The sequence below is a fragment of the Burkholderia sp. WTPI3 genome (assembly GCF_021483755.1).
Classification (GTDB): Bacteria; Pseudomonadota; Gammaproteobacteria; order Burkholderiales; family Burkholderiaceae; genus Burkholderia.
The window spans coordinates 57,672-115,342 of record NZ_JAGIXF010000005.1; the positions used below are offsets into that span (position 1 = coordinate 57,672).

At 67.0% G+C, this 57,671-nt stretch carries 48 protein-coding genes and 2 pseudogenes (2 of these 50 cut by a window edge); 27 read left to right on the forward strand and 23 right to left on the reverse strand.

What is annotated here, in order from left to right:
* Positions 1-266, reverse strand: the 5' portion of a protein-coding gene (locus J7024_RS04450; RefSeq protein ID WP_175750500.1) for a (2Fe-2S)-binding protein. The gene continues 421 nt to the left of window position 1, outside the view; only the first 266 of its 687 coding nucleotides appear in the window; the start codon lies at positions 264-266; its stop codon lies off the left edge, out of view.
* Positions 263-3,139 (reverse strand): xanthine dehydrogenase family protein molybdopterin-binding subunit, encoded by a 2,877-nt coding sequence (locus tag J7024_RS04455; RefSeq protein ID WP_234744819.1) that lies wholly within the window; start codon positions 3,137-3,139, stop codon positions 263-265. Before J7024_RS04455 ends, J7024_RS04450 begins: the two co-directional genes overlap by 4 nt.
* Positions 3,140-3,652: 513 nt before the next feature.
* Between J7024_RS04455 and J7024_RS04460 the strand changes: the two genes are divergently transcribed.
* The 3 genes from J7024_RS04460 to J7024_RS04470 all read left to right on the forward strand — a co-directional run bounded on the left by J7024_RS04460 (position 3,653) and on the right by J7024_RS04470 (position 7,017).
* Entirely contained in the window at positions 3,653-5,203 is a 1,551-nt protein-coding gene (locus tag J7024_RS04460; RefSeq protein WP_124829786.1) for a sensor domain-containing diguanylate cyclase, read from the forward strand.
* A 260-nt stretch (positions 5,204-5,463) separates the two neighbouring features.
* Entirely contained in the window at positions 5,464-5,751 is a 288-nt protein-coding gene (locus J7024_RS04465; RefSeq protein WP_124829787.1) for a hypothetical protein, read from the forward strand.
* Positions 5,752-5,982: 231 nt separating this feature from the next.
* Positions 5,983-7,017 (forward strand): succinylglutamate desuccinylase/aspartoacylase family protein, encoded by a 1,035-nt coding sequence (locus tag J7024_RS04470; protein WP_124829788.1) that lies wholly within the window; start codon positions 5,983-5,985, stop codon positions 7,015-7,017.
* 192 nt (positions 7,018-7,209) lie between these two features.
* Here J7024_RS04470 and J7024_RS04475 read toward each other — a convergent pair whose 3' ends face one another.
* Both J7024_RS04475 and J7024_RS04480 read right to left on the reverse strand, forming a co-directional pair.
* Positions 7,210-9,588, reverse strand: a complete 2,379-nt coding sequence (locus J7024_RS04475) for a plasma-membrane proton-efflux P-type ATPase (RefSeq protein WP_124829789.1) — start codon at positions 9,586-9,588, stop codon at positions 7,210-7,212.
* A 354-nt stretch (positions 9,589-9,942) separates the two neighbouring features.
* Positions 9,943-10,230 (reverse strand): annotated as a pseudogene (locus J7024_RS04480) (tyrosine-type recombinase/integrase); the annotation flags it as partial.
* Positions 10,231-10,541: 311 nt separating this feature from the next.
* On the opposite strand from J7024_RS04480, the pseudogene J7024_RS04485 reads away from it, so the two are divergent.
* Positions 10,542-10,631, forward strand: a pseudogene (locus tag J7024_RS04485) (class II aldolase/adducin family protein); the annotation flags it as partial.
* Positions 10,632-10,688: 57 nt separating this feature from the next.
* On the opposite strand, the gene J7024_RS04490 reads toward J7024_RS04485, so the two are convergent.
* The 5 genes from J7024_RS04490 to J7024_RS04510 all read right to left on the reverse strand — a co-directional run bounded on the left by J7024_RS04490 (position 10,689) and on the right by J7024_RS04510 (position 16,092).
* The gene (locus J7024_RS04490; RefSeq protein ID WP_124829790.1) at positions 10,689-12,008 is read right to left on the reverse strand and encodes an MFS transporter; all 1,320 of its coding nucleotides are present in this window, start codon (positions 12,006-12,008) and stop codon (positions 10,689-10,691) included.
* Positions 12,009-12,063: 55 nt separating this feature from the next.
* Positions 12,064-13,272 (reverse strand): tricarballylate utilization 4Fe-4S protein TcuB, encoded by a 1,209-nt coding sequence (gene tcuB / locus J7024_RS04495; protein WP_124829791.1) that lies wholly within the window; start codon positions 13,270-13,272, stop codon positions 12,064-12,066.
* Positions 13,259-14,668 carry an FAD-dependent tricarballylate dehydrogenase TcuA gene (tcuA, locus tag J7024_RS04500; RefSeq protein ID WP_234744820.1) on the reverse strand — a complete coding sequence of 470 codons (1,410 nt, stop codon included), beginning with the start codon at positions 14,666-14,668 and terminating at the stop codon, positions 13,259-13,261. Before tcuA ends, tcuB begins: the two co-directional genes overlap by 14 nt.
* A 96-nt stretch (positions 14,669-14,764) precedes the next feature.
* Positions 14,765-15,685, reverse strand: a complete 921-nt coding sequence (locus J7024_RS04505) for a LysR family transcriptional regulator (RefSeq protein WP_124829793.1) — start codon at positions 15,683-15,685, stop codon at positions 14,765-14,767.
* A 20-nt stretch (positions 15,686-15,705) separates the two neighbouring features.
* The gene (locus J7024_RS04510) at positions 15,706-16,092 is read right to left on the reverse strand and encodes an ATP-dependent protease (protein ID WP_233410006.1); all 387 of its coding nucleotides are present in this window, start codon (positions 16,090-16,092) and stop codon (positions 15,706-15,708) included.
* A gap of 268 nt (positions 16,093-16,360) precedes the next feature.
* Here J7024_RS04510 and J7024_RS04515 point away from each other — a divergent pair, with 268 nt between their 5' ends.
* The 5 genes from J7024_RS04515 to J7024_RS04540 all read left to right on the forward strand — a co-directional run bounded on the left by J7024_RS04515 (position 16,361) and on the right by J7024_RS04540 (position 22,180).
* A complete protein-coding gene (locus J7024_RS04515) occupies positions 16,361-16,921 on the forward strand; it encodes a GNAT family N-acetyltransferase (RefSeq protein ID WP_124829795.1) in 561 nt (186 codons plus the stop codon).
* Between the two features lie 51 nt (positions 16,922-16,972).
* The gene (locus J7024_RS04520) at positions 16,973-17,914 is read left to right on the forward strand and encodes an ABC transporter substrate-binding protein (RefSeq protein WP_234744821.1); all 942 of its coding nucleotides are present in this window, start codon (positions 16,973-16,975) and stop codon (positions 17,912-17,914) included.
* Between the two features lie 101 nt (positions 17,915-18,015).
* The gene (locus J7024_RS04525) at positions 18,016-19,374 is read left to right on the forward strand and encodes an LLM class flavin-dependent oxidoreductase (protein WP_124829797.1); all 1,359 of its coding nucleotides are present in this window, start codon (positions 18,016-18,018) and stop codon (positions 19,372-19,374) included.
* Positions 19,375-19,431: 57 nt separating this feature from the next.
* Positions 19,432-21,213, forward strand: coding sequence for an amino acid ABC transporter permease/ATP-binding protein (locus J7024_RS37250; protein WP_327796256.1), 1,782 nt, complete (start codon positions 19,432-19,434; stop codon positions 21,211-21,213).
* Between the two features lie 34 nt (positions 21,214-21,247).
* On the forward strand, positions 21,248-22,180 hold the full coding sequence (locus tag J7024_RS04540) for an ABC transporter substrate-binding protein (RefSeq protein WP_124829799.1): 933 nt from the start codon (positions 21,248-21,250) through the stop codon (positions 22,178-22,180).
* Between the two features lie 102 nt (positions 22,181-22,282).
* On the opposite strand, the gene J7024_RS04545 is transcribed toward J7024_RS04540, so the two are convergent.
* Positions 22,283-23,377 (reverse strand): LLM class flavin-dependent oxidoreductase, encoded by a 1,095-nt coding sequence (locus J7024_RS04545; protein WP_175769940.1) that lies wholly within the window; start codon positions 23,375-23,377, stop codon positions 22,283-22,285.
* A 100-nt stretch (positions 23,378-23,477) separates the two neighbouring features.
* A complete protein-coding gene (locus J7024_RS04550) occupies positions 23,478-24,443 on the reverse strand; it encodes an ABC transporter substrate-binding protein (RefSeq protein WP_124829801.1) in 966 nt (321 codons plus the stop codon).
* A gap of 299 nt (positions 24,444-24,742) precedes the next feature.
* Here J7024_RS04550 and J7024_RS04555 point away from each other — a divergent pair, with 299 nt between their 5' ends.
* From J7024_RS04555 to J7024_RS04580, 6 genes are all read left to right on the forward strand, one after another.
* Positions 24,743-25,660: an alpha/beta hydrolase family protein gene (locus tag J7024_RS04555; protein ID WP_175769938.1), complete on the forward strand. Its 918-nt coding sequence runs from the start codon at positions 24,743-24,745 to the stop codon at positions 25,658-25,660.
* Positions 25,657-26,088: a MarR family winged helix-turn-helix transcriptional regulator gene (locus J7024_RS04560; protein WP_124829803.1), complete on the forward strand. Its 432-nt coding sequence runs from the start codon at positions 25,657-25,659 to the stop codon at positions 26,086-26,088. Before J7024_RS04555 ends, J7024_RS04560 begins: the two co-directional genes overlap by 4 nt.
* A gap of 499 nt (positions 26,089-26,587) precedes the next feature.
* Positions 26,588-28,615 carry a TonB-dependent receptor gene (locus J7024_RS04565; protein ID WP_124829804.1) on the forward strand — a complete coding sequence of 676 codons (2,028 nt, stop codon included), beginning with the start codon at positions 26,588-26,590 and terminating at the stop codon, positions 28,613-28,615.
* 440 nt (positions 28,616-29,055) lie between these two features.
* Positions 29,056-30,693: a methyl-accepting chemotaxis protein gene (locus J7024_RS04570; RefSeq protein ID WP_124829805.1), complete on the forward strand. Its 1,638-nt coding sequence runs from the start codon at positions 29,056-29,058 to the stop codon at positions 30,691-30,693.
* Positions 30,694-31,293: 600 nt separating this feature from the next.
* Positions 31,294-32,700 carry an alpha,alpha-trehalose-phosphate synthase (UDP-forming) gene (gene otsA, locus J7024_RS04575; protein ID WP_124829806.1) on the forward strand — a complete coding sequence of 469 codons (1,407 nt, stop codon included), beginning with the start codon at positions 31,294-31,296 and terminating at the stop codon, positions 32,698-32,700.
* Between the two features lie 109 nt (positions 32,701-32,809).
* A complete protein-coding gene (locus tag J7024_RS04580; protein WP_175760021.1) occupies positions 32,810-33,091 on the forward strand; it encodes a hypothetical protein in 282 nt (93 codons plus the stop codon).
* 34 nt (positions 33,092-33,125) lie between these two features.
* On the opposite strand, the gene ftsH is transcribed toward J7024_RS04580, so the two are convergent.
* Positions 33,126-35,096: an ATP-dependent zinc metalloprotease FtsH gene (ftsH, locus tag J7024_RS04585; protein ID WP_124829807.1), complete on the reverse strand. Its 1,971-nt coding sequence runs from the start codon at positions 35,094-35,096 to the stop codon at positions 33,126-33,128.
* Between the two features lie 425 nt (positions 35,097-35,521).
* On the opposite strand from ftsH, the gene J7024_RS04590 reads away from it, so the two are divergent.
* Positions 35,522-37,186 carry an acid phosphatase gene (locus J7024_RS04590; protein ID WP_175750491.1) on the forward strand — a complete coding sequence of 555 codons (1,665 nt, stop codon included), beginning with the start codon at positions 35,522-35,524 and terminating at the stop codon, positions 37,184-37,186.
* A 98-nt stretch (positions 37,187-37,284) separates the two neighbouring features.
* On the opposite strand, the gene J7024_RS04595 is transcribed toward J7024_RS04590, so the two are convergent.
* Positions 37,285-38,781 (reverse strand): FAD-dependent oxidoreductase, encoded by a 1,497-nt coding sequence (locus J7024_RS04595; protein WP_124829847.1) that lies wholly within the window; start codon positions 38,779-38,781, stop codon positions 37,285-37,287.
* 308 nt (positions 38,782-39,089) lie between these two features.
* Entirely contained in the window at positions 39,090-39,299 is a 210-nt protein-coding gene (locus tag J7024_RS04600; protein WP_175769937.1) for a hypothetical protein, read from the reverse strand.
* 443 nt (positions 39,300-39,742) lie between these two features.
* Here J7024_RS04600 and J7024_RS04605 point away from each other — a divergent pair, with 443 nt between their 5' ends.
* From J7024_RS04605 to J7024_RS04625, 5 genes are read left to right on the forward strand one after another with little or no spacing between them, the layout of a single operon-like run.
* The gene (locus tag J7024_RS04605; protein ID WP_124829810.1) at positions 39,743-40,159 is read left to right on the forward strand and encodes a nuclear transport factor 2 family protein; all 417 of its coding nucleotides are present in this window, start codon (positions 39,743-39,745) and stop codon (positions 40,157-40,159) included.
* Positions 40,160-40,162: 3 nt separating this feature from the next.
* Positions 40,163-41,020, forward strand: a complete 858-nt coding sequence (locus J7024_RS04610) for an SDR family NAD(P)-dependent oxidoreductase (RefSeq protein ID WP_124829811.1) — start codon at positions 40,163-40,165, stop codon at positions 41,018-41,020.
* Positions 41,021-41,060: 40 nt separating this feature from the next.
* Entirely contained in the window at positions 41,061-41,819 is a 759-nt protein-coding gene (locus J7024_RS04615) for an SDR family oxidoreductase (RefSeq protein WP_124829812.1), read from the forward strand.
* 37 nt (positions 41,820-41,856) lie between these two features.
* Positions 41,857-42,693 carry an SDR family NAD(P)-dependent oxidoreductase gene (locus J7024_RS04620; RefSeq protein ID WP_124829813.1) on the forward strand — a complete coding sequence of 279 codons (837 nt, stop codon included), beginning with the start codon at positions 41,857-41,859 and terminating at the stop codon, positions 42,691-42,693.
* 51 nt (positions 42,694-42,744) lie between these two features.
* Positions 42,745-43,650, forward strand: a complete 906-nt coding sequence (locus J7024_RS04625) for an NAD-dependent epimerase/dehydratase family protein (protein WP_124829814.1) — start codon at positions 42,745-42,747, stop codon at positions 43,648-43,650.
* 128 nt (positions 43,651-43,778) lie between these two features.
* Here the strand turns inward: J7024_RS04625 and J7024_RS04630 are convergent, their stop codons facing one another.
* From J7024_RS04630 to J7024_RS04650, 5 genes are all read right to left on the reverse strand, one after another.
* Positions 43,779-45,644 carry a phosphoenolpyruvate carboxykinase (GTP) gene (locus J7024_RS04630; RefSeq protein ID WP_124829815.1) on the reverse strand — a complete coding sequence of 622 codons (1,866 nt, stop codon included), beginning with the start codon at positions 45,642-45,644 and terminating at the stop codon, positions 43,779-43,781.
* Positions 45,645-46,167: 523 nt separating this feature from the next.
* Complete coding sequence (locus tag J7024_RS04635; protein ID WP_175750489.1) at positions 46,168-46,944, reverse strand: glucose 1-dehydrogenase; 777 nt, start codon at positions 46,942-46,944, stop codon at positions 46,168-46,170.
* A gap of 118 nt (positions 46,945-47,062) precedes the next feature.
* Positions 47,063-47,818, reverse strand: coding sequence for an SDR family NAD(P)-dependent oxidoreductase (locus J7024_RS04640; protein ID WP_124829817.1), 756 nt, complete (start codon positions 47,816-47,818; stop codon positions 47,063-47,065).
* A gap of 9 nt (positions 47,819-47,827) precedes the next feature.
* Complete coding sequence (locus J7024_RS04645) at positions 47,828-48,694, reverse strand: SDR family NAD(P)-dependent oxidoreductase (protein ID WP_124829818.1); 867 nt, start codon at positions 48,692-48,694, stop codon at positions 47,828-47,830.
* 50 nt (positions 48,695-48,744) lie between these two features.
* Positions 48,745-49,245 carry a nuclear transport factor 2 family protein gene (locus J7024_RS04650; RefSeq protein WP_124829819.1) on the reverse strand — a complete coding sequence of 167 codons (501 nt, stop codon included), beginning with the start codon at positions 49,243-49,245 and terminating at the stop codon, positions 48,745-48,747.
* Between the two features lie 209 nt (positions 49,246-49,454).
* Here J7024_RS04650 and J7024_RS04655 point away from each other — a divergent pair, with 209 nt between their 5' ends.
* Both J7024_RS04655 and J7024_RS04660 read left to right on the forward strand, forming a co-directional pair.
* Complete coding sequence (locus J7024_RS04655) at positions 49,455-49,994, forward strand: nuclear transport factor 2 family protein (RefSeq protein ID WP_124829820.1); 540 nt, start codon at positions 49,455-49,457, stop codon at positions 49,992-49,994.
* Between the two features lie 50 nt (positions 49,995-50,044).
* A complete protein-coding gene (locus J7024_RS04660; protein WP_175750488.1) occupies positions 50,045-50,761 on the forward strand; it encodes an EthD domain-containing protein in 717 nt (238 codons plus the stop codon).
* 70 nt (positions 50,762-50,831) lie between these two features.
* On the opposite strand, the gene J7024_RS04665 is transcribed toward J7024_RS04660, so the two are convergent.
* A complete protein-coding gene (locus J7024_RS04665) occupies positions 50,832-52,418 on the reverse strand; it encodes an isocitrate lyase (protein WP_124829821.1) in 1,587 nt (528 codons plus the stop codon).
* A gap of 413 nt (positions 52,419-52,831) precedes the next feature.
* On the opposite strand from J7024_RS04665, the gene J7024_RS04670 reads away from it, so the two are divergent.
* The 4 genes from J7024_RS04670 (at position 52,832) to J7024_RS04685 (ending at position 55,397) form a co-directional block, all read left to right on the forward strand.
* Positions 52,832-53,353, forward strand: coding sequence for a YbaK/prolyl-tRNA synthetase associated domain-containing protein (locus J7024_RS04670; protein ID WP_124829822.1), 522 nt, complete (start codon positions 52,832-52,834; stop codon positions 53,351-53,353).
* A complete protein-coding gene (locus J7024_RS04675; RefSeq protein WP_124829823.1) occupies positions 53,350-53,988 on the forward strand; it encodes a helix-turn-helix transcriptional regulator in 639 nt (212 codons plus the stop codon). Before J7024_RS04670 ends, J7024_RS04675 begins: the two co-directional genes overlap by 4 nt.
* Before the next feature lie 55 nt (positions 53,989-54,043).
* Positions 54,044-55,018 (forward strand): threo-3-hydroxy-L-aspartate ammonia-lyase, encoded by a 975-nt coding sequence (locus tag J7024_RS04680; RefSeq protein ID WP_124829824.1) that lies wholly within the window; start codon positions 54,044-54,046, stop codon positions 55,016-55,018.
* 130 nt (positions 55,019-55,148) lie between these two features.
* Complete coding sequence (locus J7024_RS04685) at positions 55,149-55,397, forward strand: hypothetical protein (protein ID WP_124829825.1); 249 nt, start codon at positions 55,149-55,151, stop codon at positions 55,395-55,397.
* Positions 55,398-55,459: 62 nt separating this feature from the next.
* On the opposite strand, the gene J7024_RS04690 is transcribed toward J7024_RS04685, so the two are convergent.
* The 3 genes in view from J7024_RS04690 to J7024_RS04700 are tightly spaced (at most 42 nt apart) and all read right to left on the reverse strand, a layout consistent with a single transcriptional unit that may run on beyond the window.
* The gene (locus J7024_RS04690) at positions 55,460-56,284 is read right to left on the reverse strand and encodes an SDR family NAD(P)-dependent oxidoreductase (RefSeq protein WP_175796398.1); all 825 of its coding nucleotides are present in this window, start codon (positions 56,282-56,284) and stop codon (positions 55,460-55,462) included.
* Position 56,285: 1 nt separating this feature from the next.
* Positions 56,286-57,161: an SDR family NAD(P)-dependent oxidoreductase gene (locus tag J7024_RS04695; RefSeq protein WP_124829827.1), complete on the reverse strand. Its 876-nt coding sequence runs from the start codon at positions 57,159-57,161 to the stop codon at positions 56,286-56,288.
* Positions 57,162-57,203: 42 nt separating this feature from the next.
* Positions 57,204-57,671, reverse strand: partial view of an NADP-dependent oxidoreductase gene (locus J7024_RS04700; RefSeq protein WP_124829828.1) — the 3' end only. It continues 525 nt past the right edge of the window; the window shows 468 of its 993 coding nt (coding positions 526-993); its start codon lies off the right edge, out of view; the stop codon is at positions 57,204-57,206.

Here is a 57,671-nt window from a genome sequence, read left to right on the forward strand (position 1 = left end):
CCGAGCCGCGAACCGGTGAGGCCTGCGTATTCGTGCAGGAACTCGATCATCATCAGCCCCTCGGGCACCTGCATCGGTCCGACGGACTTGCCGTTGATGTTCACCGACAGCGGCTTCTGCTGGAACCGGACGAGCGGGCGCTCGACAGGTGCCGGCGCGGCAGCGGGTGCGGATGCCGGGGCGGCCGAAGCCGCGTTCGGCGCGGAAGCGCCGGTCGCAGCCGCGCTGGCGCTCGCGGCCGACGCGACGGTTTGGGCGGTCGTCATGCGAGCACCTCCTGGATCTTTTGCGGGGTCACCGGCAAATCGGTGAAACGATGGCCGATCGCGTGCGCGATGCCGTTCACGATCGCGCCGACGACGGGAATCATCACCACTTCGGCGACGCCCTTCGGCGGATCGGTCTCGGACAGCGGCGGCAGGATGTCGCCCGTCTGCGACCACACTGCGACGTCGGTCGCGCGCGGCAGCTGGTAACGGTTGAAGTTCCACGTGCCGTTGCCGGGGCCGTCTTCGTAAAGCGGCAGGTACTCGTGCAGCGCATGGCCGATGCCCATCGCGAGGCCGCCCTGCAACTGGCCCGACACGAGTTGCGGCGAGATCTGGTTGCCGCACTCCATGATCGAGTGATGCGTGAGCAGTTCGACCTTGCCGGTCGATTCGTGCACGGCCAGCTCGACGAGCGTGCCGACCGCCGTGTAGTACGTGACGGCCGCGTTGTTGCGGCTCGTCGGCGGAATGAACACGCGCTTGCGGTCCAGCACGCGGTAGCCGTTCGCGGTAGGCGCGAGCGTGCCGTGCATCGCGGTCGCGCCGGCCGGCGCGGCGGTGCCCGGAATCGGGCCGTCGTCGCCCGTCTTCGGCGCGCCGACGCGCAGCGACAGCGCGTCGATCGGCAGACGATCGACCGCGCCGCCCACTTCGAACTCGGCGTCGGTCCACTGCCAGCGGTTGAATACGTGCACGACGGCGCCCGTCGGCAGGCCGAGCGCATGCGCCTGCTTCGCGAGCTGCTCGAACGTCAGCGGCTCCAGGCCGTCGGCGGTCAGCTTGCCGTCGACCCAGCGCGCGTCCTCGAAGCGGATCGTGTACGGCGCCGCCTGGCCGCCGCCGAGGCCGCGCGTCCAGATCGACATCGCAGCCGGCCACAGCCCGTAGCGGAACACGGCGCGCGCGGCTTCGCGCGTGCTGTGCGTGAAGTAGTACGCGGAGTTCGTCGCGCTCGACGGCGACGCATAGCCCGGCGACCAGCGCGGATTCGCGCTCAGGCGATCCTGGTCGGCCTGCGACATCAGGTACGGATCGCCGCTCGTCTCGACCGGCAGGTCCGGCCACTCGGTCACGGCGACGCGCACTTCCGTCGCAGGGCGGCCGAGCCATTTCGCGACCGCGACGGCCTGCGACGTCGACATCCCGGTGCCGATTTCGGCGGCCGTGTGATGCAACGACACCTTGCCGTTCTCGTCGAATTCGACCTTCGCGAACGACGCTTCCGCACCCGTGCCGAAGTCCTTCTGCACGCACGCGAAACCGACGCCGTAGCGCTTGCCGGGGTTCGATGCCTCGAACTCGGTCTTGCGCTCGACTCGGTGCGTCCACAACGGATGCTGCTTCGCGCGCTCCAGCACTTCCGCGACGCGCAGCGCGCCGGCGGGAATCGCCCCCTGGGTGTTCTTCATCCCCGAGCGCAGCGCGTTGCGCAGCCGGAAATCGATCGGGTCGAGGTTCAGTTGCGCGGCGATTTCGTCGACCGCCATTTCGGTCGCCGCCATGCTCTGCAGCGTGCCGTAGCCGCGTGCCGAGCCGGCGTCGATCGCGCGCGACGCGATCGCGACCGATGCGAGGTCGCTCTTCGGGAAGTAGTAGATCGATTGCGCAGCCGTCGCGCCTACCATCGCCACCGACGGCGAGAAATTGCTCCGGCCGCCGCCGTTCGCCTCGAAGTCGCCCTTGAACGACTGCAGCAGGCCCGTGTTGCGATCGACCGCGATCCGGTAATGCATCTTGAACGCGTGACGCTTCAGCGACGTCTGGAACTGCTCGTAGCGGTCGTTCGCGAAACGCACCGGGCGGCCGTCCGCGTATAGCGCGCAGACGAGGCCGTAGAACGGCACGTTGCAGTGATCCTTCGAGCCGTAGCCGACCGTGTAGCACGGATGCACGAACAGCTTCTTCACGGGGAAGCGGCATTTCGCGACCATCGCGGCCGCGTTCTCCGCCACTTCGAGCGGCGACTGGGTCGGCACGACGAGGTGCATCGACTGCGTCGCGGCGTCGTACCAGCAGTTCGCGTTGTCGGGTTCGAGCGCGGCCGTATCGACCGACTGCGTGTTGTACTCGCGGTCGAACACGAGCCAGTCGGGCGACGGATGATCGAGTTCGGCGGCGATCTGCCCGGCGAGGAACATTCCCTGCTCGTCGAGCTTGCCGTGCTCCTTGCCGTCCGGCCAGACCGGCAGATGCTTGCGCATCATGCTCGGGAAGATCGGCGCGTCCTTCAGGCTCGAATAGACGTCGTCGTCATAGGCCGTCTTGCCGCCGACCCGCGCGTAGCGGAAGGTGCCCCACGGGTCGCGCTCGAGCGGGCCCGTAACCGCGCCGTAGCGGATCACGTCGTCGCGGAACTTGAGCGCGTTCTTCGCGAAACGGAAGCGCGCGAAGTCGTGGTAGATGAGGATCGCGACCGCATGGCCGAGATACGCAGGCGTCTTGCCGGCGGGCAACAGCATGTCGTCGCCGTAGAACGTCGGGAACGCGACGCCGTCGCGCGCGAGATCGTCGGCCGTGACCACGCGGTCCGGCTTGAGCTCGTCGCCGAGCAGCGACAGGTCGAAGCCTTCGTACGTGCGGTCCGCCTGCGTGACGCGCAGGATCAGCGCATGCGACTGCTGCTGCGGCCAGTGCGGCATGTCGGCGGCGCGCACGTCGCGGGCGAACACTTTCGAGCCCGTAACCTTCGCGATGCCGTCGATGCGGAATTGAGGGACGCCGGTGACGCTATCCCATTTGACGGGGGTGAGGAGTTTTTCTTCGAAGAGCGCCGCGAATGCGCGGCTGCCGATGGGCGCGACGTAGACCGCGACGCCCGCCAGCACGCTGGCTTTCAGAAAACCCCGCCGTGACAGGCCGTGGTTTTTCATTGGGGGAACCTCCTGATGCGGCTCGGACGGCGATCGGGTGTCGCGACGTTCGGAGCGGCGCGCATTCTGGCATTGTTTTAGATATATCGCCTATAGTATTTCTCACATGAAATACTTATTGAATTTCTTATAACGGGATTCGGACAGGGCTCCGGCATCCGGTCGCGGAGCGAAATTCGTGTGCGATTGCGTCGTGCCGGACGGGGCGCCCCGATCGCGGCGGGTCGTCGCGGACCATCGGCGCTCACGCGCGACGCACGGACAAGTCGGTCTGCGGCCGGCTACCCGATATCGTCCCGTTGGCAACGATCCTGCCCCCGCGCCGGCGAATGCGCAAGCCTCCCGCGGGCGTGGTTTACGACTACTCGCCCAGGCTTGTGCAGGCACGCGCGGCCCCTCCGCGCAACCCATGTTTCATGATAATGTCGTGCGCATCCGGGGCGCCGGCCATCCCGCCACGTACAGTGCGGGGCCGCCGGCCATGAATCGACGTCGTGTCGAGGTCAAAAAGCTATGGCAGTCAGGGCACGCATCCTGAACTCCGTTCTCGCCACTCCTCCCTGCGGCAACCACCGCGTGACGGCCGCGCTGCGCCCGTCGATGCTAGTCACGCTGTTCGAAGACGTTCGACCGATGGCGCTGTCCGGCCTCGCGAGCGCATTCGTCGCGGCCATCGCACTGATCCGTCTGCATCAACTCTGGTGTCTCGTGTGGCTCGTCGTCGACGTCGGCCTGCTCGCCGCGCGGCTCGCGATCGCACGCGCGTACGCGGTGCGCCGCGACGCCGGCGACGATCGCGCCGAGTACTGGGCGCGGCGCTATGCGCCCGTGTCGCTCGCCGCATGCTTCGTGCTCGGTCTCGGCGTGATGGGGTGCATAGAGGCGTCCGACGTCGAGCTTGGCACGCTGTCGGTGATGGTCGCCGGCGGCGTGTTCGGCGGAATCGCGTCGCGCAATTCGGCACTGCCGCGGCTCGCGATGACGCAGGTGACGCTCGGCGTGGTGCCGCTCGGCATCGGTGCGCTGCAGGTCACGCGGCCCGGCGCGTGGCTGTTGCTGCCGCCGCTGGTGATCTATCTCGCGGCAATGCGTACGGTCGTCCAGCGCCATTACCGCGTGCTCGTTGCGCTGATCGCGGCACGTCAGCGCAACGCCGAGCTCGTCGCCCGCTTCGACGCCGCGCTCACCTATATGCCGCACGGCCTGTGCATGATCGACGGCGAGCGCCGCGTGATCGTCGCCAACCGGCGCACCGCGCAGCTGTTCGGCTCGCCGCGCGAGATCATGCTCGACATGCCGCTGCCCGACGTCGTCGCGGCGCTCGGCACGAACGCAGTGACCGATCCGCGCGATGCCGGCCTCGCCGCGCAGTGCGCGGTCTGGCTGGAGCGCGACGAACCCGCGCCGTTCGACATCGCGCTGGCCGACGGCCGCCAGCTCGAACTGACGCGCCATCGCGTGCCCGACGGAAACGCGGTGATCATCGTCGAGGACGTCACCACGCGCCGCGAAACCGAGCAGCACATCCGGCATCTCGCGCGGCACGATGCGCTGACGGGGCTGCCGAACCGCCACGAGCTGCACACCGAACTCAAACGGATGCTCGCGCATCGGCCACGCGTGCCGGGCCCGGCGCTCGCCGTCATGTATCTCGACCTCGACGGCTTCAAGGCGATCAACGACCGCTTCGGCCACCACGCCGGCGACGACGTGCTCACGCAGGTCGCCGAGCGGCTCGGCAAGACGTTGCCGCCGGGCGACATCGCGGCGCGCGTCGGCGGTGACGAATTCATCGTCGCGCTCGGCGATACGACGACATACGCGTGTTCGCTGCTCGCCGCGCGGATCATCCGGCAGATCTCGGCGCCGTATGCGCTGTCGGTCGGCGAGACGGTGAGCCTCGGGATCAGCATCGGCATCGCACTCGACGACGGGCACGAATCCCCCGACGAACTGATCCGGCAAGCCGACAGTGCGCTGTACGACGCGAAGTCCGCCGGCAAGGGAATCTACCGGTTCTATTCGGCCGGCAGCCGGCGCGTCGCGCCCGCCGCTGCGAACTGAGCGCGTTCGTCCGCGCCGCCGCATCGCCGGCACTTTCCTCAATTCAATTCCGAAACGCTTTGCGCCATGCGCGGCTTGACCCGTGTGCGCACATGTTTCGCCGCGGCAGTCCGTGTCACGTGACGTGTTCCGTAACATCGTCGCGCGCCGCGCATCACGTTCGCCGCAGAAGCCGGCACGATCGACGCGGCGGACGATATTTCATGACTGGCACTTTTATTGCTCCTTGTCCTTGAAACAGGATGTCAGGGAGCCCGCACATGAATACCGTCGAAGTCCTCAGCCGCACCGAGCGCATCGATCGACAGGAAGTGATCGACGGCGCATCGTTGATCCGCCGGCTCGTTTCCTCGCGCCGCCCGGCCGCCGCCCGCGAGACCGTTCGCGAAGCCGCATGCGTCGACAACCCGCCGCTGACGCTATACGGTGCGTTCCGTCAGGGCATCGCCGATTACGCGGCACGTCGCGCGAATCCATATCGCGGCGGCAGCCGTTTCTGGGTGCTGTGGGAGGAAGGCCGTCTCGAAGCTGAAACGTCGGGCCGCTGAAGCGGTGACATGCGTCGGACCCGCGCCGGCAACGGACTGACGCGAACCGGGGCGCGCCCCGGCTGCAGCACGCGCCGGCAGGCATCTCAGCGTTGCAACATCGCACGTGAGCGCCCGTGCAGCACGCCGCGCGTTCATACGCGGGCCGGCCGGCATCCAGTGCGCGCCAAGCGCCGCGCGGCGGTCTTTTCCCGATAAGATGGTGGATTACGTTCTTCGAACGCCGCCGCCATGACCGCTTCCTCCTCCCTCCGAAATCCCATCCACTGCGAAATCGACCTCGATGCCCAGGGCAAGCATGCGGGCTACCTGCGGCTGCCGCACTCCGTGCATCGCTCCGCCTACGGCTGGCTGCCGATTCCGATCGCATCGATCCGCAACGGCGATGGCCCCGTCGCGCTCGTGATGGCCGGCAATCACGGCGACGAATACGAAGGCCAGATCATCGTGTCGCAGCTGATGCGCGAGATCGACCCGGAGATGGTCAGCGGGCAACTGATCCTGCTGCCGATGGCCAACTTCCCCGCGGCCGACGCGGGCCTGCGTGTGTCGCCGCTCGACGAGGGCAACCTGAACCGCAGCTTCCCCGGCGACCCGACCGGCACGCCGACGCAGATGATCGCGCACTACATCGAGCATGCGCTGCTGTCGCGCGCGCAGTATCTGGTCGACCTGCATTCCGGCGGCAGCTCGCTGCTGTACCAGGGCGGCAACATGCTCGCGATCGATCCGCTCGATGACGACGAGGCAGCGAAGCTCAACGGGCTGCTCGGCGCCTTCGGGCTGCCGAATGCGCTGCTGCATGCGCCGAATCCGGTGCATTCGGCGTCGGCTGCGCGTCGGCAAGGCGCGATCTCGATCGTGACCGAACTGGGCGGCGCAGGCATGGCCGACCCGTCGCTGATCCGGCTCGGCCGCCACGGGCTGCTGCACTACCTCGGTTATATCGGCCTGCTGCACGGCGCGCTCGTGCCCGACGCGCCGCCGACCGTCACGCGCTTCCTGCGCGTCGACGGCGATCGTCACTTCGTCTATGCGTACGAACGCGGGCTGTATGAACCGCTCGTCGAACTCGGCGACCAGGTGAAGGCCGGGCAGCCGGCTGCGTGGGTGCACTTCCCCGATACGCCGCTGCGTGAACCGGTGCTGCATCGCTTCAAGGGCGACGGCGAAGTGGTGTGCAAACGCGTGCCCGCGCAGGTGCGGCGCGGGGATTGTCTGTTTCAGCTGGCGGAGGCGTCGACACCGGCAAGGGTCATCGGGTAACGAGTCCGATCCGATTCGTTCGGGAAATCATGAACATGGAATGCCCCGCCGGTGGCGGTGCCGGACCGATTCGCGGCACGCGCGAGATTTCGTACACTTTTACCGGTCATTTGGTGACAACGATCATCGAGTCTTTGAGTCGAGAGCCCGGCGACGTGCGTCGGCGCCATGTCTATGACGTGCGAGCGCCATTTACGCGCCGCTGAGCATGAAGCGCCGAAACACGACACTCTTGATTCGGTCGAGAAGAATAGCGAACAGGGCGACGGCGCAGATCAGGGCTCCGACGAGCGTCAGCGGGACAGCTGCCATCAACGTTCCAGTCACGGCCATCAAACTCACCAGGACGACGTCGATGGCGCTGGCCCACGCCATGAGAATCCCCGGGGCGAACGCCCACATTCGCCCGTCGTTGCGGAGTACGTAGATATTGGCCTGCGTGGTGAATACCAGCAGCAGGAACACCATCGTCTGCATCTGTTCGGCACTCAGCCCAAGCAGTGTGCGTGCCCCGCCATACAGCGAAAGCGTGAACGCAAGCGAAACTGCTGCGAGCACGGCCGCGGCGCCGACAAGCTGCCCGACTCGCCATTGTTGCGGCTGGACCGCCGGTCGAACGCGGTCGGCTGCGATGCTCATCGTAACGAAGTCGTTAGCGAACAGCAGCAGCACGATCAGCCGCGGTGAGATCACAAAACCTTTCGTGAGCCAGAGACCGAGTGTAAGAAAAACGACAATCTCAAGTGTCTTGACAATTTTGTTGAGAATATACGTGAGCATGCGCCGGTGCACTTCTCGCCCCGTACCGACCACAGTCAGGACACCGCTCAGGCCTGGATCGGTCAGGACAACGCCCGCTGCGGCCTTGGCCACATCGGTAGCACTGGCTACGGCGATCCCGAGTTCCGCCTGTCGCAGCGCGGGCGCATCATTGACGCCGTCGCCCGTCATCCCCGTCACGTGTCCGGCCCGCTGCAGAGCGCTGACGATGGCGTGCTTCTCTTCGGGCAGCACGCGAGCGAAGATGTCGCATTTTTCTGGTTGTTGCAGGTCGTCTTCGCGCGGAACGCAGATACGTGTGCCCAACCCAAGTCTTTGTCCGATTGCCCGCGCTGTCTCCAGCGCGTCTCCGGTGGCCATGCAGACTCTCACGCCAAGCTGGCCGAGTTTTACGATGAGTTCGGCAGCGTCGTCCCGAGGCGGATCGGAGAGACCGACCAGGCCGAGAGGTCGGATCGCGCCCACCGGACCCGCGGCAACCGCGATCACGCGCGCGCCTCCAGCGGCCAACTCCCTTCCCGTGTCTTGCGCGGCCTGACGCTGCGCCGCGTCGGCACCGCAATGTTCGAATACTGCGCTGGTCGCGCCTTTCAGGGCATGCCACTCTTGTCCATCGACGACATAGATACCTTCGCTGAATCGTGTTGTCGGATCGAAGGGCAGAAAATTCGCGCGCGCGGGGAGAAGCGCGGCCTGCGCGTTTCTGCGATAAGCAGAAAGGATCGCAAGGTCGAGCGAGTCTTGCGATGCATCGTCGCAGGCCATCGCTGCAGCGCGCAGGACGGTGCCCTCGTCGACATCCGCCAATGCCTTGACCCCGGCGACAGACAGCGTGTTCTGCGTCAATGTACCGGTCTTGTCGGACAGAAGTGTGTCCATTGCCGCAGCTTCCTCTACCGCAGGCAGCCTTGTAACGAGAACCCCCTGTTTTGAAAGGCGTGTGCTCGCGATCGCCGTGGCCAGAGTGTAGGTCGCCGGTAAGGCGACCGGAACCGACGCGACGAGCAGCAACAACGCGAACACCACGGTATCGCCCAACGGCAGACCATGCGTCGCGGCGTAAAGGATGACCAGTACCACGAGCACGAGGTCGAATGCGACGAGGCGCTTGACGATCGAGAAAATCGTGCGCTGCATATGGCCGGGCGCGCTGGATGTGCGCACGAGCTCCGCAGTCCGGCCGAAGTAAGTTCGCGAGCCGGTGGCAATCACTTCGCCGCTGGCTTCGCCCTGATGCACGATCGACCCGGTGTACGCGGACTGTCCAGGACCCGCATCGACGGCGAGAGACTCGCCGGTCAGCGCCGACTGATCCAGCGTCACGGCTCCATCGAACAAAACCAGATCAGCCGGGACGATGTCGCCCGCTCGCACGTGCACCACATCTCCGGGAACCAGTTGCGCCGCGGAAAGACGGCTCCAATGCGAGTCGCGCAGCACGCGCGCGTTGACCTGCAATTGCCGTCGCAGCAAAGTCAGCGCGTCCTGCGCGCGACGCTCCTGCATGAAGGCGACAAGGCCGTTGAAAGCGAGCAGAAACAGGATGACCAGCGCCTCCTGGACACGATGAAGCATCACCTGTAGCACGATCACCGCTTCGAGCATCCAGGGCACAGGCCCCCAGAGCTTGCCGAGAAGCTGGCGCCATCGCGGCGTGCGAATCTCTTCGACAGCATTGACGCCGAATGATTGCAGGCGACGTTGCGCCTCGGCCAACGCAAGTCCTGCCGCGCGGTCGGTGGTCGGCAGTGCTTCTACGGCGTCAGCGGGCGGTTCAACAGCGATTGTCATTGTGAGGCATAGTCCGCGACAGTCGAGGTGTGCGCTGTCTGCGTCGGGCGCGACATGTGCCGAGCCCCCAAGCATATCGCGACGCCAAGCATAACGACGCTTCGGAGGCGGTCGCGGGTTTCAGCCGTTTGGGGGGTGACCAACACCGCAATCAAGTGACGTCCGTCGATCCAGCAGCGAAGCGGCACGCCGACGCTCAATGGCTGCGCACGGGCCGTAATGTAGTTTATAGCGGTCATTCAAACGCCGTTTGCGACGTATCGACGAACGCCCCTCATGGCCGGCAAGCGACCGCTCGCCGGCCGCCGTGCCGTCAAACCTCGGTCTGCTCCACCATCTCGAGGGCATCGTCGACGTATGAATCCGGCTCGGGAACAGAAAATCCGCCGCCTTCAGTCCCCGCGCTTCGATCCAGGCTTCGAGGCTCTCACGGGTTTGTTCCGTGATCTCTAATTACACCGGGCGCTGGGTTTTCCGCTGCATGACTGTCGCTCAGGACGCCACATGGCTTCCGTGACAGATATCCTCGACCTGCAACCGCGTAAGGTCGCACGCCCGCAGCTTGCTATCCATCGCGAGATTGAACATCGCGAGTTCGCGGACGTTCGGCGTCATCTGCAGTCTTGTCCGGATCGCCCAGATTTCCCGGAGCTTTAACGGCCGCTTCTGCCCGGTGAGCTTGCCCTTGTTTCACGGCATGTGGTGGGCAGCGACGACTTTCCCGGCTTCCATGACAATCTCCTTTCAGGCAATATCGGGCGCTCAGCCATTGGCATGCGAGCCGGTAAAATCAGCTCGTCAACAGGTGATCGATAAATGCGGCCAATGCCAGCCGCACGTTCCGATGATCGTCTGCCGACATGCAGATGAAAAATTCCCGGCAAGCAAGCCCACTCGTCGGTCAGTCGAACAGGCCTTCAGCCCATAATCTGCGCTCCGGGCACATGAGCTGTCGGCCACAGACGCGCCGCTCCTACGGCAAGATGGAGTGGCCTGCGTTGCTGCGCAAGCTGGACCACATCGACCCTTCTTGTCGCCGCTGAAAAAGCGAAAGCCCGGTGCGAAGCCGGGGTTACGTAAACGCGCCGATGCATTCGCTATCAGGCCGACGATGCCGCCGACGCGTTGCTGCCCGGGCGACGACGGTACAGCCTGAGCGTCGCGCACAAGCTGCAGAGCGCAGCGAAGCTCAGCCAGTAGCCTGGTGCGGCCTTGTCATGCAGGACCTGGATCAGATAGGTCGATACCGCCGGCGTAAAGCCGCCGAACAGCGCCGTCGCGAGACTGAACGCCAGCGAGAAGCCCGCGACGCGCACTTCGACCGGCATCACTTCGGTGAGCGCGGCGACCATCGCACCGTTATACATGCCGAAGAAGAACGAGAACCACAGCAGAACGATCAGCATGCGCGCGAAGCTTGGTGCATCGGCGAGCCAGGACAGCGCCGGATAAGCCGTGAAGATCGCCAGCATGGAAATGGCGAGCAGCACCGGCTTGCGGCCGATGCGGTCGGAAATCGTGCCGCCGATCGGCAGCCAGACGAAATTCGATGCGGCCACAAGCAGCGTGACCACCAGGCTGTCGGAGGTGGACAGCTTCAGCACCGACTTCCCGAAGGTCGGCGTATAGACGGTGATGAGATAGAAGGTGGTGGTGGTCATCGCCGTCAGCAGCATGCCGCCGATAACGGTGCGCCAGTTGCCGAGTAGCATCGCAAGAATCTCGCGCACCTGCGGATGATGCCGCCGCGCTTCGAACGCTGCGGTCTCCTGCAGCGAACGGCGCAGCATGAACAGGAACGGCACGATCGCGCAGCCGATGAAAAACGGCACGCGCCAGCCCCATGCACCGATCTGCTGCGCGGAGAGCCACTGGTTCAGCCCGTAACCGATGGCTGCCGCCACGACGATGGCGACCTGCTGGCTCGCCGACTGCCAACTCGTGTAAAAGCCCTTGTTATCGGGCGTCGCCATTTCCGCGAGATAGACGGACACGCCGCCAAGTTCCGCGCCCGCCGAGAAGCCCTGCAACAGACGCCCGAGCAGCACGAGCGCCGGCGCGAGCAGGCCGATCGTCGCATACCCGGGCACGCAGGCAATCAGAATGGTGCCGCTCGCCATGATCGACAGCGTAACGATCAGCCCGGTGCGCCGTCCGACCTTGTCGATGTACGCGCCGAGAAAGATCGCACCGAGCGGACGCATCAGAAAGCCCGCGCCGAACACCGCGAAGGTGAGCATCAGCGAGGCGAACTCGCTGGTGGACGGGAAAAAGATCTTCGAGATCGATGTCGCGTAGAAGCCGAACAGAAAGAAATCGAACTGTTCGATGAAATTGCCGCTGGTCACGCGCAACACGGCGGCGGCCCTCGTCATGGGCGAAACGCCGGACGTAGCGGCGATCGATTCTGTGCGGTTCATTGCGTCTCCTGCTTCTTGTCTATAGTGATGGGCGCCCAAGGCGCCCTGACGACTGCTAATCCGGACTGAGGCTCGGTGTGTTGTGTTGCCGCTTCTCTACTGACGATTTGAGCAACGCCGCCGAGCGGAAGATGCCGTGCGCGAACTTGCCGTAAGGCAGCGTGGCGAACAGCGCCATCACGATGCCGAGATGAATCGCGAGCAGCGACGGCATCGCCGAGGTCGTGCGGAGCGCGAGCAGCGCGAGACCGGATGCGCTCGTCAGAAGCAGGAGCGCGATGAAGCCGCGGTCCATCGGACGCTGACGGGCATCGCCCCGCTCCGGAACGCGTTTCAGGTTCAGCCACAGCAGTCCCGCCGACCCCGCAATCAGTCCAATGCCGCCCGCGGTTCCCAGCAACACCGGCGCGCTCAGAAACGGATACGGCGCTTCCAGACCGAATGCATAGTGATAGAGCGTCGCAACTGCGGTTGCCGCAAAGCACAGCATGAAGCCGTAGAACGTCAGGTGATGGAAACGGCGCCGCGCCAGTGTGAAGGCATCGCTCTCTTCGTTGCAGCCGTCGCCGTGGCCGCCGTCCAGATACTTGAGGGTCAGCGCGTTCTTGGCCGCTTCCGCGACGGCTGGCGCGCTCGCGGTTCCTGCCGACACGTCGCGCCAGAAGCGCGTGACACCCACGCCGAGCGCGAGAATGGCGAACAGGAAAACGATGCCAAACATCGCCGCGAGCAGGTTGTGCGGGAAGATCGCGTAGAAGTTCGCTGGCGCGACATCTCCCGACAAACCGCCGTGTAATGCCATACCGAGCAGCAGAAACAGCGCGAGTCCGGCCGCCAGTGCAACCGACAAAGTCAGGCCGTTGCGTTTGTACAGCGCGCCGAACGACGCGGGAAATGCGTATTCGGTGTAGGTTTCGAGCCGGACTTCGGCCATCGCTTTCGGCACGTTCACGCCGAATTCGTGCGGCGACGCGTATTGGCACGCGTGATAGCATGCGCCGCAGTTGTGGCAGAGATTCGCCAGATAGTTGACGTCCGGCTTGCCGAATTCCAGGCGGCGCGTCATGGCCGGGAACACGGCACAGAAGCCTTCGCAATAGCGGCAGGCGTTGCAGATCTGCATCTGCCGTGCCACTTCGGTTTCGCCGGCGCTCATCGGCACAATGGGGATCACGCGCGCCGTGCTGCCGTGCGACGCTTTTTTCGTATCGACCGATAACGTCGTGCGCATGCGTTCGGGCGTGAGCGAGTCAGACTGCTGCACTGGTTGCCTCCGTCGTTTTGAGTGCGGCGCGCGCGGCCTGCGTCCCGGCAATGCGCCCGAAGGCCGTGCCGATCGACATGCCGACGCCCGCTGTATAGCCCTTGCCGAGCACGTTGCCGGCCATCATTTCACCGGCCACGAACAGGTTCTCACTGGCATTGCCGCCGAAGTGAACCTGCGCGCGGTCATTGGTCTTGAGTCCGAGATATGTGAACGTGATGCCTGGCCGCAACGCATAACCGTAAAACGGCGGCGTCTCGATGCGGCGCGCCCAGTGCGTCTTGGGCGGCGCAAGACCTTCGGTGTGGCAGTCGTCGAGCGCGGTGTGGTCGAAGGTGCCGTCGCGGCATGAACCGTTATAGCGCGTGAGCGTTTCCATGAAGCGCGCTTCCGGCAGCCCGAGTTTGCGCGCGAGTTCCGGCAGCGTATCGGCCTTTTCGCCCGGAAACACCGGCGGCATGAAGCGGCCGATGGCTTTCGAGTCGATGATCGAATAGCCGATCTGCCCCGGTTGTTGCGCAACGAGCCGTCCCCAGATTGCATAGCGCTTCGGCCAGAAATCCTCGCCTTCGTCGTAGAAGCGCTCGGCGTCACGATTCACCACGACGCCCAGCGACACGCAGTCGATGCGCGTGCAGATGCCGCCGTCATACAGCGGCGCGCGTGCATCGATGGCGACGCAGTGCGACTGCGACGGGTCGCCGATCATGTCCGCACCGGCGTCGGTCATATGCTTGATGAGCACGCCCTTGTTGAAGCGCGTGCCGCGAATCAGGAAGTTGTCGGCGGGCCATTCGCCCCGCTCGTTTTGCCCCCACGCTTCGCGCAGCCATTCGCGATTTGATTCAAAGCCGCCTGCCGCCAGCACGCAGGCGCGTGCCTCGAAGCGCTGGCTGCCGCTGCGGGCTGCGATGAAGAGGCTGCCGTCGAGTTCAAGCGAATCGACGGGTGTTTCATAGCGGATATCGACGCCGAGCGCTTCGGCGCTGCGGTAATACGCGTTGACGAGCGCCTTGCCGCCACCCATGAAGAATGCGTTGGTGCGTGCCACGTGCAGCGCGCCGGACAGCGGCGGCTGGAAGCGTACGCCGTGCTTCTGCATCCACGGCCGGCACGACGACGACGCGCGGATCGTCAGCCGCGCGAGATGCTCATTCGTGATGCCGCCGGTGACTTTCAACAGGTCCTGCCAGAATTCCTCTTCAGGATAGGCATCGACGAGCACGTCTTGCGGCGCATCGTGCATGCAGCGCAGATTGCGCGTGTGTTGCGAGTTGCCGCCGCGCCATTCGCGCGGCGCGGATTCGAGAAGCAGGACCGAGGCGCCCGCTTCGCGCGCCATCAATGCGGCGCACAGCGCGGCATTGCCTCCTCCGATTACGAGCACATCGACCATCAGACTTGTCTCCTTTTGGACAAATCGTAAAGGTCTCGTGCCCGCGTCGCTACCAGCCAGCCGTCAAGGGGGCTTCACTTTTTGTGAAGACCGAGGCTACCGCAGCCGCGCGCCGGGCCAGCGGCCTTCCTGCACCAGTTGACGGGCGACATCGGCGAGCACCACGCGCGCAGCGAGACCGGCGGGAGACAGTTCGTCGTCGGAGATGCTGGTGAGCATGTTGGGCCGTGTGGCGTATTTATCCGCGACGGGCACGCTCGTCAGTATCACGTTCTCGGGCCTTGCGAGCGCCGCGCCAGGCTGTATGGTCGCGCCGATGCCGGTGCGGACGAAGTCCATCAGGAGTGCAAGGCCGTCGACTTCGGCGACGATGTTCGGCTCGTATTCGGCGCGCCTGAATGCTGATAACAGCAGCGAACGCAGCCCGTGCGTGCCGCTGGGAAGAACGAGCGGAAGCCTGCCGAGATTTTTCAGCCGGACGGATGCGCTTATCGGCATGCCGTCGAGATCTCCCGCGCCGATCAGGAACAGCCGCTCGTCCAGCAGCGGCAGCACACTCCAGCGTTGCGCGGACTCCTCACGGAACAGCACGGCGAGATCGATCTGACGCGCGCTCAGCATGGACGCAAGATAGCCGGAGAGACTTTCGACCATGTGCAGCCGCACATCGGGATAGCGCGAGCGCATGGCCTGCATGAATGCGACACCTAGCACGCTCGCCGTGCTCGGCGCCATGCCGACGCTGACATGGCCCGACAGACGGGCTGAGCGTGCAGCGATCGCGGCATCGTCGATATGACGCAGCGCGAGTTGCGCCTGACGCCAGAACGCCAAACCTGCGTCGGTCGGAACGACGCCGCCCGAGGTGCGTTGCAGCAGACGCGTGGACAGTTCGCCTTCGAGACGGCTGATCTGCTGACTCAATGCCGAGGTCACCACGCCGAGTTCCAGCGCTGCCTTGCCCATGCTTCCATGTTCCACGACGCTGAGAAAATAGCGTAGTTGTCTGAGTTCCATGTCGCGATCGGTCAAGAGGATTAAGCGGGTATTTTGACAGAACGTCGTCGGACAATCCTCGGCTCACAGGTTCCCGGCGCGCTGCGCCGCCGGTTGACTTCCGTCCACAGCACATCGCTGTCGTCATTGCGCAGCACGACCATCCAGTCCAGTTGCTCGCCGGTCACGCCGAAGTATTCCAGGACTTCCCGGCGAACCGCATCGACGAACTGCGCGTATTCCGGGGTTGCCTGGGCTTGCGCGTGCAGGGCGTCGTATTCTGCATCGTCCGCGCCGCCACCGTGCTCGTCGATATAGCGAGAGATCCACTCATCTCGTTCGCGGTCGTAATCGGCCTCGGCGCGCATCGCTTGCACGGCCGTGTAGAAAGCATCGCCGCAAGCGTCAGGCCGGCACTCAAGCGCCAATGCCGACCACCGGTCGTGAATGCCTGCCCCCCTCTCCCTGCAAGCCTTCTGACTCCCCTCGCGAAATCCTTATCGAAATTGCTTCGTTCGCCTTTGCCGGCCGCGCCGCTAACGTGTTCGAAACGGCGGCGGCCTGCCGAATGCATCGCGGGATGCACACCGGCCGCCGTCATCACGACAACCGCGTCGCGATAACGGAACAGACCGGCCGGGCCATGTGCCCCGAGCCCGACAGGAACGTCCGCATCGCGCGCCCTTCGCGATGCCCATGGCCACGAACGACCGCATCATCGACACGACGCCGCTCGATGTCCGCGCCCAGCCGCTGATCGACGCGCTGATCGACGAATACGCGACACGCTACGACGCATACCGCCCCGACAGCCGCGCGTCCGCGCGCGACGAACTGGCCCGCTATCCGGCCGAGCTGTTCGCGCCGCCCGAAGGCGCGTTCGTGCTGTTGCTGCGCGACGGCGAGACGATCGGCGGCGGCGCCTTCAAACGCTACGACGCGCAGACCGCCGAACTCAAGCGCATCTGGACCCGCACGGACCTGCGCCGCCAGGGGCTCGCACGCGTGATCGTCGACGCGCTCGAGCGGCGCGCCGCGCAGCAGGGCTATCGGCGCGTGTACCTGACCACTGGCTTTCGCCAGCCCGAAGCATGGGCGCTCTACGACCGCACCGGCTATACGCGGCTGTTCGATTCGTCGATCGACCCGGAAGCGTATTTCCACCTGCGCTTCGGCAAGGATCTCGCCGATCCGTCCCGCACATCGACGCTCGCCGACCTCTGGGCGCCGCTGCCCGAAGCGGTGCTGCCGCGCTGAGCGCATCGCGTCATCCCGCTCCGTACGACACGACAACAACAGGACGACTTCATGCCACGAGCCATACCGTTCACGCCGCGTGCAGCCCGCACGCTGGCCGCCGCCCTGATCGGCCTGACCGCGATCGCCGCGGCCGCCGCCACGTTCGACCTGAGCCCCGAGCAGTTCACCCGCCCGCGCGGCAAGGCCGATGCAGCCGTCGAGCGCGCGGTCCCCGCGTCGTTCAGGTTCGCCGAAGCCGGCACGCTGACGATCGGCATCGCGCCGAGCCTGCCGCCGATCAGCACGTATGCGACCGACGCGCGCACCGTGGTCGGCTTCGACGCGGACGTCGGCCAGCTCGTATCCGACAGCCTCGGCCGCAAGCTGAAGATCGTGCCGCTCGCATGGGCCGACTGGCCGCTCGCGCTCGAGTCGGGGAAAGTCGACGCGGTGATCTCGAACGTCACCGTCACCGAGGAACGCAAGCAGAAGTTCGATTTCTCGACCTACCGCAAGGATCAGGTCGGCTTCTACGTGCGCAACGACAGCAAGATCCGGTCGATCCGCGAGCCGAAGGACGTCGCGGGGCTGCGCATCGTGACCGACGCCGGCACCAACCAGGAAAAGATCCTGCTCGCCTGGGACCGCGAGAACGTCGCGCACGGCCTGAAGCCGGTGCAGATCCAGTACTACGACGACCAGGCGATGCGGATCGTCGCCGTGCAGTCGGGCCGCGCGGACGCGGTGTTCAGCGTGAATTCGGTGCTCGCGTACCAGAGCGCGCAGCAAGGCAAGACGCGGCTGGTCGGCGCGATCAGCGGCGGCTGGCCCCGCACGGCCGACATCGCGATCGCGACGCGCCGCGGCAGCGGGCTCGCCGATCCGCTGACCGTCGCGCTGAACGCGCAGATCAGGAACGGCCGCTACCAGCAGGTGCTCGACCGCTGGAACCTTGCGTCCGAAGCGATCGACCAGTCACGCACGAACCCGCCGGGCCTGCCGAAGAGCTGAGCGCCGCCCCTTCCCGCTTGCTCAGGAACGTCGAACACCATGTCTTATTCGCTTTCATTGCTGGGCAAGACTTTTCCCCGACCATAACGCGTAACGCTCCCATGACGACCCGACGACCGATTCCCTTCGGCCTGATGCTGCAAGGCGCAGGCAGCCACATGAACGCGTGGCGGCACCCGAGCAACCCGCCGGACGCGAGCATCAACCTCGACTTCGCGATCGGCGTCGCGCGCAAGGCGGAAGCCGCCGGCATCGCGTTCGCGTTCGTCGCGGACGGCCTCTACATCAACGAGAAGTCGATCCCGCACTTCCTGAACCGCTTCGAGCCGCTGACCGTGCTGTCGGCGCTCGCGGTCGCGACGAAGAAGATCGGCCTCGCCGGCACGATCTCGACGTCGTACAGCGAGCCGTTCACGGTTGCGCGCCAGCTCGCGTCGCTCGACACGATCAGCGGCGGGCGCGCGGGCTGGAACGTCGTGACGACGCCGCTCGAAGGCACCGCGAAGAATTTCGGCAAGGCGCATCCAGATCACGCGTTGCGCTACGAGATCGCCGACGAATACCTCGACGTCGTGCAGGGGCTGTGGGACAGCTGGGACGACGACGCATTCGTGCGCGATCGCGCGACCGGACGCTTCTTCGATCGCGACAAGCTCCATACGCTCGACCATCACGGCCGCTTCTTCCAGGTCGCGGGCCCGCTGAACATCCAGCGCTCGCCGCAGGGCCAGCCGGTGATCTTCCAGGCCGGCTCGTCCGACACCGGCATCGGGCTCGCGGGCAAATACGCGGACGCGGTGTTCACGCATTCGCCGTCGCTCGACGAAACGGCCGCGTTCACGCGGCGCGTGAAGCAAAGCGCGGTCGGGCACGGGCGGCAGCCCGGCGACGTGAAGGTATTCCCCGGCATCGGGCCAATCGTCGGCCGCACGGCGGCCGAAGCGGAGGACAAATACCAGGCGATCCGCAACCTGCTGACGATCGACGAGGCGCTCGCGTATCTGGGCCGCTATTTCGATCACCACGATTTCACGCAATACGCGCTCGATGCACCGTTCCCGGAACTCGGCGATATCGGCCGCAACAGCTTCCGCTCGACTACCGACCGGATCAAGGCCGACGCGAAGCGCCAGAACCTGACGTTGCGCGAGACGGCGCTCGCCGTCGCGACGCCGCGCCCGAACTTCATCGGCACGGCGGAGCACGTCGCCGACGAACTGATCCGCTGGCACGATGCGGGCGCAGGCGACGGCTTCATCCTCGGCTTCGCGGTGCAGGCTCAGGGCGTCGACGATTTCATCGAACAGGTGATCCCGGTGCTCGAGGCGCGCGGCCGCTACAGCCGCGACTTGCCGGGCAGCACGTTGCGCGATCACCTCGGCCTGCCGCGCAAGGCGAGCCGCCATGCGGCGCACAACGCAGCGCAAATACAGGACAACGCGGCCGAAGCGCACGCCTGATGCCGCCGCGTCGCCTTGCGCGGCGCGCTCCCGACCGACTCGAGGACATTCACCGACATGAGCGACACGACCCACTTCGGCGGCGCAATGCCGCCGCTCTCTTCCCCCGGCGCGCGCGACGCCGGCACGCACCTGCGCATCGTGCCGGCCCGCCACCGGTCCCGCACGGCCGGCACGGTGCTCGCGCTCGTGCTGATCGCGCTTGCGCTGCATTCGATCCTCGGCAACCCGCAATGGGGCTGGCCGGTGTTCGCCGAATGGTTCCTGTCGCCGCCGGTACTGTCCGGACTCGCGCGCACGCTGGTGCTGACGCTGCTCGGCGCGGTGTTCGGCTTCGCGCTCGGCGCGTTCGTCGCGCTGGCCCGGCTGTCGCGCTCGCGCCTGCTCTCGGCGAGCGCGTGGACCTTCGTCTGGCTGTTCCGGTCGATTCCGCTAATCGTGCTGCTGCTGATCCTGAACAACCTCGGCTACCTGTACGAACACGTGCGGATCGGCGTGCCGTTCACCGACATCGTGTGGTTCGACACGCCGACCACCGACCTGATCAGTCCGTTTTTCGCGGCCGTGCTCGGCCTCACGCTGAACCACGCGGCGTTTTCCGCGGAAGTGATCCGCGGCGGCATTCTCGCGGTCGACCAGGGGCAGCTCGAAGCCGCGGCCGCACTCGGCCTGCCGCGCGGCCGCCAGACGTCGCGGATCGTGCTGCCGCAGGCGATGCGCGCGATCCTGCCGACCGCGTTCAACGACCTGATCACGCTGGCGAAAGGCACGTCGATGGTCTATGTGCTCGCGATGCCGGAGCTGTTCTACACGGTGCAGGTGATCTATCGCCGCAATCTCGACGTGATTCCGCTGCTGATGGTCGCGACCGTCTGGTATCTGATCATCCTGACCGTGCTGTCGGCGATCCAGGTGCAGGTCGAGCGCCACTATGCGCGCGGCGCGCTGCGCAACCCGCCGCCGTCGGCACTGACGTTCGTGCTGGCGCGCGTCAGCGCGCTATGGCGGCGTGCGGCGGCTGCCGTGCCGGCTCACGGCGCCACCGCCGACGCATCGGTGGCGCCGCTGTCGGCGCGCACCGGCGGCGAAGTCGTCGTGCACAACGTGTCGAAGCAGTTCGGCATGCAGCGCGTGCTCGACAACGTGTCGTTCGTTGCGCCGCGCGGCAGTGTGACGGTGATCGTCGGGCCGTCCGGCTCCGGCAAGTCGACGCTGCTGCGCACGATCAACCACCTCGAACGCGTCGACGCCGGCTTCATCGACATCGACGGCGAGCTGATCGGCTATCGCCGCGACGGCGACGTGCTGCACGAGTTGAAGGAACGCGACGTGCTGAAGCGGCGCACGGCGGTCGGCATGGTATTCCAGAACTTCAACCTGTTCCCGCACCTGACGGTGCTCGAGAACCTGATCGAGGCGCCGATTGCGGTTGCCGGCGCTACGCGCGATGCCGCCGAACGCACCGCGCGCACGCTGCTCGCGCGCGTCGGACTCGCGGACAAGGCCGATGCGTACCCGCGCCAGTTGTCGGGCGGCCAGCAGCAGCGCGTCGCGATCGCGCGGGCGCTCGCGTTGCGGCCGAAGGTGCTGCTGTTCGACGAGCCGACGTCGGCGCTCGATCCGGAACTCGTGAACGAAGTGCTCGACGTGATCAAGGAATTGGCCCGCTCCGGCACCACGCTCGTGATCGTCACGCACGAGATCGGCTTCGCGCGCGAAGTCGCGGACAATGTGCTGTTCATGGAGCGCGGCCGCATCGTCGAGTCGGGGCCGCCCGCCGCCGTGCTCGACGCCCCCGCCCATGCGCGCACGCGCGCATTCCTGTCGCGGGTGCTGTGATGCACGCCGCTCACGACTTCAGGGACACCGCACGATGATCGACCGACGCCACTTCATGACCGCCGCGCTGGCCGCGGCTGCCGGCCTGCGCTGGCATGCGGCGGATGCCGCCGCCGCGACGGCGGACCTCGATCCGCGCCAGGCCGGCCGGATCCGCGCGTCCCGCGACGACGCGGCGATTCGCGCAGCCAGCGGCTACCGCTGGGTGCGCGACGGCGCGTTCACGGTCGCGATCGCACCGCATGCGCCGCCCGTGTCGACCTATGCGACCGACGCCCGCACCGTGGTCGGCGCCGATCCCGACTATGCGCAACTGGTCGCCGATACTCTCGGCCGCACGCTCGTACTGCTGCCGATCGCATGGGCCGACTGGCCGCTGGGCCTCACGTCCGGCAAGTACGATGCGGTGATCTCGAACGTCGGCGTGACCGAGAAGCGCAAGGAGAAATACGACTTCACGACCTACCGGCTCGGGCTGCATGGCTTCTACGTCCGAACGGCCAGCCCGATCGCGAAGATCGACGGGCCGAAGGACATCGCCGGCTTGCGCATCATCACGGGCGCCGGCACGAGCCAGGAGCGCATCCTGCTCGAATGGAGCCGGCGCAACGTCGCGCAAGGGCTGAAGGCGACCGAACTGCTCTATTTCGACGACGATGCGGCGTCGCGCGTCGCGCTGCTGTCGGGCCGCGCCGATGCCGAGCTGAACCCGAACGCATCGCTGGCGTACGAGGCCGCGCGCGACGGCAAGATCCGGCGGGTCGGCGTCGTCAACGCGGGCTGGCCTGCAACCGCGGACGTCGCGATCGCGACGCGCCGCGGCAGCGGGCTCGCGCCGGCGCTCACGCTCGCGACGAACGCGCTGATCGGCAACGGCCGCTACGGGCAGGCGCTCGCGCGCTGGGGGTTGCAGAGCGAGGCGATTACGCGTGCGGAAACGAACCCGCCCGGCTTGCCGTCGTTCTGATGCGATGGACCGAGTCACCGCCGTGACGACGCCCGAAACGAAATCGCCCCGGCCCTCCGCAACGGAAATGCCGGGGCGAATCGCGGTAGCAGCCGTTTTTGTCTACGCGGTCACCGCCGCATCGTACCGGTCGAGCTCGGCAACGTGCGCGTGGATCGCCGGAATCAGCTTGCGCCCGTAATCGAGCGCGTCGTCGAGCGGATCGAAACCGCGAATCAGGAACGTCGACACGCCGAGCCGGTAGTACGCGCCGAGCGCCCGCGCGACCTGTTCGGGCGTGCCGACGAGCGCGGTCGAATTCCAGCGCGCGCCCGTCAGGTTCGCGACGCCCATCCATAACCGCTCGTCGAGCACGTCACCCTGCGCGGCCGCGGCCATCAATCGTTGCGAACCCGCATTCTGCGGTGCATGCCCGTCGATCGGCTGGCCGTTCGCGAGCCGGGCCGCCCGCACGCGCGCGCGGATCGCCTCGGCCTTCTCCCATGCAGCGGCTTCGGTGTCCGCGACGATGGGGCGAAACGACACGCTGATGCGCGGCGCGCGCCCGAACGGCGCGGCAGCGGCCCGCACGCGCGCGATCTGCTCGCGCACCGATGCGAGCGGTTCGCCCCACGTCATGTAGACGTCGGCGTGCTGCCCCGCGACGGCCAGCGCGGCCGGCGACGACCCGCCGAAGTAGATCGGCACGTGCGGACGCTGCGTGCCTTTCACGAGCGGCGACGCGCCGCGGATCCGGTAGAACTCGCCGTCGTGGTCGACCGGCGTGTCGGCCAGCCAGATGCGCTTCAGCACGTCGAGATATTCGCCGGTGCGGCGGTAGCGCGCGTCGTGCGGCACGAAGTCGCCGTCGCGCTGCAGATCGGCGTCGTCGCCGCCCGATACGACGTTCAGCGCGAGCCGCCCGCCGCTGAATACGTCGAGCGTCGCGATCTGTCGCGCGGCGGCCGACGGCACGATCACGCCCGGCCGGTGCGCCAGCAGGATGCGGATGCGTTCGGTCGCGGCGGCCGCGAACGATGCGACGACGAAGCCGTCCGCCGCGTTGCTGAAATGGCCGACCAGGATCTGGTCGAAGCCGGCCGTTTCGTGTGCGTGCGCGAAGCGCCGCACGTAGTCGGGCTGGACGGCGACGCCGCCCGGTACGTCGACCTCCGCGCCAGGTGTCGCGGTGATCATGCCGATGATGTCGACGGGCATGTCGGAGTGTCCTTCTGGTTGTCGACCGGAAATGGCCGGAACAATGGCCGGGATCGCGAACCCGCCGTGCGCCGCCGGCCGGCGCGGCACGGCGGCACGGTCACTGTGCGGCGGCCGTCTTTTGCGCCGGCGCCGCGAACGCGCCCGCATACGAGCGGTCGAGCAGCTTCGACGTGTCGTAAGCAGCCGGAATCACGCCTGCCTTGTGCAGGAAATCGGCCGTGTTCTGCGCATCCTTCGCCGCCGTCTCGTCGACCGGACCCACGCGCTGATGCGCGTTGTTGAGCCAGCGATACGCGACGTCGGGTTCGAGCTTCGCGCGCTTCGCCCACAGGTCCGCGTACTCGCGCGGATGGCTGTCGACCCACTGGCGCGCGGCAACCACGCGCTTCAGGAAATCCGTGATTTCCGCGCGCCTGGCCGTAGCCGCCTGCTCGTTCGCCGCGATGAAGCTCAGCGCGGGCATCAGTCCTTGCGCGGTCGTCACGGGCCGCGCGCCCTGCCGCAGGGCGAGCGTGCTGACGAACGGCTCCCACAGCGACACGGCATCGACCGAGCCGTTCGCGAGCGCATTGGTCGCGTCGATCGGCATCAGGTACGCGTACTTGACGGAATCCGCGCGCAGGCCCGCGTGTTCGAGCGCGCGCAGCACCAGCTGCTGGCTCCACGCGCCGCGCCAGACCGCGACGGTCTTGCCCTGCAGGTCGGCGACGGTGCGCACCGGCGAATTTTTCGGCACGAGGATCGCGACGCCGTCGAGACTCTGCCGCGACACCGCGACGACCTTCACCGGCGCGCCGCGCGCGGCCAGCGTGAGCAGCGCGGAATCGCCGAGAAAGCCGAGGTCGATCGCGTTGCCGTTCAGGCTCTCGGCGACGGGCGCGGCGGCCTGGAAGTGTTTCCACTCGATCGTGTAAGGCAGGTCCTTCAGCACGCCGGACGCCTCCATCGACGCCTGGATGTTGAAGTAATTCTGTTCACCGACGCGCAGCGTGACGGTGTCTTTCGCGAGGCCCGGCTGCGCGGCAAGCGCGAGCAGGAGCGCCGTGACGATTCGGCTCAACAACGTGATCTCCCCGGAGGTTGGCAGGCTGCCGCGCGACGGCGGCGCCCGGTTGTCCGCCGCGCACGATGGCCGGCGGACGGGATGGAACCGATGAAGATACGTCGATCCTCATCATGATACAAACGCAATATTCTGATATACAAAGATGCAAATATTTTATGAATTGCCGATCACGGCAGAGGCCATGCGACGCACTTCGCGACGCGCCGTTCGAATGAATCCTCGATAGATATTTCGTGTGCGAAATAAATCCCGGACTATATTTCGCATGCGAAATAACCCACCGAATGAGGGCCGTCATGACATCCGAACCCATCGAATTTGCCGCCGCCGACGGCTATACGCTGCGCGGCACGCTGTGGTCGCCGGACGCCGCGCCGCGCGCGCTCGTGCTGATTCATCCGGCCACGGCCGTTCCGGAACGGTTGTACGCGGGCTTCGCACGCTTCCTGACCGAGCGCGGGTTCGCGGCGCTGACCTACAACTATCGCGGCATCGGCGCATCGCGTCCCGCGCGCCTGAGCGCGTTGCAGGCCCGGATGCGCGACTGGGTCGAGCTCGATGTCGGCGCCGCCACCGCGTGGGCGCGGCAAGCGTACGGCGGGCTGCCGCTGCTGGCCGTCGGTCATAGCGTCGGCGGACATGCGATCGGGCTGTCGGCCGGCACCGCGCATCTGCGCGCGGCCGTGCTCGTCGCCGCGCATGCGGGCAGTACGCGACTGATTTCGCGCGCGGCGGAGCGCCTGAAGGTGCGGCTGATCCTGCGCGTGGCCGGTCCGCTCGCGTCCGCGCTGCTCGGCTACGTGCCCGGCAAGCGGCTCGGGCTCGGCGAGGACTTGCCGGCCGGCGTGTTCCGCGAATGGAGCCACTGGACCACGCTGCCGCGCTACTTCTTCGACGATCCGACGCTGGGCGCCGCCGAGCGTTTCGGGAAACAGCAGTTGCCGATCCTCGCGCTCGGCTTCGACGACGATCCGTGGGCAAACCCGCGCGCGATCGACCTGCTGGTAAGCTACCTGACCCGGGCGGCCGTCGAACGCCGCCAGATCGATCCGCTCGCGGCAGGCAGCGGACCGGTCGGGCACATGGGTTTCTTTCGCAGCCGGCCCGGCACAGTGCTATGGCCCGGTGTCGCCGACTGGCTCGCGCAGGTGCTCGATGCGTCACGCGCCGCGGATCGCCCATCCCTTTCCATTGCTACCGGGAACCGAGCTTGAGCGAAGACCGACGACTGTTTTTCCTGTTGAACATCGGCCAGCGGCGCGTGCAGCGCTGGATCGACCGCCAGGCCGAGACCGATACGCGGGCGAGCGCCGCGCAGGCCGGCGTGCTGTTCTGTCTCGCGAAGCAGGACGGCGCGCTGATCGGCGAAGTCGGCGCAGCGCTGCAACTGGCGCCGTCCGCGATGACGGGGCTCGCGGACCGGATGGCGAAAGCCGGCTTGCTCGCGCGTCACGCGGATTCGGACGACGGGCGGGCGACGCGCCTGTTCCTGACCGACGAAGGTCACGCGGCGCTCAAGCGCGCACGCGTGCTGCTGCGCGAACTCAACGGCAAGCTGTGCGACGGGTTTTCCGACGAGGAGCTCGAAGTCGTCGCGCGCTGGCTGCATGCGTTGCAGGACCGGTTTCCGGCGGAGCGCTGACGGGCGATTCGTTATGCGCGTTACTATCGGGCGGCGGTCGCAGCGCGTTGCGAACCCGTCGGCATCCCGTTGATTTACCGAGAAAAATGCAAGGCGCGACGTCGCACGATCCACGGTGTTCGCGTAACCCGGCAAGCCTCGCCGACACACGATCCAGCACGCTCCCCCGCCGTCGCCCCCCTCGTTCCGCCGGCATTTTCCGCCCCGGCTTCCATTTCGTCGATCCGACAAAAACCCTACAACGACCTCCGTTTCGTTTGGAATTTGAAATGATATAACATATCATTTAGCATGCTCGTCCGCCTCGGATGCCGTTTCTACCGGGTGGCCGGGCCTCGTCGAGTCATGTTCCAGCGGGTTATTGCGCGTCGCATACGCAACAATATATCGTATCCATCGATGGCCCGCATGCCTCGTTTTCAATCCGATTCCAATCGTTTCACCGACCATGCGCGACCTCCCTCGTCTACCGCTTCGCCCGCTCCCGCCCGTTTCGCTGATGCTCTTCGCCGCCGTCGCGCACGCGCAGACCGATACGACCACCCCGGCGAATCCGCCGGCGGCCACGACGCTCGCACCGATCTTCGTGACCGCGAACCCGCTCGGCGACTCCGAACTGGTTGCGCCGACCACGCAACTGTCCGGCGACGCGCTCACGCGTCGCCAGGCCGACTCGCTCGGCGAAACGCTCAACGGCCTGCCTGGCGTGTCGACGACCACCTACGGGCCGATGGTCGGCCGGCCGATCATCCGCGGAATGGATGGCGACCGGATCAGGCTGCTGCAGAACGGCGTCGCGGCCTACGATGCGTCGTCGCTGTCGTACGACCATGCGGTGCCGCAGGATCCGCTGTCGATCGAGCGCGTCGAGATCGTGCGCGGGCCGGCCGCGTTGCTGTACGGCGGCAACGCGGTCGGCGGCGTCGTCAACACCATCGACAACCGGATTCCGCGCGAAGCGATCGAAGGCGTGACGGGTGCGCTCGACGCGCGCTACGGCGGTGCGAATTCGGTTCGCGCAGGCGCAGCGCAGGTCGAAGGCGGCAGCGGCGGCTTCGCGTTCCACGTCGACGCGTTCGATCGCGAGGCGAGCAAGCTGCGGATTCCCGGCTATGCGCGCAGCAGCGAGCAGCGCGCGATCGACGGCCCCGACACGCCGCAGCCGTACGGCAACGTACCGAACAGCGACGGCCGCGTGCACGGCGGCGCGGTCGGTGCGTCGTACACGTGGACGGACGGCTTCGCGGGCCTGTCGTACAGCGGCTACGAATCGAACTACGGTTCCGTCGCCGAGGACGACGTGCGGCTGCGGATGCGTCAGGAACGCCTCGCGTTCGCGTCCGAGGTGCGCAACCTGAGCGGGCCGTTCACGAAGCTGAAGTTCGACTTCGCGTACACCGACTACCGACACAAGGAGGTCGACAACGGCGAGACGGCGACCACCTTCCGCAATCGCGGCTACGAGGCGCGCATCGAGGCGCAGCACCGCAAGATCGGTCCGTTCGAAGGCGCAATCGGCGTGCAGTTCGGCCAGAATACGTTCTCCGCGCTCGGCGACGAAATGCTCGTGCCGTCCACGCGCACCAGCAGCGTCGCGCTGTTCGGACTCGAGGAATGGCAGGTCAATTCGGCGCTGAAGCTGAGCCTCGGCGGGCGCTTCGAGCACGTGACGGTCAACCCCGATCCGGCCGGCGTCGAGAAATTCGCGGGAGCGCAGCCGCGCGACTTCAATGCCGGCAGCGTATCGGCCGGCGCGCTGTTCTCGCTGACGCCGGTGTGGTCGGTCGCGGCGAACGTCGCATACACGGAACGCGCACCGACCTTCTACGAGCTGTACTCGAACGGCCCGCACGACGCGACCGGCCAGTTCCTGATCGGCAACCCGAACGCATCGAAGGAAAAAGCCGTGTCGACCGACCTGTCGCTGCGCTACGCGAGCGGCCCGAACCGCGGCAGCGTCGGCGTGTTCTACAACCGCTTCTCGAACTACCTGACCGAGTACAACACGGGCCGCGTCGTTGACGACGACGGCGAACCGGTCGCACCCGGCACCGATGGCGCGCTCAACGAAGCGATCTATCGTGGCGTGCGCGCCGAGTTCTACGGCGTCGAGCTGGACGGCAAATGGCGCGCGTTCTCGCGGCGCGGCCACACGGTCGACCTGGAACTGACCGCCGACTACACGCATGCGCGCAACGTCGATACCGGCCAGCCGCTGCCGCGCATCGCCCCGCTGCGCGCGACGCTCGCGGCCGACTACGGATACGGCCCGTTCGGCGCACGCGCGCAGGTCACGCATGCGTGGTCGCAGCACCGGGTGCCCGAGAACGACTTCTCGACGGACGGCTACACGTCGCTCGGCGTGATGCTGACGTACAAGTTCCGCATGCGCGCGACGCACTGGCTCGCGTACCTGCGCGGCGACAACCTGACGAACCAGGACATCCGCTACGCGACCTCGGTCGTGCGCGGCTTCGCGCCGGAAGGCGGACGCAGCGTGATGGCCGGCCTGCGCACGACGTTCTGATCGCCCCAGGCCTGCGGCGCCTGCCGCGGGCCTGTCCGGCGCCCGGGAAACCGGGCGCCGGTTTTCGTTTACCGGCATCGCCTGTTCCGCTGCCGCGCACCGCTCCGGCTTCATCTCGGCCCCGATTCGGCGCCGCCATCCGAATCGGATAAATCACCGATGCGGGTTATTGGAGCCCCCCTTTAAACGCCTTTGCTTTAAATGCAAACGATAAAACCCGCCTCGAATTCCGCGTATGAACAGATTCTCCCGCCAGTAATTTCATATTTTTGATAGAGGTCAAAAACACCCGCCGGGCGGGGCTTTCAGCAAAGTAACAAATTGGCATCAGGGTTTTCGACGAGTAAAGAAATATCAGGAATTCCCGTTAATGACGGCACGAGCCTGTATCCGCTCGAACAATAAATCCCCATCGCCAACCACTCGCACAGAGGCACATCGTGAAAATCGCCAGAATAAGCATCAAGGCAAAGCTGCTTGGCGGCTTCGGTTTGCTCGCCGCGGTCGTCGTGATCGTGTCCGGCATGGCGCTCAAGGCGCTGTCCGATACCAACGCCGAGTTTTCCCGGTACATGAACGGCATCAACGCGCGCGCGAACCTGTCGGCGCGCATCCGAACGGCGGTGGATCGGCGCGCGATCGCCGCGCGCAACCTGGTGCTCGTAACCAAGCCGTCGGACATCGCGCTCGAACTGGCCGAAGTGCAGCAGGCGCACAAGGACGTGCAGGACAACCTCGCAAAACTGAAGGACATGATCGCGAATGCGACCGACACGACCGATCGCGCGCGCCAGCTGGTCGGCGACATCGTGCGCGTCGAAACCAGCTACGGGCCCGTCGCGCTGAACATCGTCGGACTCGCGCAGGCCGGCAAGAAGGACGACGCGACCGTCGACATCGATGAGCACTGCCGTCCGTTGCTCGCGCAACTTGTTCAAGCGACCGATGCGTATGCAACCTATACGCACGAACGTGAAATCGCGATCGCGCAGGCATTCGCCGATCGCTACACGGCCGAGCGCAACCTGTTGTCGGCGATCTGCCTGGCCGCGATCGCGGTCGCGGTGGGTGGCGGCCTGTGGTTGACGCGCAAGATCACAGCACCGATCGGCGCGGCCGTCGACGTCGCGCGCACGGTGGCCGACGGCGATCTCGGCAGCCGTATCAGCGTGAGCGGCAACGACGAGACGCGCGATCTGCTCGAAGCGCTGCACACGATGAATGCACGGTTGATCGGCATCGTCGGTCACGTGCGCGATTCGTCGAACAGCATCGCGCATGCCGTCAGCGAGATCGCGTCGGGTAACCTCGACCTGAGTCAGCGCACCGAGGAACAGGCGGCGTCGCTGCAGGAAACCGCCGCGACGATGGAGGAATTCACGTCGACGGTGCGCCTGAACGCCGAGAACGCGCAGCAGGCGAGCTCGCTCGCCGCGAATGCGTCGGATGTCGCGCAGCGCGGCAGCGCGGTGGTCGGCCGCGTCGTCGACACGATGACGGAAATCGGCCACAGCTCGTCGAAGATCGCCGACATCACCGGCATCATCGAAGGCATCGCGTTCCAGACCAACATCCTCGCGCTGAACGCGGCCGTCGAAGCGGCGCGTGCCGGAGAACAGGGCCGCGGCTTCGCGGTCGTCGCGAGCGAGGTGCGCAGTCTCGCGCAACGTTCGTCGACCGCCGCGAAGGAAATCAAGGAGCTGATCACCGCGTCGGTGCAGACGATCCGGGACGGCTCGGCGCTCGCGGGCGAAGCCGGCAAGACGATGTCGGACGTGACGCAGGCCGTCGCGCGCGTGACCGACATCATGGGCGAGATCGCCGCCGCGTCGGCCGAGCAAAGTCGCGGCATCGATCAGGTGAACCTCACGATCACGCAGATGGACGAGACGACGCAGCAGAACGCGGCGCTCGTCGAGCAGGCCGCGGCCGCGTCGAAATCGCTCGAGGCGCAAGGCCGCGAGCTGTCGGAGACGGTATCCGCGTTCCGGATGCCGGCCGGCGAACACGCGAAGTCCGCGCACGCACGCGCGCATGCGGCAGGCGACGCATCGCACTGGCAGGCCGCTACCGCGTAACGGCGAACACGATGGCGCGGCCACGCGGAACGACGCCCGGCCGCGCCATCCGCATCGTGCTCGCGTGGGCGGTCGTTGCACGCGAGCGAGTGAAGCGGAACACCGCGAACACTGAATCGAACGAACCACTCCCCTTGCATGCGCTGACCAAGCATCCGCGCTCACCCCGCTTCCGCCCGGCACATCGCAGTCGATCAGCGCGACGCATTCGACCGAATCGACGCAATGCCGACGCGATTGCACTCGACGCGGCAGGTGCGCGAGCACGATCGTTCACACCACCGGCGACGCCTCTTCTCCTTCGTCCGCATCCCTATGCACACGCTGCATCTGCAGCACTGCGCAATTTCCGGTCCCGGCCGAAAAGCGCGATATGCAGCGACTGGCACATCGCTTTTACATGTCCGTTGATCCCGGTCATGCACTTTTAAATCAGCCGAATGACGAGTATGCTTAAAAAGCACCTCACGTTCGAACGGCGAATCGCATGCCCTGACTCCCGTCCGATCGTATCGCGGCCCCATCGCGCATTCTGCGTCGATGGCGGCGTCCGCTTCGCGCCCTGGCCGCATGAATTCCCCAACTATCGCAGGAGAACCGGTGAGCCGACTCGTCGTCGTATCCAATCGCATCGCAGATCCCCGTAAAGCCGCGGCCGGCGGGCTCGCCGTCGCCGTGAAGGACAGCCTGCAGGAGTCAGGCGGCGTCTGGTTCGGATGGAGCGGCAGGCTGCGAGGCGAAGGCGAGCGTCCCACGCACGGCGATGACGTGCAGATCCAGAACGTCGGCGGCATTCAGCTCGCGACGATCGATCTCGATCCGCAGGATTACGACGCGTATTACCTCGGCTACTCGAACAACGTGCTGTGGCCGGTGTTCCACTACCGGCTCGACCTCGCGCAGTTCGACCGGCGCTTCGCAGACGGCTACCGGCGCGTGAACCAGCTCTTCGCGCGCAAGCTGGGCACGCTGCTGCGCCCCGACGACACCGTCTGGGTCCACGACTACCAGCTGATTCCGCTCGCGGCCGAACTGCGGGCGATGGGTTGCCGGAATCCGATCGGCTTCTTCCTGCACATTCCGATGCCGCCGCCGCCGATCATGGCCGCGATTCCGGAACACGAATGGCTGATGCGTTCGCTGTTCGCGTACGACCTCGTCGGCTTCCAGACCGAATCGGACCTGCTGCACTTCGAGCACTACGTCGAAGCCGAAGCCGGCGCCGCACGATTGCCCGACGGCCGCCTGCGCGCGTTCGGCCGCACGCTGTCGGCCGGTGCGTTTCCGATCGGCATCAACGTCGACGAGTTCGCGGCGCTCGCGGAGAATCGCGACGGCATCGACATGTTCGAACGGATGCGCGACGAATACTCGCGACGCCAGTTGCTCGTCGGCGTCGACCGTCTCGACTACACGAAGGGGCTGCCGCAACGCGTGCATGCGTTCCGCCAGTTGCTCGAGCAGTATCCGGAGAATCGCGATCGCGCGACGCTGATCCAGATCGCCGCGCCGAGCCGCGAGGATCTCGGCGCGTACGACGATCTGCGCCGCGAGATGGACAGCCTGTGCGGCGCGATCAATGGCGACTACGGCGAGCTCGAATGGATGCCGATGCGCTACATCCACCGCACGGTGGCGCGCAAGCGCCTGCCGGGCCTCTATCGCGCGAGCCGCGTCGCGCTCGTCACGCCGCTGCGCGACGGGATGAACCTCGTCGCGAAGGAGTTTCTCGCGGCGCAGGACGAAACCGACCCGGGCGTGCTCGTGCTGTCGCGTTTCGCCGGCGCCGCTGAACAACTGAAGCCGGCGCTGCTCGTCAATCCGTACGACACGCAAGGCACCGCGCAGGCGATCCAGCGCGCGCTCACGATGCCGCTCGAGGAGCGGCGCCAGCGTCATGACGCGCTGATGGCGATCGTGCGCAAGACCGACGTGCACTGGTGGCGCACGCGCTTTCTCGACGCGCTCGCGGAAGCGGCCGAAGTCGCCTCCGCGACCGAGTCCTGACGCGTCGCATCCACGTCTTGCCGACCGACAACGTGACGGCCATCGCACCGACGCGCACGCGCCCCGCATCGTTCTGCATCATGCCGACGTCGATACGCGCGCTGACCGGTTGCAGATCGACGCGCTGTTTTTCCAGCGCGAACGACAGGCTCGCCGCGAGCAACCGGACCGGGTTCGGCCCGCGCCCTTCTTCGCCGAGCGGCGGCGGTTGGTCGGTGAGCACCGGCGACAGATCGGTCCCGGCAAACGGGACTTCGAAACCGAAACGCGCGTGCTGCGCGATATCGACCGATACGTGCGCCTCGCTCATGGCGGCTCCGCGACTCGCAGGAGAAAGGGAAAGGAAACATCGGCACATGCGAATCGCAGCACCGGCGTGACGCGATCCTGACTGAGCGCGCGTCGCGCCGAGTGCGATCCGTGCTTCAGCGTTCGGGTTCGCGCGGCGTCCCGTACGCGACGAAATCGCGCTCGACTGCCGTTGCCTGTTCCGGCGCATTTGCACCTGTGGCTGGCGTGCAATCGACAGAAGCCGCAGAAGGTGCGGAAGGTGCGATATGTCCATCGATCAACGCCTGCAGCGCGTCGCGTTCGAGCACTTCGCACTCGAGCAACCGTCGCGCGATCCGCTCCAGCACATCGCGACGCTCGCCCAGCGTCGCCGCGACACGCGCATGCGCGTCGGTCAACAGCGTGTGCACTTCGTCGTCTATCATCCGCGCGGTATGCTCGCTGCACCGGCCGTCACCCGCACGCCATCCGCCCGGCATGCCGGCACGCCCGTCGCCGTCGTCGAACGTCGCGAGCCCGATCTTCTCGCTCATTCCATACTGCATCACCATGTGACGCGCCATCGCGGTTGCGCGTTCGAGATCGTTCTGCGCGCCCGTCGACACGTCGCCGAACACGAGTTCTTCTGCCACACGCCCGCCGAGCAGCGCATCGATGCGATCGAGCAGCTCGCTGCGGCGCAGCACGTAACGATCCTCGGTCGGCACCTGCTGCGTGTAGCCGAGCGCCGCCACGCCGCGCGGAATGATCGACACCTTCTTCACCGGATCGCAATGCGCGCGGCTCTCCGCGACGAGTGCGTGACCGGCTTCGTGATACGCGATCGTCAGCTTCTCCTGCGCGTTCATCACGCGGCTCTTGCGCTCGAGGCCGGTGAGCGCGCGATCGATCGCCTCGTCGAAATCGTCCATCCCGATCGCCGGCTTGCCCAGTTCGGCCGCATGCAGCGCGGCTTCGTTGACGACGTTCGCGAGATCGGCGCCGACGAATCCCGGCGTACGCGACGCGAGCTCGCCAAGATCGATGTCGGTCGCGAGCTTCACGCGCTTCACGTGCACGCCGAGAATCTGGCGGCGGCCGTTTACGTCGGGCCGGTCGATCGCGATGTGACGATCGAAGCGGCCCGGGCGCAGCAGCGCCGGATCGAGGATTTCCGGCCGGTTGGTCGCGGCCATGATGATCACGCCGGAGCCGGCCTGGAAGCCGTCCATCTCGACGAGCAACTGGTTGAGCGTCTGCTCGCGCTCGTCGTTGCCCGACATCGGGCCGATGCCGCGCACTTTGCCGAGCGCATCGAGCTCGTCTACGAACACGATGCACGGCGCCTTCTGCTGCGCCTGCTCGAACAGGTCGCGCACACGCGCGGCGCCGACGCCGACGAACATCTCGACGAACGCGGAGCCGCTGATCGAGAAGAACGGCACGGCCGCCTCGCCGGCCACCGCGCGCGCCAGCAGCGTCTTGCCCGTACCCGGCGCGCCGACGACGAGCACGCCCTTCGGGATCTTGCCGCCGAGCCGCTGGTAGCGATCGGGGTTGCGCAGGAACGCGACGAGCTGCTGCAATTCGGCCTTTGCTTCGTCGATGCCGGCGATGTCGTCGAACGTGATGCCGGTTTCCTGCTGCACGTACACGCGTGCGCGGCTCTTGCCCATCCCGGTGAAGTCCTGCAGCCCGCCGCGCTTGCGCAGCATCAGGTTCCAGATGAACACGAACGCGACGAGCGGCACCAGCCACGACGCGAGCGCCGTGATCCAGCCGGTGTCGGACGCGCCGTGATAACGGATGCCGGCGGCGGTCAGTGCATCGATCAGTTGCGGGTCGGTCACGCGATTGGTCGAGAAGCGCCACGGCGTGCCGGCCGACTTCACGGCCTCGACCTCGGACGCCGGCAGCATCGGGCCGGCCTGCGGCATCTTCAGCGTGCCCGAGATCGACGTCGAGCCGATCTCGAGATCGTCGACGAGCCGTGCCGCGACGAGCCGGTGGAAGTCGCTGTACGCGATCATCGTGGACGCCGGCCGCAGCATCAGCAACTGCGCGGCGAACAGCACGAAGAAGCCTGCCGCGATCAGCAATCCCGCGTAGTCGAGTTTCCTGTCCATCGCCTCGGGCCGGCTGCGTGCACCGTACGGCGCGCTGACGCGTGCACGCGCGCCCGGCCGGCACACGGCATCGGCAGCCAGGCGCGCACCGCATGCATACGCGCCATCGTCGCCTCGTTTCGTCGCATGAATGACACCGCGGCGGCACCGTCGGCCGAGCCGCCGGGCGACCTTCTCCAGGGCAGCGCCATGACGCGCCGCCCTTCATTCAAGTCTAGTTCGCGCGCGCGCGTCGCGCAGCGTCCGACAAACACCTTTCGTCGGTACGGCCGGCCGCGGTATAGTCGCATTCGTGACATTTTTATGACAATTGCATAGCGTCGCGCAATCGCCCATGCGGTTGTTGCGTCCCGTCTCGCGTCGCGGCAGGCTGTGCGACGCTGCCGCACATCGAACGACAACCGCCCATTCGAGGAGCACACGACGTGAACGACACCCCCGATCGCCCCGACGACCTTCCCGTTGATCCCGACCGCCGCCGCGTACTCGGCGGCCTTGCCGCGCTCGGCGCGGGCGTCGCGCTCGGCGGCTGCGAGACCGTGCCGGGCGGCGCGCCGCGTTCCGCCGCCGACCAGCGGCTCGACGAAGCACTGCGCCGGCAGGTGCGCCACATCGTCGTGATCTATGCGGAGAACCGCAGTTTCGCGAACCTGTACGGCGATTTCCCGGGCGTGCGCTATCCGCTGAGCGACGTGCAGCCCGCGCATGCGCAGCAGCTCGATCGCGACGGCAAGACGCCGCTGCCGGTGCTGCCGAAGATCTGGGGCGGGCTCGTGCCGCAGGCGCAGGAAGTGGACGGCAAGCGCTACGCGATCGCCGAGCGCGACATCGACCAGTTGCCGAACGCGCCGTTCCGGCTCGCCGACACGCAAGGCAAGCCGCTGCCGAACGGCGTGATCACACGCGACCTGTGGCACCGCTTCTATCAGAACCAGATGCAGATCGCGGGCGGGCGCAACGACCAGTTCGCCGCGTGGGCCGATTCGGGCGGTCTCGTGATGGGCCACTACCGCAATTCGGCCGACACGTTGCGGCTGTGGAATCTCGCGCGGCAATACACGCTGTGTGACAACTTCTTCATGGCGGCCTTCGGCGGTTCGTGGCTCAACCACATGTTCCTGATTTCCGCGCAACCGCCGATCTATCCGGATGCGCACAAGCAACCGCATGCAGGAAAGCTGCTGTCGAAAGTCGATGGCGACGATCCGGCCGGCACGCGCCTGACGCTCGCCGCCGATTCGCCGGCATCCGCACTCGACGGTCCGCCGAAGTTCGTGAGCGACGGCCCGTTGACGCCCGACGGCTACGGCGTCAACACAATGGCGCCGCCGTACCAGCCAAGCTACGTGCCGCCGCCCGACCCGGGCAACGCCGCGTATGCGGACCCGTCGGATCACCGCGTGATCCCGCCGCAGGCTCATGCGACGATCGGCGATCGCCTGTCGGAAAAGAACGTCGACTGGGCGTGGTACAGCGGCGCATGGCAGTACGCGCTCGACCATCGCGATACCGGCACCGTGCCCGATTTCCAGTACCACCACCAGCCGTTCAACTACTTCGCGAATTTCGCGCCGGGCACCGACGCGCGCCGCCGGCACCTGCGCGACGCCGGCCTCGGCGACGAGCCGTCGACCAACCACTTCATCGCCGACATCGACGCGGGCCGCCTGCCGGCCGTCACGTTCTACAAGCCGCAGGGCAACCTGAACATGCATGCGGGCTACGCGGACGTCGAATCGGGCGATCGTCACATCGCGAACGTGATCGAGCACATCCGGCGTGGCCCGCAGTGGGCGAACACCGTGATCGTGATGACGCACGACGAGAACGGCGGCTGGTGGGATCACGTCGCACCGCCGGTCGGCGATCGCTGGGGCCCCGGCTCGCGGATTCCGGCGCTGGTGATCTCGCCGTTCGCGAAGAAGGGCCACGTCGATCACACGCTGTACGACACGAATTCGATCCTGCGCTTCATCAGCCGCGTGCACGGGCTCGCGCCGCTCGACGGCGTCGCCGCGCGCGACAAGGCGTTCGCGTCGCGCAATGCAACGCCGCCGGGCGACCTGACCAACGCGCTCGATCTCGCGTGACGGCGCGATGATCGGCGGACGTCTGCGTGACGTCGGCATCGAACGACGACGCCCCGGTGCAACGCAGCTGCCCGGGGCGTCGTGTTTTTCCGGATGAACTACGCCGCGCTGCGCAACGCGTCGGTCATCGCATGCGCCGCGTGGCGGCCGGCCTGCCGGCCGAAGAACGTCGCGTCGGCCAGCGAGAGCCCCGAGCTGTATCCGGCGCCCCAGCGGGGCAGCCCGCAACTCGTGCGGCCGGCCGCATAGAGGCCCGGCACCGGCGTGCGCGTCGCGTCGAGCACCTGCCCGGTCGGCAGCGTATCGAGCCCGCCCAGCGTGAAATGCGGATAGAACGCATAGTCGATCCGGCAATCGAGCGCGACGAACGGCGGCTCGATCAGCGGCTTCAGCCATTTCTTCGCCTTGTGGAACAGCGGATCGACACCTTCGGCCGCATGGCGGTTGTACACGTCGACAGTCGCCGTCAGCGTGCCGGCCGGCATCTGCAGGTCGCGTTCGACTTCCTCCCAGGTCTCGCCCGCCGCCGCGATGCCGATCCGGGCGATGTCAGGCGGCGCCTGGTAGGTCGCCTGATCGACCAGCAGGTAGATCCGGTCGTCGGCCTGATGGAACGCGTGATGGCCCGTGCGACCGTGATAGCCGTCCTCGTTGATGAAACGCTGGCCGCGCGCGTTCACGAAGATCCCGTGAATCAGCGATTCGGGCGCGTAGAACGGCAGGCTGACGAAGCCCTGGTCCATATGGATCGCCGCACCACCCGCGCTCTGGCCGAGCAGGATGCCCGAACCGTCGTCGCCGGGACTGCCGATCGGTTCGTCCGAGCGCAGCAGTTGCGGCGCGTGCCGGCGCACCATGTCGCGGTTCATCGCAAAGCCGCCGGCGCACAGGATCACCGCGCGGCGCGCGCGCACGCATGCCGTCTCGCCGTATGCGCGCAGTACGACGCCGCACACCGCGCCGGTATCGTCGACGATCAGCGCGAGCGCCCGGGTGTCGTAGCGCGTCGCGACGCCGAGCGCCTGCACGCGCTCGGCCAGCACGCGCATCAGCATCTGGCCGCCGCCCCAGCCCGGCCATTGCGGCGTGTGGCCGCGCGGACACGGTTTCGCGGCGTCGCTGAACGGCCACGCTTCCTCACTGCCGGACCAGATCAGGCAGTCGTCGGTTTCCGGCTCGACGATCCGCTCGGGGATGAACGTGTTCTTGTACGTGAGGCCCTGCGCGACCAGCCAGTCGTGGTGCGCGAGGCTTTCGTCCGCATAGGCGCGCACCTTCGCTTCGTCGGCGTCGCGGCCGCCGGCGAGCATCAGGTAGCGGTACAGGTCCTCGGTTTCGTCGACGAAGCCCGCCCGGCGCTGCGCCGGCGTGCCGCCGCTGCCGCCGAGGTAGATCTCGCCGCCGGACAGCGCGCTCGTGCCGCCGTAGCTCGACGCGCGTTCGACGATCAGCGTGTCGGCGCCGGCGCTCGCGGCTTCGATCGCCGCGCATGCGCCGGCCGAGCCGAAGCCGACGATCACGACGTCGTGTTCTGCGTCCCAGCGATGCACGTCGCGGGCGTTCAGGGGGCGGGTCAGGGAGTATTCGGATGACATGGGCATGGATAGGCGTGAACGGAATGCGTGAAAGGCGATGGTCGGGATGGCGGCTGGCCTGGCTGCGTTGCGCCCGGATAAGAGCGTCGCCACGTCGCGGATGCCGATCCGGGCGGGAGGCGGCACGAATGCGGGCCGCGGCGTGATATCGCGCGGCGGCCGGGCGTCGATCGACGGGAGGCCGGATCGTCGATGCGATCCGGCCGATGCACAGCGAATGCGCGATGCGCCTTCGCGCAGTCCGTCCGCACGCCGCCGCACCGTGTCGCAGCGGGGTCCTTCCGACACGGCGCACGGCCGCGCCGGCCTCACATGCCGCGCAACGCGGCGAAACCGAAGTGCGACGGATCGATCGGCACGCAACCGGTCGGCAGGCCGCTCTGGTCGACCGAGCGGCATTGCAGGATGCCGGCAGCATATGGCGGCGACGGAACGCGATCGACGCCGTATCGCGCCATCGCCATCGCGGCGAACGTGCCTATCGCCAATACGCACAGCTTGCGAGTCGTGAGTCTCATGATCGTCGTCCCCTTCGGTTGACCGCTCCCGCGGTTCGAATCCGGCTCGGTGGCAACAGCACCGGATGACTGCACGGTAGCCAGCGCCGGGCCCGCGGCCATCGTCCATTTCGACTAGGGGCAAACGCGAGGCGGGCATTCGAAGCCGTTGCGCGTCGCAACATCGCGCCCGGGAAATCGTCGGGACGATTGGAAAAGGCCTGGGCGGCGGCGCCGTCGGGACGGGCTCGCCATCCGCCGACAAAGGCCCGATCGCCGCCGCCGCATCGCAGCATAGAACGGTGCACGGACATTGTTCCCGGTGTTTTCCCCGAGCCGCACCCTGCTCCGTATGGACGATGAGGATCGACCGGTCCGGTGCGAACCTGCGCATCGACGTCGCAATGCCGCCGCGTCCGTGTGTGCGGCGCGGCCGCTCTTTCCGTTCATCCACGGAGTACCGCATGACCGATTCGAATTCCCGCCACGCGCTGTACGAGCTCGCGTGCCGTTACGCGCAAGCCGTCGACCGGCGCGACTGGCCACGCCTTGCCGCCCTCTTCACCGCCGACGCGCAGCTCGACGGCCCCGGCTTCCGCTTCGCCGACCGCGACGCGATCGTCGCCGGCATGAGCGCGATCGAGCGCTACGAGACGACCCAGCATCACGTGCACAACCAGCTCGTCACGCTCGACGGCGGCGAGGCCGACGTCGAGACGTACAGCGTCGCGTGCCACGTCTATGTGCGCGACGGCGTGAAGCGCAAGCTCGACTGGGGGCTGCGCTATCGCGACCGCTGCGTGTTCGACGGCGCGGCGTGGCGCTTCGCCGCGCGCACGCTGCACGTCGACTGGTCGCAAGACCTGCCGCTGGAGGGCTGAACGATGCACTCGTCACGCCCCCTCGCCGGCCGCACCGCGCTCGTCACGGGCGGCGCAGGCGGCATCGGCGCGGCCTGCGCGCACGCGCTCGTCGCCGACGGCGCAGCCGTCGTATTGATGGGCCGCCGCCGCGACGCGCTCGAACGCACGCAGCGGCAACTGACCGATGCGGTTCCCGGCAGCCGCGTCGCGGTCCACGCCGGCGATGCTTGCGACGAAACCGATCTGCAGGCTGCGCTCGACACCGCGTGGGCGCTCGACAGCCGTCTCGACATCGTCGTGCCGACGGTCGGCGGCGCCGGATTCCGGCCGCTGCTGATGCACGACGCCGAGAGCTTCCGCGCCGAAATCGACCTGAACCTGCAGAGCGCATTCGTTGCGATCCGGCATGCCGCGCCGCGGCTCGCCGACAGTGGCGGCGGCGCGATCGTCTGCATCTCGTCGACCGCCGCGCAAATCAATTTCCGCTGGCTGTCCGCGTACTGCGCCGCGAAGGCCGCGCTCGAAGCGCTGGTGCGCGGCGCGGCCGAGGAACTGGCCGGCGCCAGGATTCGCGTGAACGCGGTACGCCCGGGCCTCACGCGCTCGGAAGCGACCGCACCGATGTTCGCCAACCAGTCGCTCGTCGACAGCTTCCTCGAACAGATTCCGCTCGGCACGCTCGGCGAACCCGAAGCGATCGCGCATGCGGTGCGCTATCTCGCGGGCCCCGAATCGGGCTGGGTCACGGGCCAGAGCTTCGCGGTCGACGGCGGCCATGAACTGCGCACCAACCCGCGCGTCGACGACACGATCGCGCAGATCTACGGCGCGGCCGCACTCGACGCGGTCAAGGCCGGCCGCGCCCCGGGCGCGGCATGAGCGCCCGCCTTCTTTCAACGTCAAAGGAATCCGACAGGACATGAATCGAGTCGCAAACAAGGTTGCGCTGATCACCGGCGCGGCAAGCGGCGTCGGCCGCGCGGATGCGCTGTTGCTCGCCGCCGAAGGCGCGCGCGTGGTGCTGACCGACATCGACGGGGACGCGGGCCTCGCGCTCGCGCGCGAGATCGGCGACGCGGCGCTGTTCGTGCGCCACGACATCGCCGACGAAGACGGCTGGCGGCACGCGATCGCGGCGACGCTCGAGCGCTTCGGCCGCCTCGACGTGCTCGTCAACAACGCGGCGATCTGCCCGGTCGGCTCGATCGAGGACACGAGCCTCGATACGTGGCGCCGCGTGATGCGCACCAACGCGGACGGCTACTTCCTCGGCTGCAAGTACGCGATCGGCGCGATGAAAGGCAACGACACGCCGGGCTCGATCGTGATGATGTCGTCGGTCGCCGCGCTCGGCGGCCTGCCCATGATGTGCGCATACACCGGCTCGAAAGGCGCGGTGACGGCGCTCGCGCGCAGCGTGGCCGTGCACTGCAAGCGCAGCGGCTACCGGATCCGCTGCAACTCGATCCATCCGGACGGCATCTGGACGCCAATGACGCAGGCGCTGATGCCCGGCCTCGACCCGGCCGAGCTCGGCATCGGCAACGATCCGATGGCGCGCATGTGCGATCCGCAGGACGTCGCGAATCTCGTGCTGTTCCTCGCGTCCGACGAATCCCGTTTCGTGAACGGCGCGGAACTGCGAATCGACAACGCGCAACTCGTTTCGTCGCTGTGACGCGACGCGCGACTTTCCCCATCCCAGGAGTGTTCCGATGATTTCATTCACCGGCAAGACCGTGCTCGTCACCGGCGGCGGCGCGGGTATCGGCCGCGCATGCGCGGAGGCGTTCGGCGCGGCAGGCGCGCGCGTCGCGGTCGCCGAGATCGATCCGGCCCGCGCGCAGGACGTGCGCCAGGCGCTCGAAGCGGCGGGCGTCGATGCGCTGGTCGGCACCGTCGACGTGACGCGTCGCGACGAAGTCGAGGCGTTCGCGCGTACGCTCGATGCACGCTTCGGCGGCCTCGACGTGCTCGTCAACAACGTCGGCGATTTCCTGCAGATCGCGAAGCCGTTCGACGACTGCACCGACGACGACATCGCGCGGCTTTTCGACGTCAACCTGCGACAGGTGTTCCTCGTCACGCGCGCGATGCTGCCGTTGCTGCGCAAGCGCGGCGCAGGCAGCAGCATCGTCGGCGTGTCGTCGATCGAGGGCTTTCGCGCGATTCCGAACTGCACCGTGTATGCGTCGTTCAAGGCGGCGCTGACCGGTTTCACGAAAAGCCTCGCGCTCGAACTCGGGCCGGCCGGCATTCGCGTGAACCAGATCGCGCCGGAGACCACCGAGACGCCGCAGGTGCCCGTGAGCGCGATGGTCGCGGCCGAGCATCAAGATCACATTCCGCGCTGGATTCCGCTCGGGCGCTTCGGCGCGGCCGGCGACATCGCGGGCGCCGCGCTGTTCCTCGCGAGCCCGCTCGCCGCATGGGTCACCGGTACGACGCTGCACGTCGACGGCGGCGCCCTCGCCGCGGCCGGCTGGTATCGCGACCCGAACGGCTTCTGGACCAACATGCCGGTCGTCACCGGCAACGGCTTCAATTTCTGAGCAGCATCCGTTCATTTCATGCGGCGCGCGAGCGCCGTCACCGGAGACACCATGAAAATCCTGATCATCGGCGGCACCGGCCTCATCGGCGGCCACGCGGCGCTGCACCTGCACGCGCAGGGCAACCACGTGACGCTCGCCGCGCGCAAACCGCCCGCCCCGGGCAGCGCGCTCGCGCAATTCGACGTGCTGCAGCGCGACTACGTGGCCGGCAACTTCACGCGCGACGATCTCGCGCCGTTCGACGCGATCGTGTTCGCGGCCGGCAACGACATCCGCCACCTGCCGCCGGGCACCGACGAAGCCGCGCACTGGGAACGCGCGAACGTCGAAGCGGTGCCGCGCTTCTTCGCGCTCGCGCGCGAGGCCGGCGTGAAGCGCGCGGTGCTGGTCGGCAGCTTTTATCCGCAGGTCGCGCCTGCGCTGGTCGACAGCGTGCCGTACGTGCGCTCGCGCCATCTCGCCGACGAACGCGTGCGCGCGCTCGCGTCGCCGTCGTTCGCGGTGTGCAGCGTCAATGCGCCGTTCGTGGTCGGGTCGGTGCCGGGGCTGCGCAACGAGATGTTCGCCGCGTACACGGGCTATGCGCAGGGCAAGCTCGCCGGGTTGCCCGTGTACGGGCCGGCCGGCGGCAGCAATTTCATCTCGACGCAATCGCTGTCGGAGGCGATCTGGGGTGCGCTGCAACGCGGCGAAACCGGCAAGGCCTATCTCGTCGGCGACGAGAACCTGAGCTTCGCCGAGTACTTCGCGGCGTTCTTCCGCGCGGCCGGCAATCCGCAGACGGTACCGTCGCTCGACCAGGAGCATCCGCTGCTGCCGGACCTCGCGATCTATACCGGGCGCGGCAACGTCGTGTCGTACGAGCCCGATCCTGCCGATACGGCGCTGCTGCGCTACCGGCGCGGCGATGTGCAGCGCGCGGTGAACGAAGTGGTCGCGCATTGCGGCGCGTAAGCACACGGCGCGACACACGCGAAACAAGGCGCGAAGCGTAAACGACGACGTCCCGCCGCCGGCCATGCATGCCGGCGGCGGGACGTTCGGGTGTCGACTGCGCTACTTCGTTGCGTCGAAGCGGAGCGTCAGCCGCCGATGCGCTGTTCGATCTTGTTCATCGTGTCGGTCAGCTCGGCAGGCAGACGCAGCTTCAGCGTGTCGAACAGCTTCGCGTGCAGCTTCAGCTCCTCGCGCCATTCGTCCGCGTTCATCGACGTCACCGCATCGAACTGCTCTCGCGTGAAGTCGAGTCCCTCCCAATGCAGGTCGTCATACGCCGGCGACACGCCGAACGCATGCTCGCCGCCTCCGCCGTTGCCTTCGAGGCGATCGAGCATCCACTTCAGCACGCGCATGTTCTCGCCGAAGCCCGGCCACACGAACTTGCCGTTCGCGTCCTTGCGGAACCAGTTCACGCAGTAGATCTTCGGCAGCTTCGCGCCCGCGCCTTCGAGCTGCTTGCCAAGCTTCAGCCAGTGCGCGAAATAGTCGCTCACGTTGTAGCCGCAGAACGGCAGCATCGCGAACGGGTCGCGTCGCACGACGCCCTGCTGGCCGACGGCCGCGGCGGTCGTCTCCGAGCCCATCGTCGCGGCCATGTACACGCCTTCGACCCAGTCGCGCGCTTCGGTCACGAGCGGCACGGTCGTCGAGCGGCGGCCGCCGAAGATGAATGCATCGATCGGCACGCCGGCCGGATTCTCCCAGTCGGCGTCGATCGACGGACATTGCGACGCCGGCGCGGTGAAGCGCGAGTTCGGATGCGCGGCCTTGCGCCCCGTTTCCTTGCCGATTTCAGGCGTCCACGGGTTGCCCTGCCAGTCGGTCAGCTTTGCCGGCGGCGTGTCGGTCAGCCCTTCCCACCACACGTCGCCGTCTTCCGTCAGCGCGACGTTCGTGAAGATCACGTTTTCCTTCAGCGTCGAGATCGCGTTCGGGTTGGTCTTCACGCCGGTGCCCGGCGCGACGCCGAAGAACCCGGCTTCCGGGTTGATCGCGTACAGGCGGCCGTCGCGGCCCGGCTTCAGCCACGCGATGTCGTCGCCGATCGTCGTGACCTTCCAGCCGTCGAAGCCCTGCGGCGGAATCAGCATCGCGAAGTTGGTCTTGCCGCATGCGGACGGGAATGCCGCCGCGACGTGATACTTCTTGCCGGCCGGCGAGGTCACGCCGAGGATCAGCATGTGTTCGGCGAGCCAGCCCTGGTCGCGGCCCATCGTCGATGCGATGCGCAGCGCGAAGCACTTCTTGCCGAGCAGCGCGTTGCCGCCGTAGCCGGAGCCGAAGCTCCAGATCTCGCGCGTCTCGGGGAAGTGCACGATGTACTTCACCGGGTTGCACGGCCACGGTACGTCCTTCTGCCCCGCTTCGAGCGGATGGCCGACGCTGTGCACGCACGGCACGAACTCGCCGTCCTCGCCGAGCACGTCGTACACCTCGCGGCCCATGCGCGTCATGATTCGCATGTTCACGGCCACATACGGGCTGTCGGACAGCTCGACGCCGACGTGCGCGATCGGCGAGCCGAGCGGGCCCATCGAGAACGGCACGACGTACAGCGTGCGGCCGCGCATCGAGCCGCGGAACAGCCCGTTCAGCGTCTCGCGCATTTCTTCCGGCGCGATCCAGTTGTTGGTCGGGCCGACGTCGTCGGCCGATGGCGTACAGATGAAGGTGCGGTCCTCGACGCGCGCGACGTCCGACGGATCGGATTGCGCGAGATACGAGTTCGGGCGCTTCGCCGGGTTCAGGCGCGTGAGCGTGCCCTGGTCGACCATCGCCTGGCAGAGTGCGTCGTTTTCTTCCTGCGAGCCGTCACACCACACGACGCGTTCGGGCTCCGTGAGCTCGGCGATGCGCGACACCCAGTCGATCAGCTTGCGATGTTTGACGAATGCCGGCGGAGCGATCAGCGAGCCGCGTGTTGCTTCGGCCATGGTGTTTTGCGACATGGGAATGTCTCCAGATTATTGGGCAGGGATGGGGGTGCGGGGCGAGCCCGCGAGATGAGGAATGCGATCGGAGCGCAGGATGCAGCGACGCGCAAGGCGGGACGCGCGAGCGGAGCGCGTGTCGATGCCGCGATGCGGGCGAGAGAATGTGATGTCTCGAATGAGCGTGCGAACGCGAGTTTCGCCATGCAAGCAACCTGCCGTACAACTCCATGCCGGCCAGCATACCATCGCCGTTATCGGGCGCGCGTTGCGTTGCAACAAGAAACAACTGTGACGCCCTGCCGGCATGGCGCTTGCCGGCAGGTTCTTTTTACTGCGCGCACGCGGTCGCTTTGGGGACGAATCCGCTGGAACGTCCGCCCGGAAAGGGTTTCGCGAAAACGGAAAAAACAGCGCGACGCATTCGTGCGTGCGCACGCGAACCCGCGCGGCCCGAATTAGCGTTTTCGCTATTCAGGCAAACCCCGAATTAGGTTGCGTACACAAACATCCGGCATGAATGCGTTGCGTACGCTACCGCTCAAAACGGCGCGCCCGGCAATCCGGGGTAATACGCGCCCGCCGCCATCCCGCCGTCGACGGACAGTTCTGCGCCGTTGCAGTACGACGCCTCGTCGCTTGCGAGAAACAGCGTCGCGCGCGCGATTTCTTCGGGCAGGCCGACCCGCTGCAGCGGCACGTGCGTGTAATGCTTGTTGACCTCGTCGAGCGGCGCGCCGGCCGGATTCGACATCGCGGTGTTCACGCCGCCCGGATGAATCGAATTCACGCGCACGCCCTGGTGCCCGAGTTCGAGCGCCGCAACCTTGGTGAGTCCGCGCACGCCCCACTTGCTCGATACGTACGCGGCCAGTGCGTTCACGCCGCGCAGCCCGTCCACCGACGAGATGTTGACGATCGAGCCGCGCTTCTGCGCGATCATCCGCGGCGCGATCGTGCGGATGCCGACGAACGTGCCGACGAGATTGATCGACACCGCACGCTCGAAATCGCGTTTCGACAACTCGGTGATCGCGCCGAACATCAGCACCGCCGCGTTGTTGACGAGCACGTCGATGCGGCCGAACTGCTCGACGGCCGCGTCGGCCACGCGCTGCCAGCTCGCTTCGTCGGCCACGTCGAGCCGCATGAAGCGCGCCGCGTCGCCCAGTTCGCGCGCGAGCGCTTCGCCTTCCGCATCGAGCACGTCGCCGATCACGACGCGCGCGCCTTCCTCGACGAACAGCCTGCACGTCGCCGCCCCCATGCCGCGTGCGCCGCCCGTGACGATCGCCACCTTCCCTTCCAGTCGACCCATGTTGTCCTCTTTCAGATTGTTCCGATGCTTTCCGATTCCGGGTTGCCGGCCGCGATGCGCGACGGTGCGCACGCGTGGGCGGCCCGTGTCTGGCGATGCGCGCATCCCGCGCTCGCCGTCATCCCCAGTACGCCTGCCCGCCGTCGAGCGGCAACGTCGCGCCCGTCAGATACGCGGCGTCGCGGCTCGCGAGAAACACGATCGCGCGTCCGATGTCCTGCTCGCAGTCGCCGACGCGGCCGAGCGGGATCGTGCGGAAGAACGCGGCGGCTTCGTCCGGGTTCGCATCGACCCAGCCCTTCAGCCCCGGCGACAGTGCATGCGGCGCGACCGCGTTCACGCGGATGCCGTCGGCGCCCCATTCGCAGGCGGCCGCACGCGTGAGCGCGCGGATCGCTTCCTTGGTCGCCGCGTATGCGCCGTAACCGGACGTATCCCAGCGCACTGCGGCCGACGACGCGAAATTGACGATTACGCCATCGCCCTTCAGATGCGAATGACATGCGCGCATCATCCGTAGCGTCGCGATCGGCCCGGATTCGAGGCCCGCGAGAAAATCCGCGTCCGTCACGTCGAGCAGGCGGCCAAGCGGCACGACCTGCGCGTTGTTGATCAGGATCTGCACGCCGCGAAACCGCTCGACGACCGCATCGACGCACTGCGCGATCTGTTCGGCGTCCATCACGTCGCAGACGAACGGCTCCGCAACACCGCCGCGTGCGCGAATCGCCTCGCACGTCGCGACCAGCTTGTCGCGCGTGCGGCCGACCACGGCCACCGCCGCGCCTTCGGCCGCGAGCGCCTGCGCGACGCCTTGTCCGACGCCCTGCCCCGCGCCCGTCACGAGCGCGACCTTGCCTTCAAGAATGCCCATGCGCGCTCCTTACGCCACGATCGCCGGATGCGCCTGCACGGGGCCGCCGAGCATGTCGCGATACGACGGCGGCTGCTTGCCGTCGAGATCCGCGATGCCGTACCGCAGCGCGGCTTCCGCGCCGACCAGCACCTGCCCCGACAGCGCCATGCGTTGCGGATCGGCGTGGATTGCCTGAATCACGCGGCCGGTGAATTCCGGGCTTTCGGCAACGAGCGAGAATTCCTTGTACAGATCGGGATGCTCGTCCCACACGCGCGTCGTGCGCTCGGTGCGCAGCGGGCCCATCCAGATGGATACCGCTGCAACATCGAACGGTTTCAGGTCGACCGCCATGTCCTTCGCGAACTTGTCGACGCCGGACTTCTGCGCGCCGTAAGCCGCGCCGTGCATGTAGCAGCTAGCGCCGAACGACGACGTGAATGCGATCAGCCCGCTGCGGCGCTTCGCCATCAGCGGCGCCGCGTACCAGCTCGCCACGTAGGCCGAGCGCAGCCCGACGTCGAGGATGTTCACGAGGTCGAGCGACTTCTCCCAGAACGGGCCGGGCAGGATCAGCTGATCGTGCAGATAGGTCGCGTTGTTGACGAGGATGTCGAGCCGCCCGGTTTCGCGTTCGACCCGTTCGAACAGCGCCTTCACCTGCGCGTCGTCCGCGTGGTCGCACGCGACCGCGATCCCGCGGCCGCCGAGCGCGTCGATTTCGCGCGCGGTCTCGTGGATCGTGCCGGGCAGCGGCGCGTCGCCTTGGTTCTGCGAGCGGCCCGTCACGTAGACGGTCATGCCGGCCGCGCCGAGCGCGCGCGCGATGCCCTTGCCCGCGCCGCGCGATGCGCCCGTCACGACGGCGACCGGCGCCTCGTGGGTCTGTGTCATGTTCGATGTCTCCTGGGAAATATTCTCGACCGGCGTCGGGGTGCGCGCGGTCATGCGGCCGGCGGCTGCGCGCCGGCGAACAGCACGCCGGGCGCGTCGCCTTCGTAGCGGGCGGACAGCGTCGACGTGACGACGCAGCGCGTGGCCGCGATCTTCCATTCGCCGTCGACCTTCCGGTATTCGTCGTCATAGGTCGCGCCGAGCTGCGTGAGCGTGCGCGCGTTCGTATCGAGCATCTGGTAATGCAGCCCCCACGTGCCGCGTGCATGCGTGTCGTCGAGCACGGCGATGTCGGGGTTCACGCCGTGGTGCATCTCGACGATGTGCGGGTGGCAGCCGAGCCGCTCGAACACGTCGACGAGCGCATCGCGATGGTCGAACGTGCCGATCCGGCCGTAGTCGATGTGCACGGTGCCGGGCGCGAAACAGTCGCGCATGCCTTGCGGATCCTTCCGGTCGCAGCACGTGAAGTAGCGGGCCTTCAGGCGGCGGATCGCATCGGCGTCCTCGAGCCTGCGCACGCGTACTTCCATTCGTTCGATCGGGGTCATGCCGTCTCCTTGGTCTCGTGTACGCGGATCGAAGCCGCGTCGACGCCACGTTACAGGCGCACGAGATCGCGGCCATCACCTGTTTGGATGAATTCGGTGGTCTGTATCGGCGGGCGCCGACGATGCCATCGCCGCGTTCGTCCGAACAGACGATGCGACGCAGGCGGCTTCGTTCCTACCATCGAACGACACCACCACGAGATATGGCGATGGACGATACGACCCGCACGCTCTTCGAATACGAGCAGATCCGGCAGTTGAAGTACCGGTATTTCCGCGCGATCGACACGCACGACTGGTCGCTGCTCGAACAATGCGTGACCGAGGACTGCGAAGTGCGGCTGCAAGGCGGCCGCTATGCATATGACGGCCGCGACGCATTCGTGTCGAGCCTGCGCGCGCTGATCGGCAAGCCGAGCTTCCTGACGATGCATCACGGCCATCACCCCGAGCTCACGCTGGTGTCCGCCGATCACGCATGCGGCGTGTGGTTTCTCGAGGATCACGCGATCAATCTCGAGGACAACTACCTGGTGCACGGCACCGCGTTCTACGACGACCAGTACGTGAAACGCGACGGCGTGTGGCGCATTCACGCGACGCGCCACGAGCGACTGTTCGAGACCGTCACGTCGCCGATTCCGCCGTCGTTCGCGCTGACCGAGAACCGCTTCGCACCGCGTACGCACGATGCGGCCGCTTCAGCGGCTTCGGCCGAATCGGCCGATTCCACCCTCAACGCTTCCTGAAACCCGGCGGCAGCGCCGCCGATCCTGTCATTCCCTCTGGAGCCGGAGTAATGGAGAAAGTCATTTACGTGTTGTGGCGCGATGCGCAGGTCGCGCCCGATCAGTGGAGCCGCAGCGTGCGCGCGCAGCTCGCGGACAAGCTGCTGTCGCTCGGCGCGCACGGCGTGCAGGCGAACGTCGCCGACGCCGACGTCGCGCCGGCCGCCGCGCTCAAGCAGACCAATACGCACCCGGGCATCGACGGAATCGTCGCGGTGTGGCTCGACAGCGCGAACCCGATGTTCCGGCAGCCGTTCGACGATGCGGTGCGCGCGGTCGTCCCGCACATGGCCGCCTATCTCGTCACCGAATCGCAGCCGATTCCGAACACGCGCTTTCCCGCGCGGCCCGGCGAACGCACGAGCGGCTTCTCGCAGCTCGCATTTCTGAAGCGCCCGCCACGGCTCACGCACGAAGCGTGGCTCGACGTGTGGCATGGCCATCACACGCGCGTGGCGATCGATACGCAGGACAATTTCCTGTACGTGCAGAACGTGGTCGTGCGGGCGCTCACGCACGCGGCGCCCGGCTACGACGCGATCGTCGAGGAATGCTTCCCGGCCACGGCGATGACCGACCCGCATGCGTTCTTCGACGCAGTCGGCGACGAGGAGAAATTCCAGCGCAATGTGGCGGAGATGATGGACAGCTGCGGACGCTTCATCGATTTCGACAAGATCGACGTGGTGCCGACGAGTCAGTATGTCGTGAAGGCGGTGCGGGGGTAGCGCGACCGTCGCCCGCGCAAAAAAAAACGCCAACCCGAAACGGGTTGGCGTTTTGCCTCGTCCATGCCGATTACGAGAACTGGTTCATCGTGTTGTCCTTGCCCGCCGCCTTCAACGCTGCTTCGCCGCTGAAGTATTCCTTGTGGTCGTCGCCGATATCCGAGCCGGACATGTTCTGGTGCTTGACGCACGCGATGCCCTGACGGATTTCCTTGCGCTGCACGCCGGCCACGTAGCCGAGCATGCCCTGGTCGCCGAAGTATTCCTTGGCCAGGTTGTCGGTCGACAGCGCAGCCGTGTGGTACGTCGGCAGCGTGATCAGGTGGTGGAAGATGCCTGCTTCACGCGATGCATCGGCCTGGAACGTGCGGATTTTCTCGTCGGCAATCTTCGCCAGCTCGGTCTCGTCGTACTCCACGCTCATCAGGCGTGCGCGGTCGTACGCCGACACGTCCTTGCCTTCGGCCTTCAGCGCATCGTAAGCCTGCTGACGGAAGTTCAGCGTCCAGTTGAATGACGGGCTGTTGTTGTACACCAGCTTCGCGTTCGGGATCACCTTGCGGATCTCGCTGACCATGCCGCCGATCTGCGCGATGTGCGGCTTTTCGGTTTCGATCCACAGCAGGTCGGCGCCGTTCTGCAGCGACGTGATGCAATCCAGCACGCAACGCGCTTCACCCGTGCCCGGGCGGAACTGGAACAGGTTGCTGGGCAGGCGCTTCGGACGCAGCAGCTTGCCGTCGCGCTTGATGACGACGTCGCCGTTGCCGAGCTGGTCTGCCGACAGTTCCTCGCAGTCGAGGAACGCGTTGTACTGGTCGCCCAGGTCGCCCGGGGTGCTGGTCACGGCGATCTGCTTGGTCAGGCCGGCGCCGAGCGAGTCGGTACGGGCGACGATGATGCCGTCGTCCACGCCCAGCTCGAGGAACGCGTAGCGGATCGCACGGATCTTCGCGAGGAAGTCCTCGTGCGGCACCGTGACCTTGCCGTCCTGGTGGCCGCACTGCTTCTCGTCGGACACCTGGTTCTCGATCTGGATGCAGCATGCGCCTGCTTCGATGAACTGCTTGGCCAGCAGGTACGTTGCTTCCGCGTTGCCGAAGCCGGCGTCGATGTCGGCGATGATCGGCACGACGTGCGTCACGTGGTTGTCGATCTTTTCCTGGATCGCGGCCTTGGCAGCGGCATCCTTGGCGGCGTCCAGTTCGCGGAACAGGCCGCCGAGCTCACGGGCGTCGGCCTGGCGCAGGAACGTGTACAGCTCGCGGATCAGCGCGCTGACCGAGGTCTTTTCGTGCATCGACTGGTCCGGCAGCGGGCCGAACTCCGAGCGCAGTGCGGCGACCATCCAGCCCGACAGGTACAGGTAGCGGCGTTCGGTGCTGTTGAAGTGCTTCTTGATGGAGATCATCTTCTGCTGGCCGATGAAGCCATGCCAGCAACCCAGCGACTGCGTGTACTTGGCCGGGTCGGCATCGTACGCAGCCATGTCGGCGCGCATGATCTTCGCGGTGTACTTGGCGATGTCCAGGCCCGTCTTGAACTTGTTCTGGGCACGCATGCGGGCGGCGGATTCCGGATTGATGGCATTCCACGCGCTGCCTTGCTTCTCCTTCAAACCAGCCACTGCCTTGATGTCGTCTTGATATTGGGACATGTCTATCTCCTGGGAACGAAGCGCATTTGAGTAAAGGGTTCAGCTTGCCCGCCCCGTGTGACGAAGCGAACTGCATGGACTTAATAGTAACGCCGCGCGACGCGCCGTCGATCAACTCTTATATAAGACATAAGATATAAATTTCTCTTGTTTTTCAATGAGATAAGCACGTCGTTTTGCGATGCAAAACAGGTTTTCAAGCGACGGAAAGGCCGCGCGACGGGAATTCGGCGCGCGTTTCGCGATATGAAACGGCCTTTCGGCAGTTGGTGGGAAGACAAGCATCGCGATCCATGCTTCCGGCTTTTGCCACCCGCATGACAAAACGTCTATACTTGGACAATCTATCGACGGCGCGGCACGATGCGCCGTCCCCCGCGTATCGCAATGCGCGCCCTCTTGCCCGCAACGACATGAGCGACTACCCCGTTTTCGACGCGCTGTGCGATCTGCTGAATACGTGCGACGCGCGGTTCCGCGTGCTGGAGCATCCGGCCGAAGGCAAATCCGACGTGATCGCCGCGATTCGCGGCACACGCCCCGAACAGGGCGCGAAGGCGATGCTCTGCACGTTCAAGGACGGCGGCGACGCCACCGCGCTCGCGGTGATCCCCGGTCATATGAAGATCGATTTCCGGAAAGTCGCCGACGCGCTCGGCCGCCGCAAGGCGACGCTTGCGCCGCCCGAGCAGGCGGCCACCGTCACGCGCTGTGTAATGGGCGCGGTGCCGCCGTTCGTGTTCGACGCGAACGTGACGCTCGTCGTCGATCCCGCGCTGATCGAACGCAACGACGAGATCGCATTCAACGCAGGCCGCCTCGACCGCTCCGTCGTGCTCGACGCGTCCGACTACGTGCGCATCGCTCGCCCGCTGCTGGCCGACATCACGCGGCCCGAAACCACCGACGCCCCCACGCTCCAGGCCAGCGCATGACCACGCCCCGCAAAACGCCGCAATCGGAACAGGCGTCGCTGATCGAACAGGTGCAGCGTATTGCCGAAGGGCTCGGCGCGATGCTCGCGCCGTTCACCGAGGTCGTCGTGCACGACCTGCGCACGCCCGAGCATGCGATTCTCGCGATCCACAACAATCTGTCCGGCCGCGCGGTCGGCGATCCGGCGACCGAGCTCGGCCTTGCGCGCATCGCCGACGACGGCTTCCCGCAGGTGCTCGCGAACTACGCGAACCGCTTCGCCGACGGCCGCACCGCGAAGAGCACGTCGATCGGGATCAAGGATTCGAGCGGCCGCTACGTGGCCGCGCTGTGCCTGAACGCCGACGTCACGCTGTTCCGCGGCTTCCAGGGGATGCTGAACCAGTTCTGCAGCACGGAAGGCGAACCGGTCGCCGAAACGCTCGACCCGGCCGGCGCGGACGCGATCCGGCAGCGCATCGATGCGTTCGCGACGCGCCTCGCGACCACGCCGCGCGAACTGAAGACCGACCAGCGCCGCGAGCTGATGCAGGCGCTGAAGACCGACGGTTTCCTCGAGGTGCGCCGCGCGATGGAAATCGTGTCCCAGCATCTCGGCGTATCGCGCGCCACCGTCTACAACGATGCGAAATGAACAAGCGCATGCGCACTCCGTTTACCTGTTGACCGACCCTCCCGACGAGCGACTCATGAACACTCCGACCCTCCCCACCTACGACGACGTCGCGGCCGCGGCGGCGCGGCTCGAAGGCCACGCGCACCGCACGCCCGTGATGACGTCGCGCACGATCGACGAAGCGCTCGGCGCGCAAGTGTTCTTCAAGTGCGAGAACCTGCAGCGCATGGGCGCGTTCAAGTTCCGCGGCGCGTTCAACGCGCTGTCGCGCTTCGACGCGACGCAACGCCGCAACGGCGTCGTCGCGTTCTCGTCGGGCAATCATGCGCAGGCGATTGCGCTGTCGGCGCGCATGCTCGGCATTCCGGCGACGATCGTGATGCCGCAGGACGCGCCGGCCGCGAAGATGGCCGCCACGCGCGGCTACGGCGGCAACATCGTGACCTACGATCGCTATGCCGAGGACCGCGAGCAGATCGGCCGCGAACTCGCGCAGAAGCACGGGCTCACGCTGGTCCCGCCCTACGATCACGCGGACGTGATCGCGGGCCAGGGCACCGCGGCCAAGGAACTGTTCGACGAGGTCGGGCCGCTCGACGCGGTGTTCACGCCGCTCGGCGGCGGCGGCCTGCTGTCGGGCACGGCGCTCGCGACTCGCGCGCTGTCGCCGCATGCGAAGCTGTACGGCGTCGAGCCGGAAGCCGGCAACGACGGCCAGCAGTCGTTCCGCTCGGGGTCGATCGTCCATATCGACACGCCGCGCACGATCGCCGACGGCGCGCAGACGCAGCATCTCGGCAACCTGACGTTCCCGATCCTGCGGCGCGACGTCGACGACATCCTGACCGCGACCGATGCGGAGCTGGTCGACTGCATGCGCTTTTTCGCGACCCGTATGAAGATTGTCGTGGAGCCGACCGGCTGCCTGTCGTTCGCGGCCGCGCGCCGGATGAAGGACGAACTGCAAGGCAAGCGCGTGGGCATCGTGATCAGCGGCGGCAACGTCGATCTCGAGGCGTTCTGCGCGCTGGTATCCGCGGCGGCATGACCGCCGCGGCGCGCGGATGACGTCATGAAGCGTCCGTCATCCGTGCGCCACTGCACCTTCACGTCGCGTTAAGTTTCGCGACCTAGACTCATTGCGTGGTCCCGCAGTCAGTCGTGAAGAAGGAGTCACCATGAACACGCACGCGATCGTCGCTGCCGCCCTCGCGGCCGCATCCCTCTCGGCGTTCGCTCAACCGGGCGTGACGTCATCCGGTTTTCCCGCCGTCTCGCCGCGCGACGACGCCGCGCGGCCCGCTCACCGTTCGCCCGCCGCGCTGCCGCACGCCGGCTTCGTGCTCGCGAAGATCGATCAGAACAATACGCCGCCCGATCGGGGCAGCGATCCGTCCGGCCGCACGCGCGGCAGCACGCATATGTAATGCCGTGTGGGCCGGCCGCGTCGGCCAGCCGGCCCGCATCGCGGCATCACCGCATCACCGCATCACAACGACGGCAGCGACGGATCGCGCGCGGCGAGGATGTCGGCAGTACGCCGCTGCAGCGCGCCGTCGATCGTCTCCGGCTGCGGAATCAGCCAGTAGCGCCCGTCGCGAATGCCGTCGAACACCCGCACGGCGAACGTGTCGGGCGTGAGTCCGTGCGCGTTCAGCATCGCGCGCATCGTGTCGACGAAGCCCTGTACTTCCGGCCGGTCGTGCGCGGCGCCGAACGGGTCGTTGAAGATGCCCGTCTGCACCGGCCCCGGCGCGAGCAGCGACACGCCGACCGGCGCACCGAGCATCTTCAGCTCGCCGTACAGCGATTCGGTCAGCGCGACCACCGCGAACTTCGTCGCCGAGTAAGGCGACATCAGCGGGCTCGGCAGGAAGCCGCCCACCGACGCGGTATTCACGATGCGCGCCGGCACGTTGCGCTCCAGCATGCGCGGCACGAAGCTGCGGATCCCGTTCATCACGCCGTGCACGTTGATCGCGAAGCTGCGCTCGAACCGTTCCGGCGTGATTTCCCAACTGAAGCCGGTCGCCATCACGCCCGCGTTGTTGAACAGCAGGTCGACGCCGCCGAAGCGCCGCCACGCGGCGTCGGCCAGCGCGTCGACGGCTTGCGGCAGGCTGACGTCGGTCGGCACGCACAGCACGTCGGTGTCGAGCGTCGCGGCAAAGGCGTCGAGCTTCTCCGGGTCGAGGTCGGCCAGCACGACGCGCATGCCGAGCGCGGCCGCGTGGCGGACGAGCCCGCTGCCGATGCCGCTGGCCGCGCCGGTGATCACGGCGGTGCCGCCGTCGAAGCGAATCGAGTTCGTCATGTCAGAGTCCTGTCGGGTCGATGTGGGGATGGGCATACGCGGGAATCACGGGCGGCGGCAACGGCGTGCGGCCGTCGAGCGAACGCACCGCGAGCCCCTGCGACAGCGGGAAATGCAGGCTGTGCGCGACGAGGCCCGTGCGTTCGCGCGCCGGCAGGCTGCACAGCGCCAGCGCGGTTTCCGCGAGATACGCGACGTCCTCGGTCGGATAGCCTTCGGGGATATAGCGTGCCGCGCCCGGCGTGCGGATCGCGGTGCTAGGCGCGACCAGGTTCACCGCGATGCCGTCCGCTTCAAGTTCGGCCGCGAGCCCTTGCGTGAAGCGCGACAGCGCGGCCTTGACCGCCGCATAGACGGTCGCGCCGCCCACGCGCGAGAAATCGTCGAACGGCCGCAGCGGCGCGAGCGCCGTGACCGACCCGACGTTGACGATCCAGCCGGCGCCGCGTGCGCGCATCAGCGGAATCGCGGCCTGGGCCAGCGCGAACGGGATGCGCAGATAGTGTTCGATCGTCGTGTCGAACATCGCCATCGGCATCGCGTCGACGCATGCATAGTCGGCCACGCCCGCATTGTTCACGAGGATGTCGAGGCCGCCGGCCGCCCGCGCCGCGCGCGCGACGAGCGTGTCGCGCTCCGCCGCGTTCGACAGGTCGGCGGCGAGCGCGATCGCGCGGCCGCCCGCCTGCTCGATCAACGCGACCGTTTCGGCGAGCGTGCCGGCGGTCGTGGCCGATTGCGTGAGGCTACGCGCCGTCACGACGACGGTCGCGCCTTCGGATGCGAGGCGCTGCGCGATCGCGCGGCCGATGCCGCGGCTCGCGCCCGTCACGAGCGCGCATTTGCCCGCGAGTTGCGCGGTTCTGGGGTCGGTCATGGTGTCTCCGGTGAAGGGGGATTCGGGGCGAAGCGCTCGGTTTCAGCCCGCGATATCCGCAACGTGCAGCACGAACTTGGTTTTCGCGTCGCCCGTTTGAACGAGATCGAGCGCCCGCGCGGCCTGTTCGAGCGGAAAACTGTCGAAGCGCGGCACGCGCAACGCGCGCCGGCCGAGCCGTTCGGCAATCAGGTCGAGCGTCGCGCCGCTGGGCATCCGGCTGTAGGTCATCGCGGTGCGCAGGCCGCGCTTGCCGGCCTCGGCCGCCGTCGCGGCGAGCCGCTCCGCGTCGCCGGCCGCGAGCGTCATGATGTTGACGAGCGTGCCGCCCGGCGCGAGCAGGTCGAGCGCGGCGGGCAGCGTGTCGCCGCCGACCGCGTCGAGCACGAGGTCGACGCCGACCGGCGCCCACGCCCGCACGGCCGCGCCGATGTCCCCGGCGCGATAGTCGATGCCCAGCGCCGCGCCGAGCGATTCGACCGTCTCGCGATTGCGCGCCGAACACGTCGC

Coding starts and splice junctions, on each gene's coding strand:
- J7024_RS04615 (WP_124829812.1), top strand. CDS start 41,061: ATGAATCGAGTCGCAAACAAGGTTGCGCTGATCACCGGCGCGGCAAGC.
- J7024_RS04525 (WP_124829797.1), top strand. CDS start 18,016: ATGACGACCCGACGACCGATTCCCTTCGGCCTGATGCTGCAAGGCGCA.
- J7024_RS04620 (WP_124829813.1), top strand. CDS start 41,857: ATGATTTCATTCACCGGCAAGACCGTGCTCGTCACCGGCGGCGGCGCG.
- J7024_RS04630 (WP_124829815.1), bottom strand. CDS start 45,644: ATGTCGCAAAACACCATGGCCGAAGCAACACGCGGCTCGCTGATCGCT.
- J7024_RS04665 (WP_124829821.1), bottom strand. CDS start 52,418: ATGTCCCAATATCAAGACGACATCAAGGCAGTGGCTGGTTTGAAGGAG.
- J7024_RS04650 (WP_124829819.1), bottom strand. CDS start 49,245: ATGACCCCGATCGAACGAATGGAAGTACGCGTGCGCAGGCTCGAGGAC.
- J7024_RS04690 (WP_175796398.1), bottom strand. CDS start 56,284: ATGACGAACTCGATTCGCTTCGACGGCGGCACCGCCGTGATCACCGGC.
- J7024_RS04675 (WP_124829823.1), top strand. CDS start 53,350: ATGACCACGCCCCGCAAAACGCCGCAATCGGAACAGGCGTCGCTGATC.
- J7024_RS04635 (WP_175750489.1), bottom strand. CDS start 46,944: ATGGGTCGACTGGAAGGGAAGGTGGCGATCGTCACGGGCGGCGCACGC.
- J7024_RS04640 (WP_124829817.1), bottom strand. CDS start 47,818: ATGGGCATTCTTGAAGGCAAGGTCGCGCTCGTGACGGGCGCGGGGCAG.
- ftsH (WP_124829807.1), bottom strand. CDS start 35,096: ATGGACAGGAAACTCGACTACGCGGGATTGCTGATCGCGGCAGGCTTC.
- J7024_RS04685 (WP_124829825.1), top strand. CDS start 55,149: ATGAACACGCACGCGATCGTCGCTGCCGCCCTCGCGGCCGCATCCCTC.
- J7024_RS04605 (WP_124829810.1), top strand. CDS start 39,743: ATGACCGATTCGAATTCCCGCCACGCGCTGTACGAGCTCGCGTGCCGT.
- J7024_RS04545 (WP_175769940.1), bottom strand. CDS start 23,377: ATGCCCGTCGACATCATCGGCATGATCACCGCGACACCTGGCGCGGAG.
- J7024_RS04595 (WP_124829847.1), bottom strand. CDS start 38,781: ATGTCATCCGAATACTCCCTGACCCGCCCCCTGAACGCCCGCGACGTG.
- J7024_RS04625 (WP_124829814.1), top strand. CDS start 42,745: ATGAAAATCCTGATCATCGGCGGCACCGGCCTCATCGGCGGCCACGCG.
- J7024_RS04475 (WP_124829789.1), bottom strand. CDS start 9,588: ATGACAATCGCTGTTGAACCGCCCGCTGACGCCGTAGAAGCACTGCCG.
- J7024_RS04660 (WP_175750488.1), top strand. CDS start 50,045: ATGGAGAAAGTCATTTACGTGTTGTGGCGCGATGCGCAGGTCGCGCCC.
- J7024_RS04610 (WP_124829811.1), top strand. CDS start 40,163: ATGCACTCGTCACGCCCCCTCGCCGGCCGCACCGCGCTCGTCACGGGC.
- J7024_RS04680 (WP_124829824.1), top strand. CDS start 54,044: ATGAACACTCCGACCCTCCCCACCTACGACGACGTCGCGGCCGCGGCG.
- J7024_RS04600 (WP_175769937.1), bottom strand. CDS start 39,299: ATGAGACTCACGACTCGCAAGCTGTGCGTATTGGCGATAGGCACGTTC.
- J7024_RS04555 (WP_175769938.1), top strand. CDS start 24,743: ATGACATCCGAACCCATCGAATTTGCCGCCGCCGACGGCTATACGCTG.
- J7024_RS04520 (WP_234744821.1), top strand. CDS start 16,973: ATGCCACGAGCCATACCGTTCACGCCGCGTGCAGCCCGCACGCTGGCC.
- J7024_RS04460 (WP_124829786.1), top strand. CDS start 3,653: ATGGCAGTCAGGGCACGCATCCTGAACTCCGTTCTCGCCACTCCTCCC.
- J7024_RS37250 (WP_327796256.1), top strand. CDS start 19,432: ATGAGCGACACGACCCACTTCGGCGGCGCAATGCCGCCGCTCTCTTCC.
- J7024_RS04490 (WP_124829790.1), bottom strand. CDS start 12,008: ATGAACCGCACAGAATCGATCGCCGCTACGTCCGGCGTTTCGCCCATG.
- J7024_RS04505 (WP_124829793.1), bottom strand. CDS start 15,685: ATGGAACTCAGACAACTACGCTATTTTCTCAGCGTCGTGGAACATGGA.
- J7024_RS04515 (WP_124829795.1), top strand. CDS start 16,361: ATGGCCACGAACGACCGCATCATCGACACGACGCCGCTCGATGTCCGC.
- J7024_RS04455 (WP_234744819.1), bottom strand. CDS start 3,139: ATGAAAAACCACGGCCTGTCACGGCGGGGTTTTCTGAAAGCCAGCGTG.
- J7024_RS04470 (WP_124829788.1), top strand. CDS start 5,983: ATGACCGCTTCCTCCTCCCTCCGAAATCCCATCCACTGCGAAATCGAC.
- J7024_RS04655 (WP_124829820.1), top strand. CDS start 49,455: ATGGACGATACGACCCGCACGCTCTTCGAATACGAGCAGATCCGGCAG.
- J7024_RS04565 (WP_124829804.1), top strand. CDS start 26,588: ATGCTCTTCGCCGCCGTCGCGCACGCGCAGACCGATACGACCACCCCG.
- J7024_RS04670 (WP_124829822.1), top strand. CDS start 52,832: ATGAGCGACTACCCCGTTTTCGACGCGCTGTGCGATCTGCTGAATACG.
- tcuA (WP_234744820.1), bottom strand. CDS start 14,668: ATGGTCGATGTGCTCGTAATCGGAGGAGGCAATGCCGCGCTGTGCGCC.
- J7024_RS04540 (WP_124829799.1), top strand. CDS start 21,248: ATGATCGACCGACGCCACTTCATGACCGCCGCGCTGGCCGCGGCTGCC.
- J7024_RS04465 (WP_124829787.1), top strand. CDS start 5,464: ATGAATACCGTCGAAGTCCTCAGCCGCACCGAGCGCATCGATCGACAG.
- J7024_RS04695 (WP_124829827.1), bottom strand. CDS start 57,161: ATGACCGACCCCAGAACCGCGCAACTCGCGGGCAAATGCGCGCTCGTG.
- J7024_RS04645 (WP_124829818.1), bottom strand. CDS start 48,694: ATGACACAGACCCACGAGGCGCCGGTCGCCGTCGTGACGGGCGCATCG.